This is a genomic window from Butyricimonas muris (assembly GCF_046365375.1).
GTDB classification, from domain to species: Bacteria; Bacteroidota; Bacteroidia; order Bacteroidales; family Marinifilaceae; genus Butyricimonas; species Butyricimonas muris.
On sequence record NZ_JBKEIT010000017.1, the window covers coordinates 1 to 53724 of the forward strand.

Here is a 53724-nt window from a genome sequence, read left to right on the forward strand (position 1 = left end):
TCAGCGGTGAAACGGAAGAGGGCTTGCGCTCGAAGTATGACCTTCTCGGGGAAGCTGCCCGAGCCACCGTTCCCGGCAAGCGAATCGCCGCTGCCCTCGAGCAGTACGAGAAACTAGCCGTTGGTGAGGTGGCTCCTAATTTTACCACGGAGAAGCCCGACGGAAACACCTTCTCGTTGCACGACCTTTCCGCCAAGTTGAAGCTGGTGTACTTCTGGGTTTCAACGAACCCTCTTTGCCGTCAGGACAACACCGACCTAGTGAAACTTTACCTGCAATATCGCCCACAGGGTCTGGAAATCGTCAGCATCTCGCTTGACGAGAACCGTGGTGACTGGCGCAACGCCATCGGGCAGGATGGCATGGTGTGGACGAATGGCTCGGACTTGCAAGGCTTCGCCTCCCCGATCGCCCGTCTTTACATGGTGCACGATCTCCCGGCAACATTCCTCGTTGACGCGGAGAACCGTATCGTGGCGAAAGGCCTCCGCGGGGATGCCCTTCGTGACACGGTGGCGAAATTGTTGAAAAAGAGCAAGAGGAAGTAATCGTGTTTTCATAATTGGTGCGTGCTAGGGGGGGAGTCAAGAGAAATGGCTCCTCCCTTTTTGTTTATTGTTTTACGCCCGTCGGTGATTTTTTCATGAGGCATAAATTTAATTGTCAATGAAAACAGATTTATCGGGTGTAAGTGCACCTTTGATTGTGTCACCGCTGGTGGCAGATGGCTTGCTTATCCGTCAGGACGAGTATTACAAGAAATATTTTTATGCCGAAATCGTTTGGATAGAGGCATCGGGTAATTATTGCTATTTTCATTTTAAAGATAACTCCCGGATTACCGTGGCGTGCCGTTTGGGTAGCGTGGAGTGGCAGCTACTGGACGCCTATCTTGTTCGTGTACACCGTGGTTTTATCCTGAACCTGCGTTATGTCGACACGTGGGCGGGTAACTCCTTGCGAGCCGGGGAGAAATGGTTCCCGCTGGGGGACTATTACCGGAAAAACGTGTTGGCTTGTTTTAATATACTGGATACTTCCCGAGAAAACCCGAAAACGGGGAACGGGGAGTAATCGTGTAATTTAATATTCACCGGTCTCGTGGATAAATTTATCGACGGGCTCCGGTGAATATGTTTCAGGTGTTAACACGATACACGAGGTTGGGGAAATCCGATGAATATCCCGTGAAGACGGGGTGTAATCCCGGTGAAGACAGGGAACAAATTCCTTTTAAACTCCTTTCAAACTCCTTTCAAACTCGTTCGGGAAGGTTTTTGAAAAGAGTTTGATGAGAAGGGGAAAGGAAAATGTGAGTTTATTTGTTTATAAGTACGGCTAACCTTCTCACTGTCTTGCCCTTTTTTTGAAAAAAAAGATAGAATTGTTTGGTGGTGAAATATAAAGTTCGTACATTCGCGAGCCAAATTGAATAAAAGTAACTAATTTAAAAGTACTTGTATGCCAACTATTCAACAGTTAGTAAGAAAAGGAAGAACAAAAATCCAGGACAAAAGCAAGGCTCCGGCTTTGGATGGTTGTCCGCAAAGACGCGGGGTTTGTGTTCGTGTGTACACGACAACCCCGAAGAAACCGAACTCAGCGATGAGAAAGGTTGCCAGAGTTAGATTAACCAACGGAAAAGAGGTAAATGCTTACATTCCGGGAGAAGGACACAACTTGCAAGAGCACTCTATCGTTTTGATTAGAGGTGGTCGTGTGAAAGACCTTCCGGGAGTTCGTTATCACTTAGTTCGCGGTACATTGGATGCTGCCGGTGTTAACGGTCGTTTACAGAGTCGTTCCAAGTATGGTGCCAAGAGACCGAAAAAAGGTGCTGCTCCGGCCGCTCCCGCTAAAGGTAAGAAAAAGTAAGAATTAACAGGAGTTGTTTATGGGTTGTTCCCGAAAAGTTGAGTAAATGGTCGTGAGACCGTTGAAGACCGGAAAGGGCAGCGAACGAACAAATTCGTAAACTAGAAGAGATGAGAAAGAGTAAACCAAAAAAGAGAATCCTGTTACCGGACCCGAAGTTTAACGATGTATTAGTAACTCGGTTCGTTAATGATTTGATGGTAGATGGAAAGAAGTCTATCGCGTTTAGAATTTTCTACGATGCTATTGATATCGTGGAAGAAAAAATAGGTAAAAAAGAAGAAAAGCCTGCGTTGGAAATCTGGAAACAAGCTTTGGAGAATATCACTCCGCAAGTTGAGGTGAAGAGTCGTCGTGTAGGTGGTGCTACGTTCCAAGTGCCGACGGAAATCAACCCGATGAGAAAAAGAGCTCTCTCCGTGAAAAATATGATTCTGTTCTCTCGCAAAAGAAGCGGTAGAAACATGGCAGAAAAACTAGCTGCTGAAATCATGGCTGCATACAAGGAAGAAGGAGCGGCTTATAAAAAGAAAGAGGATATTCACCGTATGGCTGAAGCCAACAGAGCTTTTGCACATTTCAGATTTTAATTGAAGGGATAGAAAGAAGATGGCAAAAAGAGATTTACATTTTACAAGAAACATCGGTATCATGGCTCACATTGATGCCGGAAAAACCACAACGACTGAGCGTATCCTGTATTTCACGGGGGTGAACCACAAGATTGGTGAAACTCACGATGGTACGGCTACCATGGACTGGATGGTGCAGGAGCAGGAGAGGGGTATCACCATTACTTCTGCCGCTACCACTTGTTTCTGGAATTATCAGGACCAGCAATATAAAATCAATATTATTGATACCCCGGGACACGTTGACTTTACCGTTGAGGTAGAGCGTTCATTGCGTGTGTTGGACGGTGCTGTTGCATTGTTCTGTGCCGTGGGTGGAGTGGAAGCACAATCGGAGACCGTTTGGCGTCAGGCAAACAAGTACGGGGTTCCGAGAATCGCTTTCGTGAACAAAATGGACCGTTCAGGTGCTGACTTCTTCAAGGCAGTACGTGAGATTCGCGAGAAATTGAAAGCTAACCCGATTCCATTAGTGTTGCCTATCGGTGCAGAAGAGAATTTCGAGGGAATAATCGATTTGATCGAGATGAAGGCTTACGTGTGGGAGAATGGATCGAAGGAGGCAACAATTAAAGAAGTTCCGGCTAATTTATTAGCGGAAGCTCAAGAATGGAGAGAGAAGTTGGTTGAGGCTGCCGCTGTTCAGGATGAGGCTTTGATGGAACGTTTCTTCGAGGATCCTGATTCTATCACGGTTGAAGAATTGAAAGCCGTGGTTCGTAAAGCCGTTATCGCTATGGATTTCTGTCCGGTGATGTGCGGTTCTTCATTCAAGAACAAAGGTGTTCAGAATTTGTTGGATGCTGTTATCGCTTATTTGCCGCATCCGCTGGATATTCCGGCTGCTGCAGGTAAAAGACCGGGAACAGAAGAATCCGTGACTTTCGAGATTGATCCTGATGCTCCGCTTTCCGCGTTGGCATTCAAGATCGCGACTGATCCGTTCGTGGGACGTTTGTGCTATACACGTGTTTACTCCGGTAAAATCGAGGCCGGTTCATACGTTTACAACCCGCGTACAGAGAAGAAAGAGCGTATTTCTCGTTTGTTCCAGATGCACTCCAATAAACAACAGCCTAAGGATGTGATCGAGGCTGGTGATATTTGTGCTTGCGTTGGATTTAAAGATATTCGTACCGGAGATACTTTGTGTACCGAGGAAAATCAAATCGTACTTGAAAGTATGACATTCCCGGAACCGGTGATCGGTATTGCTGTTGAGCCGCTTACGCAGAAAGATACGGATAAGTTAGGTATGGCTTTAGCTAAATTGGCTGAAGAAGACCCGACTTTCCGCGTGAAGACTGACGAGGATTCAGGGCAAACCGTGATTAGTGGTATGGGTGAGCTTCACTTGGATATTATCCTTGACCGTTTGAGACGCGAGTTTAAGGTTGAATGTAACCAAGGTGCTCCTCAGGTTGCTTACAAAGAGGCTATTAACGGAACGGTTGAACACCGTCACGTGTTCAAGAAGCAAACCGGAGGTCGCGGTAAATTCGCTGATATCATCTTCAGAATGGAACCGGCAGAAGAAGGAAAAGAAGGTTTGACTTTCGTGAACGAGGTGAAAGGTGGTAATATCCCGAAGGAGTTTATCCCGTCTGTAGAGAAAGGATTCAAGGATGCCATGGTAAACGGTGTTTTGGCCGGATACGAGTTGGTAAGCTTGAAGATTACTTTGCTTGACGGTTCGTTCCACCCGGTTGACTCTGATGCTTTGTCTTTCGAAATGGCCGCTAAGATCGGTTACAAGGAAGCAGCACAGAAAGCGAAACCGGTGTTGTTGGAGCCGATCATGAAACTTGAGGTGGTAACCCCTGAAGAGTACATGGGAGATATTATCGGTGACTTGAACCGTCGTCGCGGACAAGTTGAAGGAATGGAGTCAAGAGCCGGAGCTCGCGTGATCGAGGCCAAAGTGCCGCTTGCAGAGCAATTCGGTTACGTGACCGTTTTGAGAACTTTGTCTTCCGGTCGTGCAAGTTCATCCATGGAGTTCTCGCATTACGCTGAGGTACCGAAGGGCATTGCCAAGGAAGTCGTAGAGAAGAATAACGGTAGAGTAGAACTACTATAAAGATTTTAAATTTTAGATTTTAGATTTTAGATTAATCTTTTAATTTAAAATTTAAAATCTACAATCTACAATTAATAATAATATGAGCCAAAAAATCAGAATTAAGTTGAAATCTTACGATCACAACTTGGTTGACAAGTCTGCAGAGAAGATTGTAAAGACAGTAAAGGCTACCGGCGCAGTGGTAAGCGGACCGATTCCGCTTCCGACTCACAAGGGTATTTTTACTGTAAACCGCTCTACGTTCGTGAACAAAAAGAGCCGTGAACAATTCTTGGTATGCACGTTCAAAAGATTGATCGACATCTACAGTTCTACTGCAGGTACGATCGACGCTTTGATGAAACTAGAGTTACCGAGCGGTGTTGAAGTAGAGATTAAAGTATGATAACGGCGAAAACCTATGTCGTTATTAGAGAGATTGAAAACCTATTTTTAAAAAGAGAAAAAAAGAGATGCCAGGTTTAATTGGAAAAAAAGTCGGAATGACTTCCGTATTCAGTGCCGAGGGAAAAAGTGTTCCATGCACTGTGATTGAGGCCGGTCCATGTGTTGTAACTCAGGTAAAAACTGTAGAGAAAGACGGTTACACAGCACTTCAGTTGGGTTTTGATGACAAAAAAGAAAAACACACAACGAAGCCGCTAAGTGGACATTTTAAGAAGGCAGGCACAACTCCGAAAAGAAAGCTCGTTGAGTTTTCAGGGTATGATGTCGAGTACAAGTTAGGAGATGTAATTGACGTGAAACTGTTCGAGGGAACAGAATACGTTGATGTTGTAGGAACCAGCAAGGGAAAAGGATTCCAAGGTGTTGTGAAACGCCACGGTTTTGCTGGAGTTGGAGAGGCTACTCACGGTCAGCACAACCGTCAGAGAAAGCCGGGATCTATCGGTGCTTGTTCTACACCGTCACGCGTTTTCAAAGGAATGCGCATGGGTGGACAAACAGGTGGTGATAGAATAACGGTTCAGAATCTGGAAGTGTTGAAGGTGATACCCGAGAATAATTTGTTATTGGTGAAGGGTTCTATTCCCGGAGCTAAAGGTTCATACGTAATTATCGAGAAGTAATGGAGTTAAGTGTATTAAACATTGCCGGACAAGAAACAGGCAGGAAGGTAGAGTTAAATGACGCTATCTTCGGGATTCAGCCTAACGAACACGCTATCTATCTTGATGTAAAGCAGTTTTTAGCGAACAACCGCCAAGGAACCCACAAGTCAAAACAAAGAAACGAGATTTCCGGTAGTACCCGCAAGCTGAAAAAGCAAAAAGGTACCGGTGGTGCCCGTGCTGGTGGTATCAAGAACCCTCTGTTCAGGGGTGGTGGTAGAGTGTTTGGACCCGTACCAAGAGATTATAGCTTCAAATTGAACAAGAAGCTGAAAAGATTGGCCCGTAAATCAGCGTTATCTGTGAAAGTTGCTGAAAATGCAGTTACTATTGTTGAGGATCTCAACTTCGAGGCACCGAAGACAAAACAGATGGTACAGCTGTTGAATAACCTGAAATTAGGTGATCGGAACATCCTGTTGGTGACGAACGAGATGAACGATAACGTTCTGTTATCCGCTCGTAACTTGCAATACTTGGATGTGATGAGAGTTTGCGATCTTGCAACTTACAATATCATGAGAGCTAAGAATCTCGTGTTCGTTGAAAGTTCAGTGCAGGGCCTGAATGAAATGTTCAATCTTAATGAAGAGTAAGACATGCAAGTGATATTTAAGCCCATTTTGTCAGAGAAAATGACAGCATTGACTGACAAGCAGAACAGAGTAGCGTTTGTTGTAAACAAAGCAGCGAATAAATTAGAGATTAAGAGAGCAGTTGAAGCAATGTACAGCGTGACCGTGAAGAATGTAAACACGATGGTGTACCAGGGAGATGCAAAATCCCGTTACACGAAAGCAGGTGTTATCTCCGGAAGAACCGCTTCATTCAAGAAAGCAATTGTGACCTTAGCAGAAGGTGATAGTATTGATTTTTTTAGCAATATTTAATTAAGATGGCTGTAAGAAAATTAAACCCTGTAACTCCTGGTCAGAGACATAAGGTAGCGATTACCTTTGATCAGTTGACTACAGATAGACCTGAGAAATCATTGTTAGGACCGAAGAAAAGAACCGGTGGACGTAACCATTCCGGTAAAATGACAATGAGATATATAGGTGGTGGTCATAAACAAAGATACAGAATAATAGATTTCAAACGCGATAAGGATAATGTTCCGGCTCGTGTTGCAACGATCGAGTACGATCCCAATCGTACGGCGAGAATTGCTCTATTAGTGTATGCAGACGGAGAAAAACGTTACATCGTGGCACCGGACGGGTTGCAAATTGATCAAACCGTGATGAGTGGTGCAGGTGTTGCTCCGGAAGTAGGTAATTCTTTGTTCTTATCTGAAATCCCACTAGGTACAATCATTCATAACATCGAGTTAAGACCGCAGCAGGGAGCCGTGATGGCTCGTAGTGCCGGTTCATACGCTCAGTTAGTGGCGAGAGACGGTAAATACGTTTCTATCAAGTTACCTTCCGGTGAGGTTCGTATGGTGTTGGCAGCTTGTCGCGCCACAGTAGGTACGGTGTCTAACTCCGACCACGCTTTGGAACGTTCAGGTAAAGCCGGTCGTACGCGCTGGTTAGGTCGCAGACCTCGCGTGAGAGGTGTCGTGATGAACCCGGTTGATCACCCGATGGGTGGTGGTGAAGGCCGCGCTTCAGGAGGACATCCTCGCTCAAGAAAAGGCTTGTTGGCTAAAGGATACAAGACTAGAGCTCCGAAGAAACACTCTAGCAAGTATATCATAGAAAGAAGGAAAAAATAACTGATTAATTATTGATGTTATGAGTCGTTCGTTAAAAAAAGGCCCTTTTATAGATTTCAAGCTAGAGAAAAAAGTATTGGTGATGAATGAGTCCAATAAGAAATCGGTTGTTAAAACCTGGGCTCGTCATTCCATGATTTCTCCGGACTTCGTAGGGCACACTATCGCTGTACACAACGGTAATAAATTTATCCCGGTATTCGTGACTGAAAATATGGTAGGTCATAAATTGGGAGAATTTGCGCCGACGCGTACATTTAGAGGCCATGCTGATAAGAAGAAAAAATAATGCATGGTAAGGTTGAACTAAAGAAGATGTATTAAAATGGGTGCAAGAAAAAGATTAAGAGCAAATCAGAATAAAGAAGCCAAAAAAGAGAAGGCTTTTGCAATTCTTCGCGATTGTCCTACATCTCCTCAAAAAATGAGATTGGTGGCAGACTTGGTTCGCGGAGTAGATGTACAGAAAGCTTTGGATATGCTTAAGTTTTGTCCTAAAGAAGCTGCTCGTAAGGTTGAAAAGCTGTTGCTTTCAGCGATTGCAAACTGGGAACAGAAGAACGAAGGGAAGCGTGTTGACGAAGCTGCCCTGTTCGTGAAAGAGATTTTCGTTGACGGTGCAGGTATGTTGAAAAGACTTAGACCGGCCCCGCAAGGAAGAGCACACCGGATTCGTAAACGTTCAAATCACGTGACGATCGTGCTGGGAAGCAAGACAGCTGTAGAAAACATTACAAAAGAATAGTTACATGGGACAGAAAGTTAATCCAATAAGCAATAGATTAGGAATCATCAAAGGATGGGATTCTAACTGGTTTGGCGGTAAAAACTATGGCGATAAATTGGTGGAAGATTACAAGATCAGAAAGTATCTGAACGCCCGTCTCGCTAAAGCAGGAATCGCTAAAATTGTTATCGAGAGAACTTTGAAACTCATCACTATCACGATCAACACCGCTCGTCCGGGTATTATCATCGGTAAAGGAGGTCAGGAAGTTGACAAGTTGAAAGAGGAGTTGAAGAAGATCACCGATAAGGAAGTTCAAATTAATATCTTCGAGATCAAGCGTCCGGAATTGGATGCCGTGATCGTGGGCAATAACATAGCTCGTCAGTTGGAAGGCCGCGTAGCTTACCGTAGAGCTATCAAGATGGCTATCGCTTCAACCATGAGAATGGGAGCGGAAGGTATCAAAATTTTGATCTCCGGTCGTTTGAACGGTGCGGAAATGGCGAGAGCCGAAATCTACAAGGAAGGTAGAATTCCGTTGCACACGTTCCGCGCTGATATAGACTACGCTCAGGCCGAGGCTTTGACTACCTACGGTCAGCTGGGTATTAAAGTTTGGATTTGCAAAGGAGAGGTTTACGGTAAACGCGAACTGGTTCCGAACGCGCTGGTAAGTGCTCCGAGAGAGAACAACCGTCCGAACAATGCCGGCAAAAAAGGCGGGTTTAAAAAGAGAAAAAAATAGTCTTTTAACTTTTAAACAGATCAAGAGCTATGTTACAGCCAAAGAGGACTAAATACAGAAGGTCGCAGAAAGGGAGAATGAGAGGGAATGCCCAAAGAGGACATGAACTGGCATTCGGATCTTTCGGGATCAAGGCGTTGGAGAACATGTGGATCGAACAACGCCAGATTGAAGCAGCCCGTGTTGCGGTAACTCGTTACATGCAAAGACAGGGTCAGATATGGATTCGTATATTTCCAGATAAACCTATTACTAAAAAACCCGCTGAGGTTCGTATGGGTAAGGGTAAGGGATCTCCGGAAGGGTTCGTTGCTCCGGTTACACCGGGACGTATTCTTTTCGAAGCAGATGGAGTACCTTATGCAATCGCTAAAGAAGCATTGCGTTTAGCGGCTCAAAAGTTGCCCATCGCTACGAAGTTTGTGGTTAGACGTGATTATTCCGAATAGTCGTTGACTATTTGAATTTCGAAACGAAAAAATGTAAGAGAAATGAAACAATCAGAAATTTGTGAATTAACCACAGAAGAGATAAAGGAGAAGATCGCTACAGAGCAATCGGCCTTGACGAAGTTGAAGATGAACCATGCTGTTTCTCCTCTTGAGAACCCGATGTTGATCCGGGCTACAAGAAGAAACATCGCTAGATTGATGACGGAGTTACGCAAGCGTGAATTAAACAAGTAGTAGAAAATGGAAAGAAATCTTAGAAAAGAGCGTACCGGTCTTGTGGTAAGCAACAAGATGGACAAGTCTATCACGGTTGCTGTTCACTTTAAGGAGAAGCACCCGATTTACGGGAAGTTCGTCAGCAAGACCAAAAAGTTCACCGCCCACGATGAGAAGAACGAATGTAACATCGGGGATACCGTGAGAATTATGGAAACCCGTCCCTTGAGCAAGACCAAGAGATGGAGATTAGTTGAAATCATTGAAAGAGCTAAGTAATCATGATACAACAAGAGAGTAGATTGACCGTAGCCGATAACAGCGGCGCCAGAGAAGTGCTTTGTATCCGTGTCCTTGGTGGTACCAAGAAAAGATACGCACGCGTAGGCGATAAAATCGTTGTTACCGTGAAGAACGCCATCCCGAACGGTGATATTAAGAAGGGAACCGTTAGTAAGGCAGTGGTAGTTCGTGTAAGCAAAGAGTACAGACGTCCGGACGGATCTTATATCCGCTTTGATGATAACGCTTGCGTGTTGTTGAACAACGCGGGAGAAATGAGAGGAACTCGTATCTTCGGACCTGTTGCCAGAGAAGTTCGTGAGGGTTATACCAAGATTGTATCTTTAGCCCCCGAAGTACTTTAAGATTTTAGATTTATGATTTTAGATTTTAGATTGAAATAATGATCGGAAGTCTTGAAATCATAAATCGTAAATCATAAATCATAAATAATTTATACGATGAGCAAGAAGTTTCATATAAAGAAAGGTGACTTAGTTCAAGTAAATGCAGGAGAAGACAGAGGGAAACAAGGGAAGGTACTTGAAATGATTCCGGATAAGCAAAGAGCTATTGTTGAGGGTATCAATCTGGTAAGTAAACATACCAAACCCAACGCTGCTCACCCGCAAGGAGGAATCATTAAGAAAGAAGCTCCAATCCACATCTCCAACTTGAACGTTGTTGACCCGCAAACCGGAAAGCCGACCAAAATCGGACGCCGCCGGAACGCAGAAGGAAAATTAGTAAGATACGCTAAGAGATCCGGTCAGGAGTTGAAGTAAGAATAAATAAAATTGCAGGTTGTTATAGAGCAACTTGCAATTTATGATTTTAATTTGTAGTTTTGCAGCCGCAAAATGAAAATGATATGCCGTGAGGCATTATAACAAATATTATAAATGAAATACGTACCAAATTACAAAAAGAAGTATAGCGAAGAAATTGTACCGACTTTAATGAAGGAGTTCGGATACAAGTCAGTTATGCAGGCGCCCAAATTGGAGAAGATAGTAATCAATCAGGGTGTGGGATCATCCATTCAGGATAAGAAGATCCTTGAGTTTTCAGTGAACGAGATCGCGACCATCACCGGTCAGAAGCCCGTAACTTGTAAATCAACCAAGGACGTTTCTAACTTTAAATTACGTAAGGGCATGCCGATCGGCGTAAGAGTGACTTTGCGTAAAGAACGTATGTATGAATTTTTAGAAAGACTTATTGTTTCCGCGCTTCCGCGTATCCGTGATTTCAAAGGAATCAACAATAAGCTTGACGGAAGAGGAAATTACACTTTAGGAATAGAGGAGCAAATCATATTCCCGGAAATCGTGTTGGACAGTGTTCACAAGATCATGGGTATGAACATCACTTTTGTAACTTCGGCTAATACCGACGAAGAGGCTTTTGCTCTTCTACGAGAATTTGGATTACCATTTAAAAAGAACTAAAAAAAAGCGAAATGGCAAAAGAATCAATGAAGGCCCGTGAGGTTAAGCGTGCAAAATTGGTAGAAAAGTACGCCGCGAAACGAGCTAAATTAAAAGAGGAAGGAGACTACATTGGATTGAGCCTTCTACCGAAAAACTCCAGTCGCGTTCGTTTGCACAACAGATGCAAACTGACAGGAAGACCGAGAGGGTACATGAGACAGTTTGGTATAAGCAGAATTCAATTCCGCGAGATGGCTTCAGCGGGACTTATACCCGGAGTTAAGAAGGCTAGTTGGTAATATTTAAAAATTTGAAGAGATGACAGATCCAATAGCAGATTTCCTTACACGCATCAGAAATGCAGTGAAGGCAGGTCATAAAGTAGTGGATATCCCGGGATCAAAGATGAAACGGGAAATGACCAAGATCTTAAAGGAAAAAGGATATATCCTGAATTACAAGTTTGAGCAAGATGGTATCAGAAGCAATATCAAAATCGCTTTGAAGTATCATCCCGAGACGAAAATGCCCGCCATTAGAACATTGACACGTGTTTCAAAACCGGGTCTGAGACGTTACACGAATGTAGAGGACATGCCTCGCGTGCTGAACGGATTGGGTATCGCGATTTTGTCAACGTCATTGGGCGTAATGTCTGATAAAGAAGCTCGCCAAAAGAATGTTGGCGGTGAAGTATTGTGCTATGTTTATTAATAAAAAGGGCGGAAAATGTCACGAATAGGAAAATTACCAATAGATATACCACAAGGGGTTACAGTAACTGTAAATCCTAACAACACGGTCGTGGTAAAGGGTCCGAAGGGAGAACTTTCTCAGGACGTACACGGAGATATGATCGTGAAGGTGGAAGGAACTCAACTTGTTGTTGAGCGTCCGTCAGAAGATAAAGCTCATAAAGCCATGCATGGTTTATATCGTGCTTTGATTCATAACATGGTTGTAGGTGTTTCTGAAGGTTACACGATCAAACAAGAGTTGGTCGGAGTAGGTTACAGAGCGAATGCTGAAGGTCAGGTTCTTGAATTAGGGTTAGGTTATTCACACGGGATCTTCTTGGTGTTACCGAATGAAGTGAAGGTGAGTGTACTCAATGAAAAACGTGCTAACCCGATTATTACGCTGGAAAGTTGCGATAAGCAACTTATCGGTCAGGTAGCGGCCAAGATCCGTTCATTCCGTAAACCGGAGCCTTACAAGGGTAAAGGTATCAAATTTGTGGGTGAAGTTCTTCGTCGTAAGGCTGGTAAATCAGCTAAAGTTTAATCACCTGTAAAAAAGTAATGTTATGGCTTTAACTAAGGTAGAAAGAAGAATAAGAATAAAAAGAAGAATACGTAAAGTAGTCTTCGGAACTGCTGAGAGACCTCGTTTGACGGTGTTCCGTTCAAACAAACAAATCTCTGCTCAGTTGATTGATGATAATGCCGGAAAGACATTGGTTTCAGCAACTTCACTCTGCAAAGAGATTGCTGAAAAGAAAGGCAACAAGACAGAACAGGCACAATTGTTGGGTGCAATGATTGCTGAAAAAGCAAAGGCAGCCGGTATCGAAGCTGTTGTGTTTGACAGAAACGGGTATTTGTATCACGGAAGAGTGAAAGCATTAGCAGATGCAGCTCGTAACGGTGGTCTTAATTTTTAAAAGTAGGCGAGCATGGAACAGAAGATTAATAGTGCAGACTTGGAATTGAAAGACAGATTGGTGGCTATCAACCGCGTAACCAAGGTTACCAAGGGAGGTAGAACCTTCAGTTTCTCTGCAATCGTGGTGGTAGGCGACGAGAATGGTACGGTAGGTTACGGGTTAGGTAAAGCTAACGAGGTAACAACCGCTATTTCAAAAGGTGTTGAAGCCGCGAAGAAAAATTTGATAAAGGTGCCTGTATTGAAAGGAACTCTTCCTCACGAGCAAGAAGCTAAATATAGCGGAGCAACCGTATTTATGCGTCCCGCTTCTTCAGGTACCGGGCTGGTAGCCGGAGGTGCTATGCGTGCCGTATTGGAGAGTGCCGGGATTAAAGACGTGTTGGCAAAATCGAAAGGATCATCTAACCCTCACAACTTGGTAAAAGCTACTTTTGCAGCTTTGAAGTTATTGAGAGATCCCCGAATGATTGCTCAACAGAGAGGCATTAGTCTTGACAAAGTGTTTAACGGATAAAACTGAATGAACGATGGCAAAGATTAAAATTACACTGGTAAAAAGTAGAAGCGGTAGCGATAAGCGTCAGCTTGGTACTTTGAACGCGTTAGGCCTCGGAAGAGTAAACAGTAGTGTTGAACACGAAACCTCACCCCAGATCATGGGTATGGTAGCCAAGGTTAAACACTTGGTTCGCGTTGAGGAAGTAAAGTAATTGTCGAACCTATTTTAAAGATAGTATACAATGGATTTAAGTAGCTTAACACCGGCTGCCGGATCAACTCACAGAGAGAAAAGAATTGGTCGCGGTCAGGGTTCCGGAAAAGGAGGTACTTCTACAAGAGGACATAAAGGTGCGAAATCAAGATCGGGTTATAAATCCAAGATCGGTTTTGAGGGAGGACAGATGCCTTTGCAGAGACGTGTACCGAAATTTGGCTTTAAAAATATAAATAGAGTAGAGTATAAAGCTATTAATGTAGGGATGCTTCAGGATTTGGCCGAGAGAGAAAATCTTACAGTAATTGAAAAAGACGTTTTGATTCAAGCCGGATTAATGTCTAAGAACGATCTTCTTAAGGTATTAGGTGATGGAGCGTTAACTACTAAGTTGGAAGTGAAAGCTAATGCTTTCTCCGCTAAGGCTATAGCAGCTATTGAGGCTGCGGGCGGAACGGTAGTTAAATTGTAAGATTAAAAATTTGGGCGTTTAAAGTTGTTTTTAAAATAGAATTACTATTTTTGAAGCAACTTTAACAAAACCCAGATCAATGCCTTAAAAGAAAGAACTTATGAAGTTATTTGATACATTAAAGAACATTTGGAAAATAGAGGAGCTCAAGACTAGGATTTTAACTACGCTTGGGCTTATTCTCGTTTACAGGTTAGGAACAGAGATCGTACTGCCCGGTATCGACCCTCATGGCTTGCAGGCCTTGAAAGATCAAACTTCCAGCGGCGTTTTAGGCTTGTTGGACATGTTCTCGGGGGGAGCGTTCTCGAACGCGTCGGTATTTGCTTTGGGTATTATGCCTTACATTTCCGCCTCCATCGTGGTGCAGTTATTGGGAATTGCAGTTCCTTATTTCCAGCGCTTGCAGAAAGAAGGAGAGAGTGGAAGACGTAAGATCAACCAAATCACGCGGTACCTTACTTTGGTTATCCTCGTATTACAAGGTTCGGCGTATCTTACAAACTTAAAAGCTCAGGTGCCTGTAGAGGCTTTCGTGTCTACCGGTTTTTGGCAATTCCAACTTCCCTCTATCGTGATTATGGCGGCAGGCTCCATGTTTGTCCTGTGGCTGGGAGAGAGAATCACGGATAAGGGAATCGGTAACGGTGTTTCGATCATCATCATGATTGGTATCATCGCTCGTTTGCCATTTGCTTTCGTTGCAGAAGTAACTTCCAGAGTGACTCAACAGGGAGGGGGATTAGTAGCTTTCCTGATCGAATTGATAATATTGTTTCTCGTGTTCTGCGGTTCCATTCTACTTGTACAGGGAACGCGTAAAGTGCCTGTACAGTATGCCAAGAGAATCGTGGGTAACAAACAATACGGTGGTGTTCGTCAATACATTCCGTTGAAGATCAACGCTGCCGGGGTTATGCCTATCATTTTCGCTCAAGCTATTATGTTGTTGCCGGTATCCTTGATTAATTTCTCCAATGCGGAGGGATTGTCCGGGTTTGCAGCGGCATTCTCTGACTTCACCGGGTTCTGGTATAATTTCACGTTCTTTGTATTGATTGTCGCATTTACTTATTTCTACACGGCGATCACGGTAAATCCGATGCAGATGTCAGAGGATATGAAGAAGAACGGCGGATTTATTCCGGGAGTAAAACCGGGAAGAAAAACTATGGAGTTCCTTGATACGATTATGTCGAGAATCACTCTTCCGGGATCTATCTTCTTGGGAATTGTGGCTATCCTTCCGGCTTTCGCTCAAATATCGGGCGTGAACCATCAGTTTGCCCAATTCTATGGAGGTACATCTTTGTTGATTTTGGTGGGTGTAGTTTTAGATACATTACAGCAAATCGAGTCTCACTTGTTGATGCGTCACTACGACGGGTTGATGAAGTCGGGACGAATCAAAGGTAAAAATCCTGGCGGACCTGCTGCGTATTAAAGAAAAATATTGTACTTTCGCGACATGATTTTTTTAAAGACACAGGAGGAGATTGAGTTATTGCGGGAAAGCAACCGATTAGTAGGAAAGACTCTGGGTGAGGTGTCCAAACACGTTCGCCCGGGTATTTCGACTTTAGAGTTGGACAAGATAGCGGAAGATTTTATCCGTTCCAACGGTGGCATTCCCGGATTTCTCGGGTATGGAGGTTTTCCGAACACGCTTTGCATTTCAGTGAATGATGAAGTGGTTCATGGGATACCGTCCTCTCGTTGTTTAGAAGAAGGTGATGTCGTATCCGTTGATTGTGGGGTTGTGAAGAATGGCTTTTACGGGGATAGCGCCTATACGTTTGCTGTCGGGGAGATTAGCGATGAAGTGAAAAAACTTTTACAAGTGACGAAAGACAGCTTGTACAAAGGGATAGGACAGGCAGTAGCGGGAATGCGGACAGGAGATATCGGTTATGCCGTACAATCATACGCCGAAGCGAACGGTTTTTCCGTCGTGAGGGAATTGGTAGGGCACGGGGTAGGGAAGAATTTGCATGAAGAACCTCAGGTTCCGAATTACGGTCGCCGGGGACAAGGTTGTAAGTTGAAGGTAGGGATGGTGATAGCCATTGAGCCTATGATAAACATGGGAGCGCGTAACGTGTTTCAGATGGCGGACGGATGGACGATCAAGACAAGAGATCATTTGCCGGCAGCCCATTTCGAGCACACGATAGCTATCGGAAAAGGAGAAGCTGATATTTTGTCAACATTTGAATATATAGAAGATTAGGAAATTGTAAATTGCAAATTTTAGATTGTAAATTGGGAAATGAAGGGTTAATTTAAAATCTAAAATCTAAAATCTAAAATTGAATTATGGCGAAACAGCCTTCAATAGAGCAAGATGGAGTGATAACGGAAGCATTGTCGAATGCTATGTTTCGTGTCGAACTGGAAAACGGGCATATCATTACGGCTCATATTTCAGGAAAGATGCGGATGCACTATATAAAAATACTTCCGGGAGATAAAGTGAGAGTGGATATGTCCCCTTACGATCTCACGAAAGGTAGGATAACATTCAGATATAAAAATTAAATTGTAGAGCAATGAAAGTAAGAGCATCTGTCAAGAAGCGTAGTGCTGATTGCAAGATTGTAAGAAGAAAGGGCGTTTTATTCGTCATTTGCAAGAAGAACCCGAAATTTAAACAACGTCAGGGTTGATTATTAATTAAGTAAAAACGTAAAAGAGTTTTATGGCAAGAATCGTTGGTGTAGATTTGCCCTCCAACAAAAGAGGGGAAATAGCTCTAACCTATATCTTCGGTATAGGTAGAAGTAGTGCCAGGACCATATTAGAAAAGGCCGGCATCGATTTTGACACTAAGGTAAAGGACTGGAATGACGATCAACTAGCTGCTGTACGTAAGGTCATCAATGATGGGTACAAAGTAGAAGGAGAGTTGAGAACATCGGTTCAGATGAACATCAAACGACTGATGGATATCGGTTGTTACAGAGGAATCAGACATCGTATCGGTCTTCCCGTAAGAGGACAGAGCACGAAGAACAATGCCCGCACGAGAAAGGGTAAGAAGAAAACTGTTGCTAACAAGAAGAAAGCAACTAAATAATTGATAAGAGATTGAATTATGGCAAAGAAGTCTACATCTAACAAGAAACGGCTAGTTAAAGTAGAGGCCGTGGGACAAGCACACGTTCATTCATCTTTTAATAACATCATTATCTCTATGACGAACGCTAACGGACAAGTTATCTCTTGGTCATCGGCAGGTAAGATGGGATTTAGAGGATCAAAGAAAAACACCCCTTATGCAGCCCAGACGGCAGCTACCGATTGCGGTAAAGTTGCTTTCGACTTGGGTATGAGAAAAGTTAAGGTATATGTTAAAGGACCGGGTAACGGTAGAGAGTCTGCAATTCGTGCGATCCACGCTTGCGGTATCGAGGTTGCCGAGATCATTGACGTTACGCCGCTTCCGCACAATGGATGTCGTCCTCCGAAACGGAGAAGAGTGTAATTAATATATTGGGTGTAATTTTAAAAATCAAATAGAAATGGCTAGATATACAGGACCTAAGTCTAAAATAGCAAGAAAGTTTGGTGAGCCCATTTTTGGACCGGATAAAGCGTTAGAACGTCGTAACTATCCTCCTGGACAACACGGAATAGCTCACCGTAGAAAGAAGATTTCCGAGTACGGAACTCAATTGAAAGAGAAACAAAAAGCCAAATATACTTACGGTTTGTTGGAAAGACAATTCCGTATCTTGTTTGAGAAAGCCGAGAGTAGTAAAGGTGTTACCGGTGAGGTATTGCTCCAATTGTTGGAGTGCCGTCTGGATAATATCGTTTACCGTTTAGGAGTAGCTCCTACGCGTGCTGCTGCTCGTCAGTATGTATCTCACAGACATATCACCGTGAACGGTAAAGTATGCAACATCCCGTCATGTCGCATTCGCCCGGGCGATGTTGTAGCTGTCAGAGAAAAATCCAAATCTTTGGAGGTGATCAATGATTCACTGAGAGGAAATAGAAGTAGCAGATACTCTTGGTTAGAGTGGGATGCTGCCGCTATGAGTGGGAAACTACTTAATGTACCGGAAAGATCAGATATCCCGGAGAACATTAAAGAGCAGTTAATCGTAGAGTTATATTCTAAGTAGTAAAATAAAAATATATATGGCAATATTAGCTTTCCAGAAACCGGACAAAGTAATCATGCTTGAATCAACGGAAAGATTCGGTAAATTCGAATTCCGCCCGTTGGAGCCAGGTTACGGCATCACTATTGGTAATCCACTACGCAGAATTTTGTTGTCTTCTTTGGAAGGCTTTGCGATTACCGGTATTAAAATTCAAGGTGTAGATCATGAGTTTGCGACGATCCCCGGTGTCATCGAAGATGTGACCGAGATTATCTTGAACTTGAAACAGGTTCGGTTGAAAAGAAAAGTGGAGGACGTGGAGTTTGAAAAGCTAACCGTTACTGTTTCCGGACAAGAGACGTTTGCTGCCGGTGCTATGAACCAGTTCCTGAAAAGCTTTGAAGTTTTGAATCCGGAATTGGTGATCTGTAACATGGATACAGCCACGAGCCTTGAGATAGAATTAACCATTCAGAAAGGACGCGGTTATGTTCCTGCTTCAGAGAACATGCCTGCAGACGCTGAAATCGGGGTAATTCCTATCGATGCTATTTACACGCCGATCAAGAACGTGCAATACGAAATCGAGAACTACCGCGTGGAGGGTAAGACCGACTACGAACGTTTGGTGTTCGAGATCGAAACCGACGGTTCTATCAACCCGACGGATGCGTTGAAAGAGGCGGCTAAAATTTTGATCCATCACTTCATGTTATTCTCTGATGAAAAGATTACTCTCGAAACAGAGGATAAATATGGAAACGAGGAGTTCGATGAAGAGGTATTGCACATGCGTCAGTTGCTGAAAACAAAATTGGTGGACATGGATCTTTCCGTTCGTGCACTTAACTGCTTGAAGTCGGCTGAGGTAGAAACTTTAGGGGAGCTTGTTCAATTTAACAAGAACGACTTGTTGAAGTTCAGAAACTTCGGTAAGAAGTCCTTGACCGAGTTAGAAGCCCTTCTGGAGAACAACAACCTTGAATTCGGTATGGATGTTGCCAAGTATAAATTAGACAAAGAGTAAGTAAGATGAGACATAATAAGAAAGTTAACCATTTGGGTAGAACTAGCTCGCACAGACACGCGATGCTTTCTAACATGGCTTGTTCTTTGATTCTTCACAAGAGAATCCGAACGACAGTTGCTAAGGCTAAGGCTTTGAAGGTCTATGTTGAGCCGCTTTTGACTAAGGCCAAAAACGACACGACTCACTCTAGAAGAACCGTGTTCTCTTATCTTCGTCGTAAAGAAGTTGTTGCTGAAATGTTTAGTGACATCGCGGAGAAGATTGCTAACCGTCCGGGAGGTTACACCCGTATTTTGAAATTGGGTAACCGTTTGGGTGATAACGCGGAAATGTGTATGATCGAATTGGTTGATTACAACACGACTTACACGGAAGTGAAGAAAGAAGAAGTGAAGAAAACGACTCGTCGTAAGAGATCTACTTCTGCCAAGAAAGAAGCCGCTCCTGTTGCTGAGGCTGCTACTGAAACTCCGGTTGAAGAAGCTCCGAAGACAGAGGAGGAAGCTCCCAAGGCTGAATAATTTGAAATTCAGATATAAAGAAACCCCAGGCTCAGGTCCGGGGTTTCTTTGTTTGTAAGGGGTTATAAACTAAAATTCCTCTTCTATGCCATTCATTTCATTCTGTTGGCGTTGTTGTTTTTTAGGGGTGGCTTTCATGTTGCCGAAATTGTAGCTTAGGGTGAAGCGGAATACTTGCCCTTTTCTCCAGCTATCGCTATCTTGACGGAAGCCGTTGCCGGAGGTGACACTATGCCAGTTGCGGGAATTAAGGATATCCTGTACGTTTACGCTGAAAGTAACTTTCCGGTTGAAGAACGATTTCCGGGCACCGAGATCTATGCTGTAATTGGATTTCCGGTGTCCTTGGGCAATGATTCGTCTCGAATTATAATTCCCCGTTGCCTGTAGGGAAATAGCGTAGGGAAGCATGGCATTCGCGATCATTTTGGCATTCCACGAGAAATTATCGTCTTTTTCCCCTGTTACCGGGGTGTCGGTTCCTTCCGGCGTGTACGAGAAGCCGTCCAGCTTGTTGTAATAGAGATTCATGGTGGTCGTTATATCCAGAAAGCTGAAAAACTTGTTCTTTGCCACGATTTCGGCTCCGGTGGACGACGATCGCGTGATATTGGCGGAAGTGCTTTTCATCACGTCTCCCTCGCGGTAGCGGATACGTTGGATGACATCATCCGTGTTTCGATAGTACGCGGAAAGTGAAAGCGTGTGTTTTTCCCAGTTCTTAATGTAGTTTACCTCGAAGGAGTTGGAGAACTCCGGATCGAGGTACGGGTTGCCATACGAGATATTGAGCGAGTCCGTCATGTTCACGAACGGGTTTAGCTGCCATCCGCGGGGACGGGAAATGCGACGGGTGTAATTTATTTGTACTTCGTTGTCTTTCGGCAGACTGTACGAAAGAAATATACTGGGGAATAGACTGAAGTAGTCATTTTTGTAAGGTTTCACCTCGCTCGGGTGTTCCCCGTAACCCAATGATTTCGTTTCGGTATCCGTGTATTCTCCCCGTAACCCGACTTGTACCCCGAATTGGTTTAATTTGGTCGAATACGTGGCATATAGAGCCTGTATATTCTGGTCGTATATGTATTTGTTGAACAATAGTTCGTCCAGCACGGCAGATGCTTCCGTTGCCCCGGAATAGGTTTCCACGGGACTTTTTCGGTTGCTGAGCGAGCCTTTGTACCCGGCTTCCACTTTACTGTCTTCGCTGAATTTATTTACGTAGTCCACTTGAAATTCCCATGATTGGCTGCGGTTGTTGCTTTCCTGTTGTTGCCATGAAGCGGTTTCTTTTTCTTCCGGGTAAAACGAGTGTTGCTTGTACGTGTCCGTACCGTCCGATTTCCACAAGTCCCATGAAGCGCGGGCGGTGATGTTGCTGTTTTTATTGAATTCGTGTTTATAGTCCAGATTGATATTATTGCCGTTCGACGAATTCTTGGAATGCGTCAGTCGTTCGCTCGTGGTGAAAGATCCCGGCACGTTGCTCTCGTAACGGATCATATTGTCCGATTTCCGATCCCCGAAGTGCGCGAATGCTTCCAGACTCAAGTGATCCTTGGGGGTAAAGTTATAGGTAATTCCCGCGCGGACGAATACCGAGCTACCGTTCCGGTCACTTTTTCCTTTCTGGTTCAAGTAGGAAACGGGGTTACCTGCTTCGTCCGTGTTCGTGCGGTTGGTATTGTCTTCCCCCTCCGATTTCCTTTGCCGGTATCCGGCGTTCAGGTAGGTTTCCACTTTGCCGCTATTGTAGTTTATATTGGCGCTGGCATTATAGCCGCCCTGTGTATCGGCTCCGGTTTGTATGCTTCCGTAATAGCCTGCTTTCCGGTCTTTTTTTAGGATAATATTGATAATGCCTGATGTCCCTTCCGGGCTGAATTTTGCCGAGGGATTGGTGATCAGTTCTATCCGTTCGATACTTTCCGCCGGAATCTGCTCAAGTATCTGTGCTTGGTTATCCGCGGTCAAGCCGGATGCTTTCCCGTTAATCCAGATCGTCACGCTGGAATTACCCCGCAGGGAGATTTCCCCCTCGTTGTCCACTTCCACGGAGGGAATATTGCCGAGAATATCACTTGCCGATCCTCCCGCTTGAGAGATGTTAGAGGCCACGTCAAAAACCTTTTTATCAATCTCGAACCTCATTTGAGCGCGTTGCGCGACTACTTGAACTTCGCTGATTGCTTGGGTATCTTCCTCCAGAAGGAGGTTGCGCAGGTTGATATTTCTCTCTTTCGAGGAGATCGTGAACTCCTTTTCCAGCGTCCGATACCCGATATAGGATGCGGAGAGAATATAAGTACCGTTTTTAATTCTACTCAAGTGGAACACTCCGGTGGAGTCGGTCACTGTTCCCGTGACTAACGTTTTGCCGGAATCTTTTGTCCGGATACTTACGTTTACAAACTCTAGGGCTTCTTTTGTCTTCGCGTCGATAATCTTCCCCTTGATACTTCCCGTTTGTCCGGTTTGCGAGAACACGGCAGTGCCCAATAAGACAAGGAAGATAGTCAAGACGACATCTTTCATTTTACTCATACACTTTATACACAATTTTGAACATTCCTCGGAGAAAGACAAGTCAATTGTAGATTTTAAATTCTAAGTTTCAAATCGCTTGTATCCTTGATCTTCCTCCGTGACAATAAGACAAATTTAATCGGAAAAGGTTTATAATGTCCTTGAAGTTTACTTTATACCTTTCTTTTTTTACGTTAGAAGAGGTCATTAAAATAAAAATTTACCCAAAATGAAGATAGTAACCAGCTCTCCGTCTGCTTCGCATCCTCCTTCTCTATAAACAGAGGAGGAGCTGGAATACAGTCTTGAACGTGGGAAAAGAGGTATATAGAGAGGAACTGTTTATAGTGGAGGTTGTGGTAGTGGTTTTATTCAGAAGTGATGTTCTCGATAGATTCTTGACTTTATGCATTTTATAAACTTTAAAAACTTTATAAACTATTTCGGGTGACTTTTTCGTTTGTTTTACGTACCTTAGTCACAACAATTTATTTACCAACTTTTTAAAGTAAAGAAGAATGTACATTACTGAAGTTATAGGAAGAGAAGTGTTGGATTCCAGAGGGAACCCGACAGTAGAAGTAGATGTTCTTTTGGAATGTGGAGTGATGGGACGTGCTGCTGTGCCGTCCGGGGCATCCACCGGAGAACATGAAGCATTGGAATTGCGTGACGGTGATAAAAAAAGATATGGCGGTAAGGGTGTGACCAAAGCCGTGAATAATGTAAACACGGTGATTGCCGATGCGTTGTTGGGAATGGAAGTGACGGATCAAGTCGGTATTGACCGGACGTTGCTTGAACTTGACGGAACCCCGACCAAGAGTAATTTGGGCGCCAATGCTTTGTTGGGCGTATCTTTGGCTTGTGCCAAGGCTGCTGCCAATGCTTTGGAGATGCCGTTGTACCGTTATATCGGTGGGGTAAATGCTAAAGTTTTACCGGTTCCGATGATGAATATTATTAACGGGGGTTCTCATTCCGACGCTCCGATTGCTTTTCAGGAGTTTATGATTCGTCCCGTGGGGGCGGAATCTTTCCGTGAGGCTTTGCGTATGGGCGCCGAGGTTTTCCATAGTTTGAAAAAAGTACTTCACGATAGAGGATTGAGTACGGCTGTCGGCGACGAGGGTGGTTTCGCTCCCGCGTTGAAAGGGACAGAGGATGCGTTGGAATCTATTATAAAGGCTATCGAGGCTGCCGGGTACAAGGCGGGCGAGGATGTAATGATTGGTTTGGATTGCGCTTCTTCCGAGTTCTACAAGGATGGTATTTATGACTATTCCAAGTTCGAGGGGGCCACGGGTGCCAAACGTACTTCCGCGCAACAAGTGGATTATCTGGAAGAGTTGATATCCCGTTATCCGATCGATTCTATCGAGGACGGAATGAGCGAGAATGACTGGGATGGCTGGCAATTGCTGACAAAACGTATCGGTGACCGTTGCCAATTGGTAGGTGATGACCTGTTCGTGACCAACGTGCAATACTTGAAGAAAGGTATTGATATGGGGTGCGCCAATTCTATCTTGATTAAGGTAAACCAGATCGGTACTTTGACCGAAACGTTGGATGCTATCGAGATGGCTCATCGCGCAGGTTACACTTCGGTGACTTCACATCGTTCCGGGGAGACGGAGGATGCCACGATTGCCGACATCGCTGTTGCCACGAACTCCGGTCAGATCAAGACAGGTTCATTGAGCCGTTCCGATCGTATGGCAAAATACAATCAATTGCTTCGTATCGAGGAAGAATTGGGTGATAGCGCTCAATTCCACGGTCGTAAGTTTTCTAAGTAGATTACGAATTTTATAAAATAGTGAAAGTGTCCTGATGAAGGGCACTTTCACTATTTTTATCGTGTAACTTGCCATTGGAGATGGTGAAAAATAATGGCAGATGTGAATAATGGAAAGATATTTTTCTTAAACTTGTTGTTTAAATGTACAAGTGTGTTGCAATAATCGTGTGTTATTGTAATGATTATCAATCTAAATAGCAAGAATTATGAAAAAGTATTTAGCTGAAATGATCGGAACGATGGTTTTGGTGCTTATGGGATGTGGGAGTGCGGTGATTGCCGGAAGTGAGATCGGTTTCTTGGGTATTGCGTTTGCATTTGGTTTGTCCGTGTTGGCAATGGTTTACACGATTGGTAGTATTTCCGGTTGCCATATCAATCCGGCGATTACGTTGGGTGTGCTCTTGGCGGGACGAATGAGTGGCAAAGATGCCGGTATGTATATGTTGTTTCAAGTCATCGGTGCCCTTATCGGTTCGGCGATTCTTTACGTGATTTCTTCCGGAATGGGATTGGAAGGAACAGGTGCGAACATGTACGGGGAAGGTAACGCGGTGCCTGCTTTCGTGGCGGAATTTGTCTTTACCTTTATCTTTATTCTGGTTGTACTGGGGGCTACCAGTGCCAATGCACCTGCCGGGTTTGCCGGGCTGGCTATCGGTCTTGCGTTGGTGTTGATTCATATTGTTTGTATCCCCGTGACGGGAACATCCGTGAATCCGGCAAGAAGTATCGCTCCGGCGTTGTTCGAGGGTGGTAAGGCGTTGAGCCAATTGTGGCTGTTTATCGTGGCTCCTTTCTTGGGTGCTGTTTGCGCTGCCGGGGTATGGAAATATTTCGAGTGCCAGAAATGTAAATAAGATCAATATGTGATTTGATACGAAAAGTTTTTAGGGCTATAACCCTAAAAACTTTTCTTTTTTAGATACTTTTTAGGGGTATAACCCTAAATCAGTTTCTCCTGTCCCATTGTCGTTTAAGCCAAGCGACGATGATGGAACTTAGTACACCGCCCAACAGGCTGACCGTTCCCGCGATCAGACTGTCTGCTATTTGCGAGAGAAAGGTGTTGATGCTGAGGGTGAAGAACATGCCGGTAAGAAAATAATTCATACAATTGAAAATTGAAAGTTGAAAATTGAAAATGAAAAATTCCGGCCGCCCGAGAGCAATGCCTGTGCGGCCGGAATCTGAAATCTAAAATCGTAAATCACTGAATCAATAAGCTGTCGGAAGCGCTTCTACCGTTTTTCGTGGTGGCGAAGCAATAGACATGGACTTTTGAGGCATCCCAGTCTTCCGGGAGGGCGTAGCTGGTGCTGCCGCTTTCTCCCCGGTCACGGAGTGCGACCAGTTTGGTGCGGTTCATGGTTTCCTCGAGCAAGACGGCGTACACTTTGTCATTCGGGAGGGCAAAACCGTCTTCGCTTTCTTGTGTTTCTTGCATGAACGAATACTTCTTCGTCTCTTCGGTGTACTCTGCGCTTACTTTGGGAGGGTAGAGCATACCGTTTCCCAGCAATAAATGCTCGTAGTCGATCGTGGTGTTATACTTTTCGTCAACCACGATAGCGCCCATGTTGGCGGCGGTGAAGGCATTCGAGGGTGAGCCTTTGCCGATTCCCGCGAATCCTTTCCGGATGACGGGCAGCGCTCTCCGGACGATTGCCGTCAAGGCTTTCATTCGGGCTCGCTGTGCCAGTATTTCCGGGGTTTTGACATCTTTGCGGGCGAAGATTTTCGCCTTTGCAATGTTTTGTTTGTTCACGTAACATGTGGTTACGTTACCTACTGAGTTTCTGATTTTTCCGAGTAAATAGGAATTGAATTTTGCCATAACTTAATAATTGAAAGTTGAAAATTGAAAATGAATTTTGCACCCTTTGCATGGATCCGATACATCGGATGCAAATTTTTTAATATTGAACCTGTAACTTGTTACTCGCTCCTGCCGAGTAACAAACTCTCCAACGTGATCTCCGGGAGTGCGGGACCCGGATCGAGTTTACGGGAGGTGATGTCCGAGTGGTGCAGGATGTGGTAGATGGGGTATGCGGAGATTAGCAGGCGACATACTTGGCGCAGGGTTTCAACTTGTGCGTCGGTGTATTTGTGCCAGTACGTGAGTTTGTCGTTCGCGTAGTCCGCGTAGACCTCGGAAGGCATTACTTCCGCCCCACATTCGGCGAAAAAACGTTCGCCTTTTCTTTGCAGTTTTCCGAGGTTGTCGAGTTCAATGCCGATAGAGAAATGATTGAATTCGGCACGTCCCCGGTAGTAGCTGCGCCCGGCGTGCCATGCCTCCACGTTGAAGGGCACGAGTTGGATGAGCTCCCCGTCACGGGCGATCACGAGGTGGGCGGATGCTCCCACGTCGGGGCGGCAAAGATAAAGTGCTGATGATAGGGCGTTTCTGCCTGCCGTGTAGTGTAAGACGATGGTGTCCGGGTCTTTCAGCAATCTGGTGTTTTTCGAGCAAGTCAAGTGAACTGCATGGCAGTCTACAAGACGATGGTTTAGAATGTCCACGGTAGAAATTTAGAATTTAAAATGAATTATTCTGTGATTGTCGATTCAATGATTTTGTGATTGCAAGGGAACGTTGTTGGTGTAACCTCAATCGTAAATCATAAATTAAAACCGGCGTCGTTTCCGGGTGATGGTTTGTAAAATTTTTTCTCCGCCGCGTCCGATGACATAACCGCCAAGACCGATTTCGAGCAAGTCCCAGAAACGGGAGGTGTCAGCGAGGATAGGCAGGCTGACGAATGTGCCCGTGAGGATGATGGTCGCGAATGTCAGCATCACCAAGGGGCGCCACGAGCGTTGCAGCCAATTGCCCCGGGCTTCTTCCCGGAGTACCGAACTTTGTTCTTCTGCCAGTTTTTCGACGTGTGTCCGGAGTTTTTCAGTCAGTTCCGCTTCCAGTTGTCTTTTTTCTCTCGCGGGGAGAGTCAGGCGGTCTACTGTTTCGCCAATTGCGTTGATAAGTGTTGTTAAAGGTTTCATCATATCTTTGTTTTTTTGTCGGGACAAAGATATAGCCATGATTTTCCTTTCCCGTTACGGGCGATATGTGGATGTTGGGGGATATGGACAGTGTAGATTATCATACTAAAGGCATCGAATTCGATGCCCTTAAAATTTATTCCACTAACAGTCTTTCGATATCTTTCAACCGGTAGTAGGATTTTTTGCCTACTTTCCGGGTGGGGATGTTGTATTTTTTGACGTGTTTGTAGAGGGTGTTGGGTTGGATGTTCAGTATTTTGCACACTTCCGTCGAGTCCACCCATTCGGAGTGTAGCCGGGCGGGGATTTTCTCGATGGTGAGGATGAGTTTGGCGATTTTGGCAGTCAGGAGCGATACTGCTTTGACGAGAGCGACGATGGCTTCGATTAAATTGATGTTTTTCATGATATTTATTTTTTTGTTATTATAAAAATAGTCCGTTGCCACCAGTGAAGGTTCACGGGCGGTACGTGGATTTTGGTATTTTTCGGAAGGGGATGTGTGGGGTGAAGGACAAAAAAGTCCGCCATTCCCGGGGGAGGGCGGACATGAAAGGGGTGGAACATCGGGTGTTATTGTCGGTTGCAATCTTTTTGTTCGATATGGTCGAGGTATATTCGTTTTATTTTGTCCAGAAAGGTGGTTGGGTTCGGTCGACTTTTGACGTGACTCATGAGGGTGTCGTAGTCTTTGTTCGGGGGGAGGTTCCACGCGCGGCAGAAGTAGTGGATGAAGTCTTTCTTTCGCCATTCTTCACGCGTGCATCCGGCGATGCCCGTGTCGAAGAGGAATGATAGCATCTCGGCAGCTTCCGATTCGGTGACGTTTAGGCATAGCGGCGAGGGAGGGACGGGAGGCAGCCCGTTCGTCCACCCGTGTAAACGGAGGTAGGCATCCTGTACCACCCGCAGGTAGTCGTCCGTGCGGAAGCGGGTGGGAGTGTCCAGTTGTTCCGGGGGCAGGGGAACACCGTCTTTCGTCACGCGCAGGAAACGGTGGGTGTAATGCCCGTCGCGGAAGGTGATGGTGCCTTTCATGTCGAGCAGGTGTTGCTGTACCATGGAGAGTATCATTTTGTTGTTGGCGGCGGCGAGCACGGTTTGGCAGATGGTGCGGGTTACGATGGCTTCTTTCTTCAGCAATAGCTTGTAGAGTTCTCCCGGCGATGTGGTGCCGTTGAAACGGAGTTCCGCGGGGGTGTTTCCCGATAGTTCGATGTCGGCGGTCGCGAGAGTGGTGATATAGTCGGTGATGTATTCTTCTTCGTTCATGGGTGTTCGTATTTTGTTTTGATATTAATCGTTCAATTTGATGTAGGTGTCCGGGGTGTAAGCGTCGCCCTCGCGTGAAATGAAATAACAGTAGACATGCGTCGCGATGCCGGGAGTGTTTTCCGTGGTGAAGGTGGCTCGCTCGTCGTCGCGGCATACGGGTAGCGGATTGACGAACCGGATGGTGAACGACCGGTTCTCGTTCAGGTATGCCACCGCGAGGCGGTCGGTGTTCCGCGGCGATTGTTTTCCGGCGTGGTTTTCCCACGTGAGGGTGACCGTGCCGTCGGTGTTGCGGGTGGCAATCATGTTGTCGGCAGTCTTGAGTCCGCTCGCCGGGCAGAGCGTGAGGCGCGAGAAGTCGCTGATTGTGCCGTCGGGCAGGAATACGCCCATGTTGGTTTTCAAGTAGAGCGAGTAGCCGGATGACGCGGCGGCTTTGTCGGCGGCGGTTCGCCACGCGTCCCGTAGCGGGGTTTCCCGCAGGCGTTGGTAGAAGCGCACGCAGGCGGTGAGCCGGTTCCGGTTGGCTTGTTGCTCCGGCGTGTTGGCGTCGCGGTATTCGGCAGGTGCCGTGCGGATGCGGTACTGTTGTTTCACTTTGTAAATGATAAAATTTCCGATTTTTCCCCGTAGGGTTTCCAGTAAACTCGATTCGAATGTTGCCATAGTTCGTGATTTTAAATGAATATTAATCCGTCAGTTAGCGTGGAAATAGGCGGGAGAAAGACCGGAACGCGAGGGGCAACCCCGCTGTATCCCCGGTGTCCGTCCGTGTTCCCCGCGTTGGCGGGTGGTCGTGTCACGTTTGCAACAAGGCGGTGAATCGAAGTTAATCGCTTATCACCCCTTTTTCTCTCCTTTATTTCCCCGGCTTCTGTCCGGTGGTTTTGTCGGGATAAAGGTACGTCGTGCCCCGCGGGGCGCCGTTGCGGGTGATACGTGGATATTGTTTACCTTCGGTAAGTTGCAGGTTGCATTTGCCTTCGGCAAGTTACAGGTTACAAGTTGGAGAGGAAACTGTCCCCACCCCGGGGTAAATACCCGGAATTTCGGGACAGTTTCGTTTTCCGCTTGTAATTTGTCGCGGGTGGTTAATTCACCGTTGACGTGTTTCTTCCCAATTGGATAAGGCGATAGGTTTTTTCTATCGGTTTACCGTTGTACGTGGTGACGGTGAATTCCGTTTCGCGCGGACCGGCCTTGCTAGACGGGTAAACCGGGAAGGGTATTTTATACTCGTGTCCCCAAGAGCTTTCCAATAAATATAAACTTCCGGAGAGTGGTTTTGACCACCAGTCGCAATTTTCTCCGAATTGCACGATAATGGGTTTGATGGGCTCCGGTGTGCCGCTTGCGCTAGCTGCAATACCGCGGATATTGAAGATAATATCGTCGGCAGTCAGACCGCTACCCGCGATAATGATGGTGCTTAGGGTTTCGTCGAACTTTATCTTTCCTTGGTTCACGAGGTCGTTGTTCAGCACTATCTCGTGAGTGGGGCTGAGGATTGTTTTGTCAACGGTTCCGCTTTGGATAATGGTGACTTCTCTGGTTTTGAGTCCACTTCCCGGTATCCATCTTTGCGTCACGACTACTTGGCGCTCGGGTTTCCCTATGTTGTCGGTGATACTGGTGCCGAGGAGGTCTCCTACTTTTTTATTGAAGAGCCACGTGCATCCTTCCGGGATAATGAGGTCTGATGCGCGCATTATTGCAAGGTCAATACCGAACGGGGGCAGGTGGAATACGGGCGACTCGCTCATGGTATTCATGTCCCATATGCTACCTAAGAGGGACTTGTCCATGTGTGCCGTGTTGATATATTCCTTGTACACGAGGTACTCGTTGATAACCTGTTTTTTGTTCGCGGCATCGTACGTGATGATTGACAAGTTTGCCGTGAGGGGACGTGTACTTTCATCGGCGGTTTTGTCGGTAGCTTGGAGCTGGTAGGTCATGGGGGTGGTGGCGGTGTTCACCACTTTCAGCCAGTCGCAATCGTCCGGCAGCACGATGCCGATGGGCTTGTCGTTGTCCGTTCCGGTGATGGTGGCGAAAAGCATATCCTCGGCGCAGGAGAGGTTGCCGATGTAAAGGATTTTGTTGTTGTCGCCTATGAATCCGATTCCGTTGCCCCTTTCTGCCGTGAAGCTAGCACCGGAGTTGAGTCGCGCCGCGATGTCGTCGGTATCGACGGTTTCGCCGTATGCCCAGTCGGCGATGGTGATGTATGCGGTGAGGTTACCCTCGGTGTTGATGATGTTCACCACGTAGCGGGTGTTGGGTTGCATCCCTTTGGTGGTGGCGGTCATCGGGTCACCGGCGAATTTGGCGGTGAGGGTGAGTTCGGTGGTACCGAGTTTTCCCTTGATAGCCACGGTGGGGTATTCCCCGTCGGCGTCGTTGGCGTTCATCGGCAGGGCGTAGAGGGCGGCGTTGATGACCTCGGCGTTGTACACGGCTTTCTCCGCGAAGGCAACGGTTTGGTTGGCTCCGGCTGCGGCGATGTCACCGAATAGGGTGGCGTTCTTCGCTCCCGTGAGGGTGACGCCGGTGACGGTGAAGCCCGTGGCTGCCGGGTTGCTGATGTCGATACGTGCCACGCGGCGGGTGAGTTCTACGCTGATGCCCTCGGCGAGCTTGGCGGCGTCATACTCGTTGCTGGTCTTGAGCGTTCCGTCCGTGTTGTATGTCGACCATGGTGCCGTGGATTGCATCACGAGCGGGGTGGCGAGGTTCGCGGCGGATGCGGCGAGGTCTGCCTCAAGGACGTTCCATGCCTTCACGGCGCTGAACGCGGTGGCGCCGCCACTCGTGCTCCGGTCGCTGCCTACGGTGATGTCCGTGTTTGCAACCACGGTGCGGGTTTCGCCGTCATTTGCCACGAGGATAAAGGCTCGTTTGCGGTCGGCATTTTTCACCACGCCGAACGATGCCTTGTAGCCGTCGCCGTCGGGAGTGAGCACGATGTCGTTCGTGTTGCCTTGTGCCACGTAACGGTACACGCGTTCGAGGGTGTAGTTGTCGACTCCCGTTACCGCTGCCGACGTGTTTTGGGCGTCGAGGTCGACGAAGCAATAGATGTCGAGTTTGTCAATTTTTACCTCGCCGGGAAGGGTGACGTTACTTGCCGCGCGGGCGATGCTTTTGCCGTTTACCCCGGCGATGTTCATCTGCACGGCGGTTTCGCCGTCTTTCAAGACTAAGTCTTGATTGTCTTCTTGTGACGCGATTTCGTCACTACATGCTGTCGCACTCAACGCGAGCGCTACTACAGCCAATCGAAAAAATTGTTTGATATTCATAGTTATTTGTTTTAAATTGCCTTCGGCAAGTTGCAGGTTACAGGTTTGCAAGTTGCAAGTTGTTGCTCTGCTTGTTGCCGGGAGGCGTTGTTAATTTTCAATTTTCAATTTTCAACTTTCAATTTTCAATTATTCTGTTATTTTGGTTTGTGTTTGTTTCATGTAATATGTCTTCGTTTTACCTCCCTGCATGTGGACGGTGAACGAGCCGATGCGGTCGGGGATTTTTTGGTCGATGGCGGGTGGGAGGTATGCTTGGGGAAACACGATGATTTGGTCATCACTCGTGTACGTTACGCGTACCCAGTCGTCGTTCGAGGTGACGAAGGCGGGGATGCCGTTCGTCCCGACGACGGAGAGGCAGGTATTGTTATCCTCGATGTCTAGGTTGTCGAGGTATGAGTTTAAAGCATGTTCCAGTCTTTTTTTTAGTGCCTCGTTATCGGGATTCGCGAGATATTGGAGATATATGTTATAATATTCTGAATGGTAATTCCCGTGATTTATGTAGATGGTGTCGCCCTCGAGGCGTAGTTCTTTCTCGGGGAGCAGGCGTAGTTGCAACGTGTGCCCGGTGGCGAGGAGGGCGTCGTTGGGCATGGCGTCCTGTATGACCGTCCAGCGATTGGTGACGACGGGGCTTGCCGGGTCGCCGTTCTTGCGGGTGCGGACACGGAGGTATGCCGTGCGTTCTTCCCCGTTGTTGCCGGAATTGGTGGTGTACATGAGGTAAGGGACGTTTAAGCCGTTATTATTGATGTCTATCCACGGGTAGTCCTCCTCCGGGTAGGTTTGGGGAAATGCGAATGATATATTGTTGTCCGGTAGAAATTCGAGGTTAATGTAAGGCAGGGGCGGCAGATGGATTACGCGGTTCGCGTTGTCCACGCTCGCGAGGGCGGCAAACGGTTGTATATTGATGATAAATGCTGCGGCGGCGTGAGTTGGGTTGTAGTATTCTTGGTAGACGGTGTATTCCGTGTATTTGTTGTAGCCGCCGGCATCCCGTGTGACGATGGTGATGACTGCCTCGCGGGGACGTTTTAGGTAGTTTGTTTGGGGTCTGCCTATAGCCCGCGATGCGGGGGCTATATCGTCAGGGGCGTACAGACCGAGCAGGCAGGTGTAGGTGTTGTTGGCATCGGTTTGCTTGTCGGCGATGTATATCCACGTGCAGTCGTCGGGGATGATGATGCCGACGGGGTGTGCGTCACTCGCGGCGCCCCGGATTTCGAGGAATCCGCCGCCGGAGGTGAACAAATCCGTGGTGGCGTAGGTGATGCGGTTGCCGTCGATGGTGGTAGAGTCCCCGTGGGGTATCTGCCCCGCGTAGAGGGTGGAGGTCGTGGCGAGGTGATGCTCGCTGTTGAGCGTGCCGGCGATGTCGGGGGTGTCGATGGTGCCGCCGTCGTTCCACGGGGCGACGGTGATGTCGAGGCGCAGGTTGCTGCCGTCGTTGCGCACGGCAATAGTGTAGCGGGTATTGGGGAGTATTTTAGTCGTGATGCCGAGAGTGACGGGGTTGCCCGCGTAGGTGCCGGAGAGGGTAATCTCGGCGTTGTCACTATCGCCGGATACCGGGTAGAGATATATGGCGGCGGGTATTGCGGCGGCGTTAGAAAGTGTTATTTCCGGGTAGTCTTGTTGCATATAACCGCTGAAATCATCGATGAACAGGGGTACGGACGGGTTGCCTGCGGCTTTTATGCCCGTGACGGTGAACCCGGTGGTGACGGGGTTGCTGATGTCGATGCGTGCCACGCGGCGTATCATGCGGGCGGAGATGCCTTTGGCAAGGTCTTCTTGCGTGAAGACGGGGTCGTCGATGTATTCACCCGCCCCGGTGATGACGGTGCGGGTAACCCGTGCGCTCATGAGGAGCGGGCAGGTTAGGTTCGTGTTGCCGGGGAGAGTTGCCGAGGTTTCGTTGAGGGCGGCGGCGTAGGTGGTTGCCGAAGTGCGGTCGGCACCGCTGACGGGGACGGCGGTGTTGGTGACACTACCCGCGGCGATTTGATTGGCTTTGAGCAGGAAGGTGCGCCGGCGGGTGTCGTCCTTGGGGACGCCGATGGCGGCACGGTAGCCGTCGGCGTCGGCGACGAGGGTGATGTCGTTGGCGTCGCCGCCGCTGGCGTAGGTGTACTCGCGTTCGAGGGTGTAGTCATCGAGCGTGGCGGCGTCGGTGCCGCTCGCGGTGAGGTTGACGAAGCAGAGGACGGTGAGTTGTTTGATCACATTCTCGCCAGCCGACGCGATGTTGTCGATATCGGCACGGGAGATGTCCGTGGCGGCGTTTGCCGCTGTGCTGCCCCCGGAGGAAAGTCCCGGCAGGGCGATTTCCACGAGCCGTTCGTTGGCGGCAAGGTGCGGCGTGTCGGGCTGGTCAACGGTTTCGTCAGAGCAGGCTATTAGTGCGAGCGCTAATAGCAATTGAAAATTGAAAATTGAAAGTTGAAAATGAGGGGTTCGCCAAAGGGTTCGCCTGCGGCGAGTTGCTGGTTGCAGGTTGCATTTGCCTTCGGCACGTTGCAGGTTGCGGGGGACGGCGGGTATGGTAGGGTGTTGTTTCATGGTTTGCTTATTAATTTAGTTTGATGATTTTAGATTGAATGACTTCTCGAAGCGGAAGGCTATTTCTGCTCTCCCTCTGTTTAGAGTCGCCTGCGGCGAGTTGCAGGTTGCTTCCCTCGCATTAGTGACTGTAATCCAGCTCTCCCTCTGTTTATAGAGGGAGTACGGCGAAGCCGGGAGGGAGTTTTTGTATATCGTGATAAGAACTCCTCCGGCACTCCGTGCCACCTCCTCTATAAACAGAGGAGGAGCTGAAATAGTCTTTGGCTTCGGGAATTTTCTCATTTTCAATTTTCAACTTTCAATTTTCAATTGTTATATCGTTCCCCCGCCGGCGCCTTGCGTGACGCGGATGGTTTTGCGGGCGATGTTGCCGCCGGCATCCCGGTAGAGGATATTGATGTTGGCAGAGCGTTCCGCCCCTCCTGTATTGGTGTTCATGCGGATGCGGCGGACGTATTTTCCGTCGTGTGCCGGGTAGTATTGCATCGTTTCATATAGGGGCACTTCCAGCCAGAGCCAGTCTTGTTCCGGGGGGACGGTGGCGATGAAGCCTTTCTCGTCCTTGCCGACAAGCAGCAGGGCATCGGCGTATGAGGGATTGGTTGTGCCGGAGTTGTAGTTGTCCGGGATCATGACGGCATCGTCGGTCACGGTAATGCCGCTGAGCGTGGTGCTGTTCACCGTCACTCCGGTCGTGAGGAGGGCGGGATCGAAGTTCCCGGCGGATTGGGTAATCGTGTAGTCCTCGGTGATGATTCCGGAGGTGGCATCGTCCCATACCCGTATGGTCAGCGTGACGGAGCGGGGGGAGGAACTTTGGAAGTTATCGTCGGCGTTGAGGTTTACCCTGAGATTTTCTCGTTGGGGGTGGAGCCAAGATTGGTCTTTCAGTATTCCGGCTACCGGGTCTCCGGTATAGTAAAGATATCCTTTCTGGAAGGGCGGGAGGGTAATTGTCCGGGTGTTTTGGTCGAAGGTGCATCCCGCGGGTATCGCGAAGGTTCCCCGGGCGAGTTGCGTGCTTAGCGTGAATGCATCGGGGAATATCCAATCCTGTACTACCCGGTACTCGTGATGTATGTTTTTCCCGTCGGCGTTGGTGACAAGGGTAAGGGTGGTTTCCCGGGGCGGGGTATAGGGCGGGGTGGCTTTATCGTATGTGCTTGCATCGTATGCTTCGCTTTCGCGTTCAGGATTTTCGGCAACCGCGGTGACCGTGACAGCGTAGCTTCCCTCGTTGGTGTTCTCGCTCGCTTTGTCTGTGACAAGCCATTTCACGTCGTCGGGAATGATGATGCCCACGGGACGCGTGTTGCCCGCTGCACCGCTGATGTTAATGCCCGGGAATGGGTTCTCGTATGAGGTGGCATCATACAATATGGTAATCACGTTGTCTTTTTTACTGATATAGCTGTCGTATCCCTTTCGCGGGATGGAGATGTTGGCTTCTGCGTTGAGCCTGCCGTAGAGGTCGTCGCTGTCGATGTTGCTGTTGGAGTCCGTCCAGTCGGCAAGGGTGATGTTGGCGGAGACGTTGGTACCGGAGTTGATGACGTTGATGACGTAGCGGGTGTTGGCATTTATCCATTCTGTTGTCGCGGTCAGTTCGATGTCGACGCCGTGAAAGGTGCCGTTAATGAAAATGAAGAGCGGATTGCTGCTGCTGTAGTAGCCGTAGGGAAGATACAGTGCCGCCGGGATGAAAGTGGCGTTGGCTAGAGGGTGCTTGTAGAGATACGTCCTGTCCCCCTCCGATATAGAGCCCCCGAACAGGAAGCAGTTCTTGTAGTCGACGTTGGCGGCGTGGATGCCGGTGATGGTAAATCCTGTTGCGGCGGGGTTGCTGATATCGAAGCGTGCCACTCGCCGGGAGAGGGTAACGGTCAGTCCTTTGGCAAGGTCGTTGGCGGAGAATATATCGTGCTCCTTGAAGTAGCCGCCCGTGAGTTCTTCTTTCCAGAAGGCTATGCCGCTGGCGGGAAGGGGTGGGCGTATGGCGTCTGCCTGGTCGGTGGTGGGGAGGATAAGTTTGTCGGTATTTGTTAACAGATTAGAGTGTGTGTGACTCATCTCGTTGCATCTGTCCACGGTGGCGTTTGTCCGGTCGGCGAAGCTGGGGGTACCCGTTTGGTATATCGGGACGGCAACTGCCGAGGCGGGGGCATCGCCGGCGTTCGCCTTGATGTAGAAGCGGCGATAGTACGAGTCCTTTTGCACGGGAATGGCGACGGAGTAGCCGTTGCCGTCGGCGGAGAGGAGCATATCGTTGTTGTCGCTGCCCGCCTTGTAGCGGTACACCCGCTCGAGGGTGAAATCGAATGTATATAATCGACCGTTTTCCGCTGCCGCGGGGTCGTAGGTGCCGCCCTCGGGGTTGATGCCGACGAAGCTGTATATGGTGAGTTCCTCGATGGCGTTCTCGGCAGGGGTAGCCGGTGCGTCGTCGCCTGTGCGTCCGACGGGTACGGCGGTGTTGCCCATACCGTCGAGACGAATGGACACGAGCTGCTCGCCTTCGCGGAGGTCAATGCCGTTGTCGTCGATGATTTTCTCGGAAGTGCAGGCTATTAGCGCGAGCGCGAGAAGCAATTGAAAATTGAAAATTGAAAATTGAAAATGAAACCGCTTGGTTGTTCCTCGCGTTGTGCCTCTCCCCCTGTGTAAGGGGGAGTTGGAGGGGGTAGTTCCCGTTTCTATATTAGGTCTTTTCATCTTTATGTTTTTAAATCTTTTCATTCTAAATTTCTTTTACATTTCTTCTCCGACATCCGTATCTCTTTCGGGTTCGGGGTACTGTATGACGCGGTAGGTGGTGGTTACCTGTTTGCCGTCGACGAGGGTGATGATGTCGAAGTATGCTTGGCGGTCAGCCCCCGTGGTGTTCAGCTGGAGTAGGAATTGCCGGAAGAAGCCGGGAGGTGTTTTTTCGTTTTGGGAAATCATTCCGTCCGAAGGGATATGCCGGGACGGGTAGAATGAAGTCTCGAGTGTTATCCAGTCCACGTCCGGCAGGTTGATGATTACCGGTTTGCCTCCCGGGGTAAGGATGGAGAATGGCGAGAGGTTGTCCGATAATGTTGAGATTCTTGTTGCCGAGGGGCGTATGCCGCCGCCACTGCTCATGTTCGAGTTTAACGGAGGCACGTGGATGGTGTTGTCCTTGATGTACAACTCGTCGGTTTTGTGCCCGCTTTCGAGGCGTATGGCGGCGGATGATGCCATTCGTGCCTCGTCTTCGGCGGTGACGGGTTGCTGTATGACGGTATAGCGGCGTTCTTTTATGATGGTGTCGGTAGGAGAGCCCGTGTCGTCGTTGACGACGAGAGCCCGGCGGGTGACAAGTTGTGCTTGTCGTTCTTTGCCGGTGAGGTTGTCGCCGACGGCATAGACGTAAAGCGGGGGGATGGCGTCCATTAATTCGATATCGGAGGATGAAACGTAGAGCCAGTCTTCGGTGGAGTATGCCGATAATGTTTTTCTGTTACCCTCGGTGGAGGATACATGGATATATTTTCCTGTCGGGATTACGGCGTTGGCGTCGTTGGCGGACGCAAACGCCGGCAGGTAGACGGCGGTGCTGAGCGTCATGTCCGGCTCGGTGATGTCCGTGGTCGTGCCGTTATCGAGTACCTTCACCGTGGGAAAATCGGATACCGGGGTGTCGTTATTACTTAAAATATCGAGCACGAGAGTCCATTCATCGTATTTGTACGAACCGTCGGCGGAGCGGGTGATAAAGGTGAGAGTGCTGCTTTCGGGGCGTAGCTTTTGCGTGCTGACGCTGCCTGTTCCTGCTCTCCCGGATATGCCGCTACCGCTCGCAGGGGTGTTCCCGGGCGTTAAACTCACGCTTTGGAGGATGGGAGGCGCTCCTCCTCCGCTATCGTCGCTTTGGACTTCACCAAGGGTGGTTTGCCATGCTCCGGACGGGGTGGAGGTGCTTGTCCCGATTTTAATCTTGTCTGCAAATTCGGGTGGGATGACGATGCCCACGGGGGCGGAGTTGCCGTCGGCTCCCGTGATGGTAAGGAAGGACGATGCGTCCGTACCCGAATATACCCGAATAACGCGGGCGGATTGTTCGATGTCGGCGGCGTATTTGCCCCGATTGACGATGGCTCTGTTCACGAGACCGCCACTAACGGCGGGTGCGAGCGTGTATGCCGTGTTGTACTCGCCGGGGAGCGGGGTGTCGATGTCGCTGCCCTCGTTCCACGGCGCCACCTCGATGGTGGCACTGACGTTGTTCCCGTCGTTGCGCACGCGGAGGAGGTAGCGGGTGTTGGGCTTGAGCGTTGCTTCGACGGTGATGGTTTGTAACGTGCCGTTGAGAGTGCCGGTGATGGTGATTTTGTTTTTCTCCTCGCCGGAATAAGGGTAGAGGTAGAGAGCACCCGCGATGTATTCGGCGTTGCTGATATCGGAAGACGTTCCTATTTGCATACCTCGTTTCTCTAACGTGTAGGGAGGGAAAAACATGATGTTGCTTTTGTAACTTCCGTTGATTTGGGTAATCGTGAATCCCGTGGTGGCGGGGTTGCTGATGTCAAGACGCGCGACGAGGCGGTAGAGGGTGATGGGAAGCCCCTCGGCGAGGTACTCGGCGGAGAAGGGTTCGTCCACCTCTGTATAGCTTCCGTCGTTCATGGCGAGGCGTTTGGGGACGGTGCCGGTGGCGGGGAGGTAGGTATCGATACCTGTGTTTGCGCCTGTCCATGCCGCTATGTCCGCGTACGGGGTGGCGCTTGTCCGGTCGCTGCCGACGGGGATTGCCGTGTATGTCCTTGCCGTATTGTTGTCGTTTGCCACGGCGAGGAAACGGCGGAGGCGGTCGTCCTTGGGAATGCCGATGGCGGCACGGTAGCCGTCGGCATCGGGAACGAGCGTGAAGTCGTTGCCATTACCGCCGGGGGCGTACTTGTACACGCGTTCGAGGGTATAGTCCGCCTTGGCGGTGGCATCGTTGCCGTCCTGCGCGAGGTTGACGAAGCAGTAGATGTCGAGCGTGTTGACAACGGCTTCGGTTTCAATTATTTTATTGTCTGCCCGGGAGAGAATACCCGCCTCGCTTTTGGCTGTCGCCGCTTTACCCATGCCGCCGAGAGTGAGGGTGACCGCCTGCTCGCCGGGGTTCAGGCGGACGGGCAGGGTGGGATCGGTCGTGTCGAACGGCTTCTCGTCGGTGCAAGCTACGGCTATTAGCACGAGAAGCAATTGAAAATTGAAAATTGAAAGTTGAAAATGAGGGGTTCGCCAAAGGGTTCGCCTGTGGCGAGTTGCAGGTTGCAGGTTGCCGGGAGGCGCGGGTATGGTAGGGTGTGCTTTCATGGTTGTTTATTTATTTTAGTTTCTATATTTTTGATTCCTTTTATTCTTTTCCTTTCTCTCATTTTCAATTTTCAACTTTCAATTTTCAATTGTTAATTGGCTCCGATGTTTCCTCCCTCTTCCCACCCGGAGGTGTTGGTTTGGAAGATGAGGGTTTGGTCTTTGCCGATTTGTATGGTGAGGTCGAATTCTTGTCGTATGTTGTCTGTGAGCCGTATACCCATTGTCCGGAAATAGGTGCTGAGGTCGACGGGGGTGATGAGTGGCGTGCCGTCACGGGTGAGGTGGACGGTGGGGCGACATTCGTCGGTGAGCCGCAAGGTGGTGAAGTTCGCCTTGACCTTGCCGCCGGCGAAGCCCGCCTGCACGGTGTACGTGCCTTTGCCTGCCTCGTCGTCATGACAGGGAAGGGTATAGTCGCCCCACGGGGAGCCTCCCGTGAAGCGGTAGCCGAGGGGTATGCCCTCGACGCACATGACGGGAGTGCCGTCGCCGCGGGCAATGGCGGGCAGCACCCCGTCCGCCCACTCGACGGTGAGGTTCAGCCGGGCGTGGGCGTGCATCAGCCCCACCCGGAGGCGGGTGACGCCGTGGCGGGGCACGGTGAACGAGGTGTTCCCGTGGTAGAGCCGCCCGACGCAGAGGTGGTGCGGGATGTCGTCGCCGCCGTGGCGGGAGGCGTTGTCCCGCGGTCGGGGATGCAGGTGACTCTCGGGCAGGTGGCTCGTGTCGGGGGTAACGTTCCGGAAGGTGCAACCGTCGGGCAAGGTGTTTGTCCATGTAATGAGGTTGTATTTACCCGGCGGAAGGCGGAACGTTCCCACCCCGGCACGGCATGAGTCACCCGGAAATTCGCCCACCAGCAAGCCGGTGGAGTCGTAAACGAATTGCCGGATGCCCGCCGCGGGAAATTCTCCCGAGGTGATGGATTGCCCGTCACTGCAAGTGTAGTCCACCCACACGTTGTAGGGACAGACAGCCAGTTCGGGGTCGAGGGTGCAGCTGGTGAGGAAAAAAATTAATTTTAGATTTATGATTGACGATTTAAGATTAAAAAACCGATTGATTTTAGATTTATGATTTAGAGTCGCCTTCGGCGAGTTACAGGTTGCAAGTTGCATTTGCCTGCGGCAAGTTGCAGGTTGTTTTACCGGTGTTGGGGACGGTATTCCAGCTCCTCCTCTGTTTATAGAGGAGGTGGCAGTGGAGCTGACGGAGGAGTTTGTTGAGGCGGTAGTGCCACAACTCCCTCCCCCTTCCGGGGTGCTCCCTCTATAAACAGAGGGAGAGCTGGAATACTCTTTCGTCTTCGGTAAACTTTTCATCTCTATTATTCTAAATCTTTCTCATTTTCAACTTTCAATTTTCAATTGTTAATTGTTTTCTCCCACTCCACCACGAACTCCGTGCGTCGCAGGCGGGGGAATATATCTTTGAGCATATCGCGGTAAGGGTCGCCGTTGCGGAGGCGGATGAGGCGTGCTTCCCTGCCGTCGAAGATGTTGCATTCGCGGATGATTTGGAGTACTTCTTCCTTGTAGGGTTTGTCAGATTTGCGCAGAAGCCGGACTGTACCCTCCCAGTCTTCGGCGACGGAGTAGGCACGGAATAAGGTTTGGTCTATCGCGGGGTATGCCCGGCAGAGGTGCTTGAGCACGTTTGCCACCCGCAGGGCGGCGAGGTGCGCGTTGTGGTCGTATTTTCCCTCGGGGGAAGCGTAACCCGTGAGCGTGACGGAACGGATGGTGACAGTGGTATCCGCCAACAAAGGACGCAGTACGCTGTCGATGCGGGACAATTCCTGTCGATTGTCGCCGAAATCGGGCAGGAGGGGTGTCCTCCCGACGGGATAGGCGAGATACATGATTCCCCGGCAAGAATGGTCGGCTAGTGCGTCGAGGGAATCGAGTAATCTTTCTTTCAGCACGATGAATTGCCGGATGGTTTCGCGAGCTTGCCGCAGGCTGTCGGATAGTGCCGCGTGGTCATCGCGCAACACGGTGTACTCGTCGGTGAGCGACACGTCGGGTATGACTGTCTGTACGCCTAGAATTTCGTCGGCGAGACATTCGCTGGTAAGGTAGCGAATGCCGAGAGCTGCATCGCGCATCCACGGGCTATAGGGTACTGTGACGGTATATTGCAGGGCGATGTCATGTCCCCGACGGAAGCGTAGTTCCCGGTAAATTTTGTCGGGAAGCCGGGTGAGTGCTGTTTCCCGGGCGTCGAGCTTTGCCCTGCGCTTGCCGGCGATGATGACGGCGGGAAGGGGATTTTCCTTGCCCTTGCTCGCGAGCAGGGGTATAATGGTGACGGATGCTTTCCTCGACAATTGAAGACCGCGGGTAGTTACCGACAGTTGTACCGTGACGCTGTCGTCGGCGAGCGATACCCGTTCGAGAGTCACGCTTACCCGCGGGTGGAAGAATGCGGTGTCCGGCACGGTGGTGTTCGCGGTGGCGGTTTCGGTAACGTTCGCGAGGAATAAGAATAATATAATATAAGGTATTATTTTCATTTTCTCGTGTTTAGTTGATAAAAAACATGAGTGTCACGGCGGCTTTCGTGGGACCGAAGTAGTCGCGTTTGTAGCGAGCTTTGATATCGGCACAACCGGAACATTGGTATTTGTCGTATCGCAGCCGAATGTAGCCCAGTCCGAATGCCGCCTCCACGCCCCACCGTTTGCCGACAACCCAATGGTAGCCGTAAGTGATACCCGCCCCGAAGAGAGGTCCCCGGTAGTGATAGTTTTTCAAGCTCTTGATAAAGGATACGCCCCCGATATCGAACCGTCCGACGAGAGCATGTACCCCGGCGAAGTGTCCCTCGAAAGTGCGGCAGAACCAATAGCGTAGTTCGGGTTGGAACAGGTAATGGCGCAGGGAGGTGTTGCCCTTGAAATCTACAAGGTTGTAGGCTCCCCAAAGATCCACGGTCAGGCGGGGATGGACGGCGAACTCGATACCGAAGTTTGGCGTCGCGGTGGCGGCATGCAGGAGATTGGTTTTTATCGCCACGTGGCGTTGTGCCTGTGTCGTGGTGACGGTTAGTAATAACAGTAAGCCGATACCTACCCATGTCGTGATATGATGGGACGCGTGTTTTTTCATAGTTCGAGGGTTTTAAGAAAAGGATAGAGAAAGTTAGCAATAACTGATCTGGGATAGTACACCCCAAAAATGGTGAATAACTCGTAGTCGTTTGACAGTTCGCGGGTTCTCTTCCTGTATAGCATTTCGACGACGCGCTCGACATACTCGTCAATAGCGGGGCAGGAGTACAAGGGTTGCAGCGTGTGAGTGATATCGTTGCAGAGAGGGAGTAGCGAACGGAAATACAATTCGCAATAGAAATTATTGAGGTCGGCGAATTGTATTTCCAAGGTTTGTCCCGGATTGAATATTTCCACTTCCCATGCCGTGTTTGCCGGGATGAAAACAAGTTTACCTTTCCCCGCCCGACAACGGTCGAATCCGGGTATAGAAACTATACCGTCTCCGTCCAGAATAATAATCACCAGATTTTTATCTGAAGCCTTTTTTTCTATCCGACAGCTTTTAGGATAAATGTTTGCTGTTAAACACAATCCTCCTGTTCTGTCTTGATATTCAATGTTGCGATCCTCACTTGCACGCATCTTTTCAAGATTGTTTCACGTATTATTAAACGTTCGTTTAATAATATAAAAAAGAGTGTACTAAAATACCATATTATAGCTATACAGGTAATATATGATTTTATATATTTAATGTAATATTATTGAGTTGATATATAATTGATATCAAGAATGTTAGATGTCAAACTCACGCAAAGGTTTGCGTTTTTTTGAATTTATTTAGTCCATTAACAAAAAAAACAATACCTTTGTATCATAAATTCAACGATTTTTGATATATTTTTAATCTCGTTTTTGGTACTCTATGTTTTTGTAAATCTTTACTTTAGGGGAGAGTAAGTTGTCGTTTTCCTATGCCTTTTATTATGCGAGAAGTATTTTGGACGCTGTAAACGAGTGTTTTGTAAAAATCGCCAGTGTGGAGTACGATTTTAATGTAAAAATCGCCATTTGGAAAAAATACCTATCTTTTATGATTATGGAATACAATTATGGAAACGATAAAACGAATACTTGAAGATCGGATTGTAGAATGGATAACGCCCGGTAAGGCTATATTGATTTTTGGCGCTCGACGTGTGGGTAAGACGATTCTCATGCGTAAGTTGGTAGACAATTATCCCGGACGAGCGATGATGCTGAACGGGGAGGATTTTGACACATTGGCTCTGTTGGAAAATCGTACCATAGCGAACTATCGTCATTTGCTGGAAGGAGTAGAATTGCTTGCTATTGATGAGGCACAGAACATTCCTTATATCGGCAATATACTAAAACTGATCGTGGATGAAGTCGATGGTATCCGTGTGTTGGCAAGTGCGTCATCATCATTTGACTTGCTTAATAAGACCGGGGAGCCATTGGTCGGTCGGGGTACACAGTTTTTGCTTACGCCTTTTTCCCAGCGTGAAATAGCGCAGACGGAAACGGCACTGGATACTCGCCGGAATCTGGAGGCACGCTTGATCTACGGTTCGTATCCGGAGGTAGTGATGGCTGGTAGTTTTGAATGCAAGACAGATTACCTGCGTGATATCGTCAGTGCTTATCTGTTGAAGGATATTCTAACTATTGACGGCTTGAAGAATTCTAATAAAATGAGAGAGTTGCTCCGGCTCGTTGCCTTTCAATTGGGTGCGAAGTTTCTTATGAAGAACTGGGAAAACAACTTGGCATGAGCAAGACTACAGTAGAGAAGTATCTCGATCTGCTGGAAAAAGTGTTTGTCGTGTATCGCTTGGGAGCCTATTCCCGCAATTTGCGCAAGGAAGTGACTAAAGCCGGGAAATGGTACTTTTATGACAATGGTATTCGGAATGCTATTATCGGGAATTTTTCGCCTTTGGCTATCCGGCAGGATGCCGGTGCGCTTTGGGAAAATTACTTGATAGGAGAACGACGAAAGAGGAGTTTGAATGACGGAACAGGGAAAGAGTTCTATTTTTGGCGCACTTATGACAAGCAAGAGATAGATTTAATAGAAGTGCACGCCGAGCAACTTACCGCCTTGGAGATCAAGTGGGGAAACAAAATGCCTCCTGTGCCGAAAGCCTTCGGGGAAGCATACCCTCACGCGGAGTATCACGTGGTGAACAGGGATAATTATTTGGAATTCGTGTAAGCGGTTAAATAATTTGTCTTTTCCAGAGTTTATGCAAAAAATCGGTTGCCGGTAAAATTTCTACACCGTTCATGACGCGTGGGGTGCGATCGAGTGACACGACGATTAGGCGCGCCTCGGGATGTTCCTCGCTAAAAGCTTTTAATCCTTTCAAGTGGCGGGATTGTACTTCTTCCGTGGATTTGATTTCAATAGCAATTTTGGCATCTCCCAGTATCGCGTCCACCTCGTAGCCGGATGTCGTGCGCCAATAAGATAGGGTATTGGTATTGTCAGTGTACCCGAGGTAAGCGATGAGTTCTTGAATGATGAGATGTTCAAAAGCATGCCCGAAATCGACGGAGCCGGGAGCTAGTTCATGACGTTTTGTTAGATAATTGACAATCCCCACGTCGAAATAATAGAATTTTGGAGATTGTATTAATCGTCTTTTGATGGCTTTCGCGTATGCCGGAATCATATATCCCAACATGGTTTCGGATAGAATGGAGAAATATTCTTTTATCGTGGGTGCGCTAACACCTGCATCGGTGGCAATGTTGTTATAATTGACAATTTCCCCGTTTGTAAGAGCTGCAATTTCAAGGAAACGGCTGAATGAATTCAAGTTTCTTGTTAGTGCTTCCGCTCGTATCTCTTCTTGTAAATAGTCGCCAATGTATGCTTGTAGGCGTTTATGCGGGTTTTCTATTAAATAATGTCTGGGAAGCATACCGTTGTTGACAGCGCGTATCAGATTGAAGTCGGGGAGTTCCTCGCTAACAAAGGGGTAGAGTACGTTTCGCACGGCACGTCCCCCTAGTAGATTTGCTCCGCTTCGTTTTAGTTTTCGTGCACTTGACCCGCATAATATGAAACGAATGCCCCGATTGGTAATAAGCCAATGCACTTCATCCAATAGTTCCGGAACTTTCTGTACTTCATCTATAATGACTAAGTCCGATTCTCCGGATAACATAAGTTCCTCCCGTAAAAGTGACGGACGACGGTGTAAACGTTCGAATTCATCTGCTTTTAGCAGGTCGTAATATTTTGCTTCGGGAAATAAACTATTTAGCAATGTACTTTTCCCCGTTTGTCGTGCTCCCCATAGGAAAATGCTTTCTGTTTTAGCATCGTCTAGTTTTAAGTATCTTGTTATCATTGTATAGTGCTTTAGAAAATCATGAAAATCTAAAGTACAACTTTAGAAAATCATGAAAATCTAAAGTACAACTTTAGAAAATCATGAAAATCTAAAGCACAACTTTTGATTTTCACAAAACAAAGATATGGAATTTTCTATTTTCTGTGACATTTTCTGTGACATTTATTCGGAATCTTCCTCCGTTTCCTTTTTGGGTTTCCCCTCGACGATGATGACGATTTCGCCTTTTACACCTTTTTCGGTGAAGTGTGTGATCAGTTCTTTGAGAGTACCCCGCTGGAAGTCCTCGAAGAGTTTGCTGATCTCGCGGGCAACACAGGCATGGCGGCTTTCCCCGAAAAATTCAGCCATTTGCTCTAACGCTTTGACAAGGCGGAAAGGGGATTCGTAGAAAATCATCGTACGGTCTTCCTCGGCGAGGGAGATGAGTTTTTTTTGCCGTCCTTTCTTTTGTGGCAGGAATCCCTCGAAGCAGAAACGGTCGCAGGGAAGCCCCGAATTGACGAGGGCGGGCACGAAGGCAGTTGCCCCGGGCAGACATTCGGTTTCTATACCTTGCTCTATACAGGTACGGACGAGCAGGAAGCCGGGATCGGAGATACCGGGTGTGCCCGCGTCACTGATCAAGGCGACGTCCTCTCCGCGGGCGATGCGTTCGGCGATGCGGCTCACTTGCTGGTGCTCGTTGAACTTGTGGTGCGAGAGCAGAGGGGTGTTGATCTCGTAATGCTTGAGCAATTTCGCGGATGTGCGGGTGTCCTCGGCAAGCACGAGAGGTACTTCTTTTAATATACGGAGTGCTCTTAGCGTGATGTCTTCAAGGTTGCCGACGGGGGTAGGGATAAGGTACAGTTTTGCCATATAATTTGAAAATTGAAAGTTGAAAATTGAAAGTGAGGTTTCAAGATTCAACGATTTAATATCCGCAAAGGTAGGAATATATCTATGATTTTATTCATAATTTGACGATATTTCTCTTTTAGAGAGGAGATGCCCGCCGAGTGTTTGGAGTGATTTACAGAGATTTGGGAACGTAAATATCGCTAAAAGCGTGTGTTAGTGAAAAAAAAATAGTGATTTCTTTGGTTGGAATGAAATTTGCCGTATATTTGCAACCGCTAAAGCAAAATATGGTCCGTTCGTCTAGGGGCTAGGACGCAAGATTCTCATTCTTGTAACACGGGTTCGATTCCCGTACGGACTACAAAGCTGATAATAATCGGCTTAGCGATGGTCCGTTCGTCTAGGGGTTAGGACGCAAGATTTTCATTCTTGTAACACGGGTTCGATTCCCGTACGGACTACCGAGAAGGTAGTGGATATTTAATGGTCCGTTCGTCTAGGGGTTAGGACGCAAGATTTTCATTCTTGTAACACGGGTTCGATTCCCGTACGGACTACCGAGAAGGTAGTGGATATTTAATGGTCCGTTCGTCTAGGGGTTAGGACGCAAGATTTTCATTCTTGTAACACGGGTTCGATTCCCGTACGGACTACAAAGTTGAATTAAATTAATTTGTAGAGATGGCAAATCATCAATCATCAGAAAAAAGAATACGGCAGAGCGAGAAGAGAAAATTACATAATCGTTACTACGCTAAAACTGCTAGAAATGCCGTTAGGAAACTACGTGCGTTGACTGAGAAAGAGGCTGCAGCAGATTTGTTACCGAAAGTTTCATCTATGTTAGATAAGCTTGCGAAAAAGAATATTATCCACAAAAACAAAGCTGCAAACTTGAAATCGAAGTTGGCTTTGCACGTGAATAAGCTGTAATTTCAATAGACATAAGATATTAGGGTAATAGGTCTTGAGCTTGTTACCTTTATTTTTTATGTGTCGGGTAATCTTGAGAATTTATTCTTAAGATTTTTTTTTATTTTGAAAAAAATGGTTACATTACCGGCTGTAAAGATAAGGTTATGGCTGGAGAATATATTCCTATTTCCTCGTGGGCGGAGGATGATAAGCCCCGGGAAAAGATGTTGGCGAACGGCGTCGCCACGCTTTCCACAAATGAGTTGCTCGCTATCCTGTTGCGATCGGGAAGCGGCGGGGAGTCTGCTCTTGATCTTGCCCGGCGTATGCTGGCGGATTGCAATAATGACTTGAATACTTTGGCGCGTTTGTCCGTGACGGATTTCATGAACCGTTACAGGGGAGTGGGCATGGCAAAAGCAGCCTCGATTATCGCCGCGGTGGAGATCGGGCGGCGCAGAGCGTTGGCTGCCGCCCGAGAAGAGCCCGTGCTGACGACAAGCCGGGATCTGTATGACTATCTGCAACCGCTTATCGGGGATTTGGATCACGAGGAGTTCTGGGTGGTTACCCTTTCGAGTGCCTGTCGGATAAAGTCATGTGAACGTTTGTTCTCCGGAGGTATGGAAAACACGATTATCGATATCCGGATGGTGTTCCGGAAAGTGTTGGAAGCCAAAGCGTGTTCTATCGTTATCGCACACAACCACCCTAGCGGTAACAATCGTCCGAGTCCGCAGGATATTGCTCTGACGAAAAAGATTCAGGAAGCGGGAAGGTTGTTGGATATCATTCTGCTTGATCATATTATCGTTTGCCCCGATCGATATTATAGTTTCGCGGATAATGGGATGTTGTGAATTTTAGATTTGATGATTTTAGATTTTAGATTGAGGGCGTAAATCACTTAATTGTTATATCTTTGTGGCAGCATATTGTGCCACATTGACACTCGTTTTGTTTGTCAATGTGGCATGTTGACTTGTTGGCAGGGATTTTGCTTGAAAAAAGTAGCTTAATTTGTTTATTCATAAAAAAATATATACGATATGTCAGAAGAGAAGAGAGCGACTCACGAGGAAGAACTGGAGGAGTCACAGAATGTTGAGAATGAGGTAGAAGAAAAGTCTCACAAGAAGAAAGAGGATAAATCTTGCAAAAAGGAAGAGAGTAAATTGGAAGAGTTGGGACAAAAGCTGGCGGAGATGAATGACAAATATCTGCGGTTGTCGGCGGAATTTGATAATTACCGGAAACGTACTTTGAAAGAGAAAATGGAATTGACGAAGAGTGCCGGGGAGCAGATATTGACAAATATTCTGCCTGTGGTGGATAACTTCGAGAGAGCCTTGAAGAGTATGAGCGTGTCAAAGGATGTGGCAGCCTTGAAAGAAGGGGTGGATTTGATCTATGCTAATTTCAAGACGTTCCTAACGCAAAACGGGGTGAAGGAGATCGAGACGGACGGGGTGGATTTCAACACGGATATTCACGAGGCTGTGACCACTATTCCCGCACCGACTCCCGAATTGAAGGGGAAAGTGCTGGATTGTATCGAGAAAGGATATTATTTGAACGATAAGGTGATGCGTTTCGCGAAAGTGGTTGTAGGCGAATAAATTAAGATTGCGTGGTAATGGAAAAGAGAGATTATTATGAAGTGTTGGGCGTGTCTAAAAATGCCGATGCTACTGAAATAAAAAAAGCGTATCGCAAACTGGCATTGAAGTATCATCCGGATAAGAACCCGGGTGACAAGGAGGCAGAGGAGAAGTTCAAGGAGGCAGCCGAGGCGTACGATGTGTTGAGCAATGACGATAAAAGGCGCCGTTACGACCAGTTCGGACACGCCGGGATGGGTGGTGCCGGTGGTTTCGGAGGTGGAGGTATGAGCATGGATGATATCTTCTCTCATTTTGGGGATATCTTTAGTGGAATGGGCGGTTTTGGCGGCTTCAGCGGTTTCGGCGGGGGCGGACGTTCAGCCCGTAGGGTGAACCGGGGTACGAATCTGCGGGTGAAGGTGAAATTGAACCTGCAAGAAGTAGCTACCGGAGTTGAAAAGAAAATTAAAGTGAAAAAATACGTGGCTTGCCAGCATTGTAGCGGCACGGGTGCGAAAGACGGGAAGTCTTTCACTACTTGCTCGACCTGTAACGGTTCGGGACAGGTTACCCGAGTGCAGAATACAATTCTTGGTGCCATGCAGACGACTTCCACCTGTCCCACTTGCGAGGGTGAAGGAAAGATTATCAACGAGAAGTGTACTTATTGTAACGGAGAGGGCGTGTTGTTGTCGGAAGAGGTGATCACGATTAATATTCCGGCAGGGGTGGCAGAAGGGATGCAGCTGTCATTGGGCGGTAAAGGCAATGCTGCCCGTCGCGGAGGTGTGAATGGAGATTTGATTGTGCTGGTGGAAGAAGACGAGCATCCTGATCTGGTAAGGGACGGCAATGATTTGTTGTATAACGTGTTTATCGGTTACCCCGAAGCGGTTTTGGGAGAAACGGTAGAGATTCCGACGATAGAGGGCAAGGTGAAAGTGAAAATAGAGGCAGGAACTCAACCGGGTAAAATATTGCGTTTGCGCGGAAAAGGTTTGCCGGACGTGAACGGGTACGGGAAAGGTGACCTGTTGGCGAAGGTGAACGTGTGGATTCCGAAGAACTTGTCGAAAGACGAGAAAAAGTTAGTGGAGAAAATGAAAGAAACGACCGGATTCAAGCCCGGAAGTAATGACAAGAAAAGCATATTCTCCAAGATGAAGGATTTTTTTGAATAGAACAAATTTATGATTACACTGACACAACTGGAATATATTGTAGCCGTTGACGAGCATCGGCATTTTGCCACGGCAGCGGATAGTTGCTTCGTGACACAGCCGACGCTGAGTATGCAAATCAAAAAGTTGGAAGACGATCTCGGTGTAATCATTTTTGACAGGAGCCGACAACCGGTGGTGCCCACGGATATCGGGGCAAAACTGATCGCTCAGGCACGGACGGTTTTATCGGCGACACAAAGAATAAAAGAAATTATCAACGAGGAAAAACAGGAGGTGGCAGGCTCTTTGAAGATCGGGATTATTCCCACGTTGGCCCCCTACCTGTTACCTATTTTTATAGGGGATTATATCCGCCGTTATCCAGCCGTGAAGGTCGAGGTTGAGGAGTTGGTATCCGAAGAGATTATCAAGCGATTGAAACGGGACACGTTGGACGCGGGTATTTTTGTTACGCCTTTCCATGACGAGAAGATCGTGGAACGCCCCGTCTTTTATGAAGAAATGATGATCTACGCTCACGCCGGTCATGAACTTTTGAAGAAGAAAGACGTAGAAATACAGGATATCGCCACTCCCGATATATGGATGCTGGGTGACGGTCATTGTTTTCGCGATCAAGTGGTGAACTTGTGCGATATGCACGACACGCAGCACAAGAACCTGCCCTTTGATTTCGAGAGCAATTCGTTGGAAACATTGATGAAGATCGTGGATAGGGAAGGCGGTTTTACTTTAATCCCGGAACTGGCATTGTTGTATATGACGGAGGAGAAAAAAAAGCAAGTTCGTTCGTTCACGACCTATAAGCCTTTGCGGGAGGTGAGCGTCATTTATTCGCGCCACTACACGAAGCAGAAGTTGATAGACCTGCTTTGCGAGGATATCAAACAGGTGGTCCCCCCGGGAATGTTGAAGAAGGAAAGAGGGAGGATCGTCGAATGGAAAAAATAAGATAAATGTAATACCCTAAGAAGATGGATAGTATCAAGAAGAGTTTTTTAGAGGCACAGCAGGTGTTGGCTGATTTTGTGGCGGATGACGAGAAGTTGAAACAGGTCGGGTTGGCAGCCGAGATATTATCCCGGATTCTGAAAAGCGGCGGTAAGGTGATTAGCTGCGGTAATGGCGGTTCCATGAGTGACGCCATGCATTTCGCGGAAGAACTTACAGGACGCTTCAGGGGTGACCGCCCGGCATTGCCTGCCGTGGCGATTTCCGACCCGACGCATTTGACGTGTGTAGCGAATGACTTCGGTTTTGATTATGTGTTTTCCCGGTACGTGGAGGCGCACGGGAAAGCGGGAGATGTCCTGCTGGCTATCAGCACGTCCGGTAATTCGGCAAATGTCGTGAATGCCGTGAATACAGCGCATGATCGGGGAATGCTGGTGATCGGGCTGACAGGTAAGGACGGCGGTAAGATGAAGAATTTATGCGATGTGAATATTTGTGTCCCGTGGAATGGTTATTCCGACCGGATACAGGAGATTCATATCAAGATTATTCACATCTTGATAGAACAGATCGAGTTGCATTTGTTCGGTGAATAGATATAAAGGTGTATGACACATATTTTTTTTAAACGAAATAGTTATGGGAAATAAAATTAATGACCCTATCGCCCGATTGATGGGGTTGAGGTACAAGTCACATCCGTGGCATGGGTTGGATATCGGGCCGGATTTTCCGGCAGTGGTGACGGCATTTATTGAGATGGTGCCTACCGATACGGTGAAATACGAGTTGGATAAAGTGAGCGGTTATATCAAGATTGACCGTCCGCAGAAGTATTCAAACGTGGTTCCTGCGTTGTACGGTTTTTTGCCGCAGACTTATTGCGGGGATCTGGTTGCTGACTATTGCATGGAGCAAACCCAGCGGGCGGATATACACGGTGACGGCGACCCGTTGGATATTTGCGTGTTGACAGAGAAAACGATATCCCACGGGGATATTATTGCAGAGGCTCGCCCGATCGGGGGATTCCGTATGTTGGACAAGAACGAGGCTGACGATAAGATTATCGCCGTGTTGAAACATGATGCCACGTATAGTATTTATAACGATATATCCGAGTTGCCACACGTGGTGATCGATCGTTTGAAACACTATTTCCTGACCTACAAGGATCTTCCGGGAGAAGAACGCCGCACGGAAATTACCCACGTGTATAATAAGGAAGAAGCCTACGAGGTGATTCGTAGAAGTGCGGAAGACTACAAAAATCACTTCCAAGGCTTGGAGGATATCTTGAGTCGGGTTTAAACGTGAATTGATTCTGTGATTGTCGATTGATTGATTTCGTGATTCTATAATCACCTAATCGTCAATCATAAAATCACTGAATTTTTTTATCCTCCCCACCCTTCGCGATCGAGGCTGCGATACTGTATGGCTTCGGCGATGTATTCGGGTTTTATTTTTTCACTGTGTTCCAAGTCCGCTATTGTGCGGGATAGTTTTATGATGCGGTCGTATGCTCTGGCTGATAGGCCGAAACGTTGCATAGCGATTTTCAGCAAGGCGGTGCATCTATCATCCAAAAGACAATATTTTTTCAACAGAGGTGACGTCATCTGGGCGTTGCAATATATGCCTTGATGCTCGCGGAATCGGGCAGTCTGTATTTCTCTGGCGGCAATCACCCGCTCGCGAATGGCGGCACTGGGTTCGCTTTCGGTGTTGCTGGTCATTTTATCCAGTTCGACGGGGACGACTTCGATATGTATGTCAATGCGATCAAGCAGGGGACCCGATATTTTGGACAGGTATTTATGCACGGCTCCCGGCGGACAGTTGCACTCTTTGGTGGGGTGATTGTAGTAACCGCAGGGGCAGGGGTTCATGGAAGCGATGAGCATGATATTTGCCGGGTATTCCACGCTGAATTTGGAACGACTGATGGAAATCATCCGGTCTTCCAGCGGTTGGCGTAAAACTTCCAGTACAGATCTCTGAAATTCGGGTAGTTCGTCAAGGAATAATATTCCGTTATGTGCCAGTGAAATCTCCCCGGGTTGAGGCCAAGAGCCGCCACCGACAAGAGCCACGTTCGAGATCGTGTGGTGGGGGGATCGGAAAGGACGGTTGACGATCAGGGAATTGTTGTTTTGTATTTTTCCCGCGACGGAGTGTATCTTGGTTGTTTCGAGAGCTTCTTCCGTGG

71 protein-coding genes, 4 tRNA genes and 1 pseudogene (1 of these 76 only partly in view) are annotated in these 53724 nt (G+C 47.8%); 57 read left to right on the forward strand and 19 right to left on the reverse strand.

Annotated elements, in window-relative coordinates; all coding sequences use genetic code 11:
* The 35 genes from ACK8P8_RS21210 to rplQ form a co-directional block, all read left to right on the forward strand.
* The coding region (locus tag ACK8P8_RS21210; RefSeq protein WP_410026309.1) for a TlpA family protein disulfide reductase at positions 1-548 on the forward strand (548 nt) is incomplete at its 5' end.
* Between the two features lie 118 nt (positions 549-666).
* The gene (locus ACK8P8_RS21215; RefSeq protein WP_410026310.1) at positions 667-1074 is read left to right on the forward strand and encodes a LytR/AlgR family response regulator transcription factor; all 408 of its coding nucleotides are present in this window, start codon (positions 667-669) and stop codon (positions 1072-1074) included.
* A gap of 387 nt (positions 1075-1461) precedes the next feature.
* Entirely contained in the window at positions 1462-1875 is a 414-nt protein-coding gene (gene rpsL / locus ACK8P8_RS21220; RefSeq protein ID WP_099291608.1) for a 30S ribosomal protein S12, read from the forward strand.
* A 110-nt stretch (positions 1876-1985) separates the two neighbouring features.
* Positions 1986-2465 carry a 30S ribosomal protein S7 gene (gene rpsG, locus ACK8P8_RS21225; protein ID WP_186975992.1) on the forward strand — a complete coding sequence of 160 codons (480 nt, stop codon included), beginning with the start codon at positions 1986-1988 and terminating at the stop codon, positions 2463-2465.
* A 19-nt stretch (positions 2466-2484) separates the two neighbouring features.
* Complete coding sequence (fusA, locus tag ACK8P8_RS21230) at positions 2485-4587, forward strand: elongation factor G (protein WP_227217879.1); 2103 nt, start codon at positions 2485-2487, stop codon at positions 4585-4587.
* A gap of 82 nt (positions 4588-4669) precedes the next feature.
* The gene (gene rpsJ / locus ACK8P8_RS21235) at positions 4670-4975 is read left to right on the forward strand and encodes a 30S ribosomal protein S10 (RefSeq protein WP_009137840.1); all 306 of its coding nucleotides are present in this window, start codon (positions 4670-4672) and stop codon (positions 4973-4975) included.
* A 67-nt stretch (positions 4976-5042) separates the two neighbouring features.
* Positions 5043-5660: a 50S ribosomal protein L3 gene (gene rplC / locus ACK8P8_RS21240; protein WP_099291611.1), complete on the forward strand. Its 618-nt coding sequence runs from the start codon at positions 5043-5045 to the stop codon at positions 5658-5660.
* The gene (gene rplD, locus ACK8P8_RS21245) at positions 5660-6298 is read left to right on the forward strand and encodes a 50S ribosomal protein L4 (protein WP_369860295.1); all 639 of its coding nucleotides are present in this window, start codon (positions 5660-5662) and stop codon (positions 6296-6298) included. The genes rplC and rplD overlap by 1 nt, the downstream gene beginning before the upstream one ends.
* 3 nt (positions 6299-6301) lie before the next feature.
* Positions 6302-6592, forward strand: coding sequence for a 50S ribosomal protein L23 (rplW, locus tag ACK8P8_RS21250; protein WP_099291613.1), 291 nt, complete (start codon positions 6302-6304; stop codon positions 6590-6592).
* Positions 6593-6597: 5 nt separating this feature from the next.
* The gene (gene rplB, locus ACK8P8_RS21255; protein ID WP_099291614.1) at positions 6598-7422 is read left to right on the forward strand and encodes a 50S ribosomal protein L2; all 825 of its coding nucleotides are present in this window, start codon (positions 6598-6600) and stop codon (positions 7420-7422) included.
* Positions 7423-7441: 19 nt separating this feature from the next.
* Positions 7442-7711 (forward strand): 30S ribosomal protein S19, encoded by a 270-nt coding sequence (rpsS, locus tag ACK8P8_RS21260; protein WP_018337682.1) that lies wholly within the window; start codon positions 7442-7444, stop codon positions 7709-7711.
* A gap of 36 nt (positions 7712-7747) precedes the next feature.
* The gene (gene rplV, locus ACK8P8_RS21265; protein WP_099291615.1) at positions 7748-8167 is read left to right on the forward strand and encodes a 50S ribosomal protein L22; all 420 of its coding nucleotides are present in this window, start codon (positions 7748-7750) and stop codon (positions 8165-8167) included.
* A gap of 4 nt (positions 8168-8171) precedes the next feature.
* Positions 8172-8897 (forward strand): 30S ribosomal protein S3, encoded by a 726-nt coding sequence (gene rpsC / locus ACK8P8_RS21270; protein ID WP_099291616.1) that lies wholly within the window; start codon positions 8172-8174, stop codon positions 8895-8897.
* Positions 8898-8926: 29 nt separating this feature from the next.
* Positions 8927-9346, forward strand: coding sequence for a 50S ribosomal protein L16 (gene rplP / locus ACK8P8_RS21275; protein ID WP_099291617.1), 420 nt, complete (start codon positions 8927-8929; stop codon positions 9344-9346).
* 42 nt (positions 9347-9388) lie between these two features.
* Positions 9389-9583: a 50S ribosomal protein L29 gene (gene rpmC / locus ACK8P8_RS21280; protein WP_099291618.1), complete on the forward strand. Its 195-nt coding sequence runs from the start codon at positions 9389-9391 to the stop codon at positions 9581-9583.
* Positions 9584-9589: 6 nt separating this feature from the next.
* Positions 9590-9844 carry a 30S ribosomal protein S17 gene (gene rpsQ, locus ACK8P8_RS21285; RefSeq protein WP_018337677.1) on the forward strand — a complete coding sequence of 85 codons (255 nt, stop codon included), beginning with the start codon at positions 9590-9592 and terminating at the stop codon, positions 9842-9844.
* A 2-nt stretch (positions 9845-9846) separates the two neighbouring features.
* A complete protein-coding gene (gene rplN / locus ACK8P8_RS21290) occupies positions 9847-10212 on the forward strand; it encodes a 50S ribosomal protein L14 (protein WP_018337676.1) in 366 nt (121 codons plus the stop codon).
* A gap of 96 nt (positions 10213-10308) precedes the next feature.
* Entirely contained in the window at positions 10309-10632 is a 324-nt protein-coding gene (gene rplX, locus ACK8P8_RS21295) for a 50S ribosomal protein L24 (protein ID WP_099291619.1), read from the forward strand.
* Between the two features lie 117 nt (positions 10633-10749).
* Positions 10750-11298: a 50S ribosomal protein L5 gene (rplE, locus tag ACK8P8_RS21300; protein WP_099291620.1), complete on the forward strand. Its 549-nt coding sequence runs from the start codon at positions 10750-10752 to the stop codon at positions 11296-11298.
* An 11-nt stretch (positions 11299-11309) separates the two neighbouring features.
* The gene (rpsN, locus tag ACK8P8_RS21305) at positions 11310-11579 is read left to right on the forward strand and encodes a 30S ribosomal protein S14 (protein WP_027201662.1); all 270 of its coding nucleotides are present in this window, start codon (positions 11310-11312) and stop codon (positions 11577-11579) included.
* 19 nt (positions 11580-11598) lie between these two features.
* A complete protein-coding gene (rpsH, locus tag ACK8P8_RS21310) occupies positions 11599-11994 on the forward strand; it encodes a 30S ribosomal protein S8 (RefSeq protein WP_099291621.1) in 396 nt (131 codons plus the stop codon).
* A 15-nt stretch (positions 11995-12009) separates the two neighbouring features.
* Positions 12010-12564, forward strand: coding sequence for a 50S ribosomal protein L6 (gene rplF / locus ACK8P8_RS21315; RefSeq protein ID WP_099291622.1), 555 nt, complete (start codon positions 12010-12012; stop codon positions 12562-12564).
* A 22-nt stretch (positions 12565-12586) separates the two neighbouring features.
* Positions 12587-12943, forward strand: a complete 357-nt coding sequence (gene rplR / locus ACK8P8_RS21320) for a 50S ribosomal protein L18 (protein WP_099291623.1) — start codon at positions 12587-12589, stop codon at positions 12941-12943.
* Between the two features lie 12 nt (positions 12944-12955).
* Positions 12956-13462: a 30S ribosomal protein S5 gene (gene rpsE, locus ACK8P8_RS21325; RefSeq protein ID WP_099291624.1), complete on the forward strand. Its 507-nt coding sequence runs from the start codon at positions 12956-12958 to the stop codon at positions 13460-13462.
* A 13-nt stretch (positions 13463-13475) separates the two neighbouring features.
* Positions 13476-13658 (forward strand): 50S ribosomal protein L30, encoded by a 183-nt coding sequence (gene rpmD, locus ACK8P8_RS21330; RefSeq protein ID WP_099291625.1) that lies wholly within the window; start codon positions 13476-13478, stop codon positions 13656-13658.
* Between the two features lie 30 nt (positions 13659-13688).
* Entirely contained in the window at positions 13689-14135 is a 447-nt protein-coding gene (gene rplO / locus ACK8P8_RS21335) for a 50S ribosomal protein L15 (protein WP_099291626.1), read from the forward strand.
* A gap of 100 nt (positions 14136-14235) precedes the next feature.
* Positions 14236-15579 (forward strand): preprotein translocase subunit SecY, encoded by a 1344-nt coding sequence (gene secY / locus ACK8P8_RS21340; RefSeq protein WP_099291627.1) that lies wholly within the window; start codon positions 14236-14238, stop codon positions 15577-15579.
* A gap of 24 nt (positions 15580-15603) precedes the next feature.
* The gene (gene map / locus ACK8P8_RS21345; protein WP_186975989.1) at positions 15604-16365 is read left to right on the forward strand and encodes a type I methionyl aminopeptidase; all 762 of its coding nucleotides are present in this window, start codon (positions 15604-15606) and stop codon (positions 16363-16365) included.
* A gap of 86 nt (positions 16366-16451) precedes the next feature.
* Positions 16452-16673 carry a translation initiation factor IF-1 gene (gene infA / locus ACK8P8_RS21350; RefSeq protein ID WP_018337664.1) on the forward strand — a complete coding sequence of 74 codons (222 nt, stop codon included), beginning with the start codon at positions 16452-16454 and terminating at the stop codon, positions 16671-16673.
* 11 nt (positions 16674-16684) lie between these two features.
* A complete protein-coding gene (rpmJ, locus tag ACK8P8_RS21355; RefSeq protein WP_018337663.1) occupies positions 16685-16801 on the forward strand; it encodes a 50S ribosomal protein L36 in 117 nt (38 codons plus the stop codon).
* Between the two features lie 32 nt (positions 16802-16833).
* Positions 16834-17211, forward strand: a complete 378-nt coding sequence (rpsM, locus tag ACK8P8_RS21360; RefSeq protein WP_099291629.1) for a 30S ribosomal protein S13 — start codon at positions 16834-16836, stop codon at positions 17209-17211.
* An 18-nt stretch (positions 17212-17229) separates the two neighbouring features.
* The gene (gene rpsK, locus ACK8P8_RS21365) at positions 17230-17619 is read left to right on the forward strand and encodes a 30S ribosomal protein S11 (RefSeq protein ID WP_099291630.1); all 390 of its coding nucleotides are present in this window, start codon (positions 17230-17232) and stop codon (positions 17617-17619) included.
* A 37-nt stretch (positions 17620-17656) separates the two neighbouring features.
* Complete coding sequence (gene rpsD, locus ACK8P8_RS21370) at positions 17657-18265, forward strand: 30S ribosomal protein S4 (protein WP_186975988.1); 609 nt, start codon at positions 17657-17659, stop codon at positions 18263-18265.
* 16 nt (positions 18266-18281) lie between these two features.
* A complete protein-coding gene (locus ACK8P8_RS21375) occupies positions 18282-19274 on the forward strand; it encodes a DNA-directed RNA polymerase subunit alpha (RefSeq protein ID WP_099291632.1) in 993 nt (330 codons plus the stop codon).
* A gap of 5 nt (positions 19275-19279) precedes the next feature.
* Complete coding sequence (gene rplQ, locus ACK8P8_RS21380) at positions 19280-19798, forward strand: 50S ribosomal protein L17 (RefSeq protein WP_303179426.1); 519 nt, start codon at positions 19280-19282, stop codon at positions 19796-19798.
* A gap of 69 nt (positions 19799-19867) precedes the next feature.
* Here rplQ and ACK8P8_RS21385 read toward each other — a convergent pair whose 3' ends face one another.
* Complete coding sequence (locus ACK8P8_RS21385) at positions 19868-22345, reverse strand: TonB-dependent receptor (protein ID WP_410026311.1); 2478 nt, start codon at positions 22343-22345, stop codon at positions 19868-19870.
* Between the two features lie 500 nt (positions 22346-22845).
* Here ACK8P8_RS21385 and eno point away from each other — a divergent pair, with 500 nt between their 5' ends.
* Positions 22846-24129 carry a phosphopyruvate hydratase gene (gene eno, locus ACK8P8_RS21390; RefSeq protein WP_099291634.1) on the forward strand — a complete coding sequence of 428 codons (1284 nt, stop codon included), beginning with the start codon at positions 22846-22848 and terminating at the stop codon, positions 24127-24129.
* A 208-nt stretch (positions 24130-24337) separates the two neighbouring features.
* A complete protein-coding gene (locus ACK8P8_RS21395) occupies positions 24338-24991 on the forward strand; it encodes an aquaporin (protein WP_369860291.1) in 654 nt (217 codons plus the stop codon).
* A gap of 350 nt (positions 24992-25341) precedes the next feature.
* Here ACK8P8_RS21395 and ACK8P8_RS21400 read toward each other — a convergent pair whose 3' ends face one another.
* From ACK8P8_RS21400 to ACK8P8_RS21425, 6 genes are all read right to left on the reverse strand, one after another.
* Positions 25342-25968: a DUF6266 family protein gene (locus ACK8P8_RS21400; protein ID WP_186975986.1), complete on the reverse strand. Its 627-nt coding sequence runs from the start codon at positions 25966-25968 to the stop codon at positions 25342-25344.
* Between the two features lie 101 nt (positions 25969-26069).
* Complete coding sequence (locus ACK8P8_RS21405; protein ID WP_369860288.1) at positions 26070-26660, reverse strand: N-acetylmuramoyl-L-alanine amidase; 591 nt, start codon at positions 26658-26660, stop codon at positions 26070-26072.
* Between the two features lie 105 nt (positions 26661-26765).
* Complete coding sequence (locus ACK8P8_RS21410; RefSeq protein ID WP_366482613.1) at positions 26766-27143, reverse strand: 3TM-type holin; 378 nt, start codon at positions 27141-27143, stop codon at positions 26766-26768.
* 133 nt (positions 27144-27276) lie between these two features.
* Positions 27277-27549: a helix-turn-helix domain-containing protein gene (locus tag ACK8P8_RS21415; protein WP_176555007.1), complete on the reverse strand. Its 273-nt coding sequence runs from the start codon at positions 27547-27549 to the stop codon at positions 27277-27279.
* Between the two features lie 167 nt (positions 27550-27716).
* On the reverse strand, positions 27717-28205 hold the full coding sequence (locus tag ACK8P8_RS21420; RefSeq protein ID WP_410026312.1) for a hypothetical protein: 489 nt from the start codon (positions 28203-28205) through the stop codon (positions 27717-27719).
* A gap of 234 nt (positions 28206-28439) precedes the next feature.
* The gene (locus ACK8P8_RS21425; RefSeq protein WP_369860286.1) at positions 28440-29084 is read right to left on the reverse strand and encodes a DUF6266 family protein; all 645 of its coding nucleotides are present in this window, start codon (positions 29082-29084) and stop codon (positions 28440-28442) included.
* A 15-nt stretch (positions 29085-29099) separates the two neighbouring features.
* Here ACK8P8_RS21425 and ACK8P8_RS21430 point away from each other — a divergent pair, with 15 nt between their 5' ends.
* Positions 29100-29240, forward strand: a complete 141-nt coding sequence (locus ACK8P8_RS21430) for a hypothetical protein (RefSeq protein ID WP_186975982.1) — start codon at positions 29100-29102, stop codon at positions 29238-29240.
* Between the two features lie 269 nt (positions 29241-29509).
* Here the strand turns inward: ACK8P8_RS21430 and ACK8P8_RS21435 are convergent, their stop codons facing one another.
* On the reverse strand, positions 29510-30832 hold the full coding sequence (locus ACK8P8_RS21435) for a hypothetical protein (RefSeq protein WP_410026314.1): 1323 nt from the start codon (positions 30830-30832) through the stop codon (positions 29510-29512).
* A gap of 25 nt (positions 30833-30857) precedes the next feature.
* Here ACK8P8_RS21435 and ACK8P8_RS21440 point away from each other — a divergent pair, with 25 nt between their 5' ends.
* Both ACK8P8_RS21440 and ACK8P8_RS21445 read left to right on the forward strand, forming a co-directional pair.
* A complete protein-coding gene (locus tag ACK8P8_RS21440) occupies positions 30858-31361 on the forward strand; it encodes a hypothetical protein (protein WP_369860284.1) in 504 nt (167 codons plus the stop codon).
* Between the two features lie 41 nt (positions 31362-31402).
* Positions 31403-31624, forward strand: coding sequence for a hypothetical protein (locus tag ACK8P8_RS21445; protein ID WP_369860283.1), 222 nt, complete (start codon positions 31403-31405; stop codon positions 31622-31624).
* Between the two features lie 228 nt (positions 31625-31852).
* Here the strand turns inward: ACK8P8_RS21445 and ACK8P8_RS21450 are convergent, their stop codons facing one another.
* Entirely contained in the window at positions 31853-32983 is a 1131-nt protein-coding gene (locus ACK8P8_RS21450; RefSeq protein ID WP_369860282.1) for a hypothetical protein, read from the reverse strand.
* On the opposite strand from ACK8P8_RS21450, the gene ACK8P8_RS21455 reads away from it, so the two are divergent.
* Positions 32927-33616, forward strand: a complete 690-nt coding sequence (locus ACK8P8_RS21455) for a hypothetical protein (RefSeq protein ID WP_369860281.1) — start codon at positions 32927-32929, stop codon at positions 33614-33616. The genes ACK8P8_RS21450 and ACK8P8_RS21455 overlap by 57 nt on opposite strands.
* Positions 33617-33941: 325 nt before the next feature.
* Positions 33942-34157 carry a hypothetical protein gene (locus ACK8P8_RS21460; RefSeq protein WP_186975978.1) on the forward strand — a complete coding sequence of 72 codons (216 nt, stop codon included), beginning with the start codon at positions 33942-33944 and terminating at the stop codon, positions 34155-34157.
* Between the two features lie 152 nt (positions 34158-34309).
* Here the strand turns inward: ACK8P8_RS21460 and ACK8P8_RS21465 are convergent, their stop codons facing one another.
* The 5 genes from ACK8P8_RS21465 to ACK8P8_RS21485 all read right to left on the reverse strand — a co-directional run bounded on the left by ACK8P8_RS21465 (position 34310) and on the right by ACK8P8_RS21485 (position 41648).
* Positions 34310-34579: a hypothetical protein gene (locus tag ACK8P8_RS21465; protein ID WP_369860280.1), complete on the reverse strand. Its 270-nt coding sequence runs from the start codon at positions 34577-34579 to the stop codon at positions 34310-34312.
* Positions 34580-34609: 30 nt separating this feature from the next.
* Positions 34610-37033 carry a hypothetical protein gene (locus tag ACK8P8_RS21470; RefSeq protein WP_369860279.1) on the reverse strand — a complete coding sequence of 808 codons (2424 nt, stop codon included), beginning with the start codon at positions 37031-37033 and terminating at the stop codon, positions 34610-34612.
* A gap of 12 nt (positions 37034-37045) precedes the next feature.
* Positions 37046-39625, reverse strand: coding sequence for a hypothetical protein (locus ACK8P8_RS21475; protein ID WP_369860278.1), 2580 nt, complete (start codon positions 39623-39625; stop codon positions 37046-37048).
* A 92-nt stretch (positions 39626-39717) separates the two neighbouring features.
* On the reverse strand, positions 39718-40950 hold the full coding sequence (locus tag ACK8P8_RS21480) for a FimB/Mfa2 family fimbrial subunit (protein WP_410026315.1): 1233 nt from the start codon (positions 40948-40950) through the stop codon (positions 39718-39720).
* A 41-nt stretch (positions 40951-40991) separates the two neighbouring features.
* Positions 40992-41648, reverse strand: a complete 657-nt coding sequence (locus ACK8P8_RS21485) for a hypothetical protein (protein ID WP_369860439.1) — start codon at positions 41646-41648, stop codon at positions 40992-40994.
* A 166-nt stretch (positions 41649-41814) separates the two neighbouring features.
* Here ACK8P8_RS21485 and ACK8P8_RS21490 point away from each other — a divergent pair, with 166 nt between their 5' ends.
* A complete protein-coding gene (locus ACK8P8_RS21490) occupies positions 41815-41961 on the forward strand; it encodes a hypothetical protein (protein ID WP_255469500.1) in 147 nt (48 codons plus the stop codon).
* The gene (locus ACK8P8_RS21495; protein ID WP_237962011.1) at positions 41958-42113 is read left to right on the forward strand and encodes a hypothetical protein; all 156 of its coding nucleotides are present in this window, start codon (positions 41958-41960) and stop codon (positions 42111-42113) included. The genes ACK8P8_RS21490 and ACK8P8_RS21495 overlap by 4 nt, the downstream gene beginning before the upstream one ends.
* A 40-nt stretch (positions 42114-42153) precedes the next feature.
* On the opposite strand, the gene ACK8P8_RS21500 is transcribed toward ACK8P8_RS21495, so the two are convergent.
* Both ACK8P8_RS21500 and ACK8P8_RS21505 read right to left on the reverse strand, forming a co-directional pair.
* Positions 42154-42738, reverse strand: a complete 585-nt coding sequence (locus tag ACK8P8_RS21500; RefSeq protein WP_303180719.1) for a DUF3575 domain-containing protein — start codon at positions 42736-42738, stop codon at positions 42154-42156.
* Positions 42735-43265: a hypothetical protein gene (locus ACK8P8_RS21505; protein ID WP_186975968.1), complete on the reverse strand. Its 531-nt coding sequence runs from the start codon at positions 43263-43265 to the stop codon at positions 42735-42737. Before ACK8P8_RS21505 ends, ACK8P8_RS21500 begins: the two co-directional genes overlap by 4 nt.
* A 575-nt stretch (positions 43266-43840) precedes the next feature.
* On the opposite strand from ACK8P8_RS21505, the pseudogene ACK8P8_RS22275 reads away from it, so the two are divergent.
* Positions 43841-44520, forward strand: a pseudogene (locus tag ACK8P8_RS22275) (ATP-binding protein); the annotation flags it as partial.
* Positions 44515-44865, forward strand: coding sequence for a DUF4143 domain-containing protein (locus ACK8P8_RS22280; protein WP_494545990.1), 351 nt, complete (start codon positions 44515-44517; stop codon positions 44863-44865). The pseudogene ACK8P8_RS22275 and the gene ACK8P8_RS22280, both read left to right, overlap by 6 nt.
* A 4-nt stretch (positions 44866-44869) precedes the next feature.
* Here the strand turns inward: ACK8P8_RS22280 and ACK8P8_RS21515 are convergent, their stop codons facing one another.
* Complete coding sequence (locus tag ACK8P8_RS21515) at positions 44870-46009, reverse strand: ATP-binding protein (RefSeq protein WP_186975967.1); 1140 nt, start codon at positions 46007-46009, stop codon at positions 44870-44872.
* A gap of 165 nt (positions 46010-46174) precedes the next feature.
* Complete coding sequence (gene rsmI, locus ACK8P8_RS21520; protein ID WP_099291651.1) at positions 46175-46873, reverse strand: 16S rRNA (cytidine(1402)-2'-O)-methyltransferase; 699 nt, start codon at positions 46871-46873, stop codon at positions 46175-46177.
* A gap of 271 nt (positions 46874-47144) precedes the next feature.
* On the opposite strand from rsmI, the gene ACK8P8_RS21525 reads away from it, so the two are divergent.
* The 11 genes from ACK8P8_RS21525 to ACK8P8_RS21575 all read left to right on the forward strand — a co-directional run bounded on the left by ACK8P8_RS21525 (position 47145) and on the right by ACK8P8_RS21575 (position 52823).
* Positions 47145-47216: transfer RNA gene (locus tag ACK8P8_RS21525), tRNA-Glu, on the forward strand.
* Positions 47217-47244: 28 nt separating this feature from the next.
* Positions 47245-47316: transfer RNA gene (locus tag ACK8P8_RS21530), tRNA-Glu, on the forward strand.
* Between the two features lie 24 nt (positions 47317-47340).
* Positions 47341-47412, forward strand: a tRNA-Glu gene (locus ACK8P8_RS21535).
* A gap of 24 nt (positions 47413-47436) precedes the next feature.
* A tRNA-Glu gene (locus ACK8P8_RS21540) sits at positions 47437-47508 on the forward strand.
* A 28-nt stretch (positions 47509-47536) separates the two neighbouring features.
* Positions 47537-47788 (forward strand): 30S ribosomal protein S20, encoded by a 252-nt coding sequence (rpsT, locus tag ACK8P8_RS21545; RefSeq protein WP_099291652.1) that lies wholly within the window; start codon positions 47537-47539, stop codon positions 47786-47788.
* A gap of 146 nt (positions 47789-47934) precedes the next feature.
* On the forward strand, positions 47935-48630 hold the full coding sequence (gene radC / locus ACK8P8_RS21550; RefSeq protein WP_099291653.1) for a RadC family protein: 696 nt from the start codon (positions 47935-47937) through the stop codon (positions 48628-48630).
* 189 nt (positions 48631-48819) lie between these two features.
* Positions 48820-49389, forward strand: a complete 570-nt coding sequence (grpE, locus tag ACK8P8_RS21555; RefSeq protein ID WP_099291654.1) for a nucleotide exchange factor GrpE — start codon at positions 48820-48822, stop codon at positions 49387-49389.
* Between the two features lie 17 nt (positions 49390-49406).
* On the forward strand, positions 49407-50555 hold the full coding sequence (gene dnaJ, locus ACK8P8_RS21560) for a molecular chaperone DnaJ (protein WP_186975966.1): 1149 nt from the start codon (positions 49407-49409) through the stop codon (positions 50553-50555).
* A 9-nt stretch (positions 50556-50564) separates the two neighbouring features.
* Positions 50565-51509, forward strand: a complete 945-nt coding sequence (locus ACK8P8_RS21565; RefSeq protein ID WP_099291656.1) for a LysR substrate-binding domain-containing protein — start codon at positions 50565-50567, stop codon at positions 51507-51509.
* A 23-nt stretch (positions 51510-51532) separates the two neighbouring features.
* A complete protein-coding gene (lpcA, locus tag ACK8P8_RS21570) occupies positions 51533-52108 on the forward strand; it encodes a D-sedoheptulose 7-phosphate isomerase (RefSeq protein WP_099291657.1) in 576 nt (191 codons plus the stop codon).
* A gap of 43 nt (positions 52109-52151) precedes the next feature.
* Positions 52152-52823 (forward strand): inorganic pyrophosphatase, encoded by a 672-nt coding sequence (locus ACK8P8_RS21575; RefSeq protein WP_099291658.1) that lies wholly within the window; start codon positions 52152-52154, stop codon positions 52821-52823.
* Positions 52824-52909: 86 nt separating this feature from the next.
* Here ACK8P8_RS21575 and ACK8P8_RS21580 read toward each other — a convergent pair whose 3' ends face one another.
* Positions 52910-53724, reverse strand: the 3' portion of a protein-coding gene (locus ACK8P8_RS21580; protein ID WP_099291659.1) for a YifB family Mg chelatase-like AAA ATPase. Its footprint extends 721 nt past the window's final position; only the last 815 of its 1536 coding nucleotides appear in the window; the start codon falls outside the window, past its right edge; the stop codon is at positions 52910-52912.

Bases quoted from the DNA above. Each gene is read 5' to 3' on its own strand.
- ACK8P8_RS21215 (WP_410026310.1), top strand. From the start codon at position 667: ATGAAAACAGATTTATCGGGTGTAAGTGCACCTTTGATTGTGTCACCG.
- rpsL (WP_099291608.1), top strand. From the start codon at position 1,462: ATGCCAACTATTCAACAGTTAGTAAGAAAAGGAAGAACAAAAATCCAG.
- rpsG (WP_186975992.1), top strand. From the start codon at position 1,986: ATGAGAAAGAGTAAACCAAAAAAGAGAATCCTGTTACCGGACCCGAAG.
- fusA (WP_227217879.1), top strand. From the start codon at position 2,485: ATGGCAAAAAGAGATTTACATTTTACAAGAAACATCGGTATCATGGCT.
- rpsJ (WP_009137840.1), top strand. From the start codon at position 4,670: ATGAGCCAAAAAATCAGAATTAAGTTGAAATCTTACGATCACAACTTG.
- rplC (WP_099291611.1), top strand. From the start codon at position 5,043: ATGCCAGGTTTAATTGGAAAAAAAGTCGGAATGACTTCCGTATTCAGT.
- rplD (WP_369860295.1), top strand. From the start codon at position 5,660: ATGGAGTTAAGTGTATTAAACATTGCCGGACAAGAAACAGGCAGGAAG.
- rplW (WP_099291613.1), top strand. From the start codon at position 6,302: ATGCAAGTGATATTTAAGCCCATTTTGTCAGAGAAAATGACAGCATTG.
- rplB (WP_099291614.1), top strand. From the start codon at position 6,598: ATGGCTGTAAGAAAATTAAACCCTGTAACTCCTGGTCAGAGACATAAG.
- rpsS (WP_018337682.1), top strand. From the start codon at position 7,442: ATGAGTCGTTCGTTAAAAAAAGGCCCTTTTATAGATTTCAAGCTAGAG.
- rplV (WP_099291615.1), top strand. From the start codon at position 7,748: ATGGGTGCAAGAAAAAGATTAAGAGCAAATCAGAATAAAGAAGCCAAA.
- rpsC (WP_099291616.1), top strand. From the start codon at position 8,172: ATGGGACAGAAAGTTAATCCAATAAGCAATAGATTAGGAATCATCAAA.
- rplP (WP_099291617.1), top strand. From the start codon at position 8,927: ATGTTACAGCCAAAGAGGACTAAATACAGAAGGTCGCAGAAAGGGAGA.
- rpmC (WP_099291618.1), top strand. From the start codon at position 9,389: ATGAAACAATCAGAAATTTGTGAATTAACCACAGAAGAGATAAAGGAG.
- rpsQ (WP_018337677.1), top strand. From the start codon at position 9,590: ATGGAAAGAAATCTTAGAAAAGAGCGTACCGGTCTTGTGGTAAGCAAC.
- rplN (WP_018337676.1), top strand. From the start codon at position 9,847: ATGATACAACAAGAGAGTAGATTGACCGTAGCCGATAACAGCGGCGCC.
- rplX (WP_099291619.1), top strand. From the start codon at position 10,309: ATGAGCAAGAAGTTTCATATAAAGAAAGGTGACTTAGTTCAAGTAAAT.
- rplE (WP_099291620.1), top strand. From the start codon at position 10,750: ATGAAATACGTACCAAATTACAAAAAGAAGTATAGCGAAGAAATTGTA.
- rpsN (WP_027201662.1), top strand. From the start codon at position 11,310: ATGGCAAAAGAATCAATGAAGGCCCGTGAGGTTAAGCGTGCAAAATTG.
- rpsH (WP_099291621.1), top strand. From the start codon at position 11,599: ATGACAGATCCAATAGCAGATTTCCTTACACGCATCAGAAATGCAGTG.
- rplF (WP_099291622.1), top strand. From the start codon at position 12,010: ATGTCACGAATAGGAAAATTACCAATAGATATACCACAAGGGGTTACA.
- rplR (WP_099291623.1), top strand. From the start codon at position 12,587: ATGGCTTTAACTAAGGTAGAAAGAAGAATAAGAATAAAAAGAAGAATA.
- rpsE (WP_099291624.1), top strand. From the start codon at position 12,956: ATGGAACAGAAGATTAATAGTGCAGACTTGGAATTGAAAGACAGATTG.
- rpmD (WP_099291625.1), top strand. From the start codon at position 13,476: ATGGCAAAGATTAAAATTACACTGGTAAAAAGTAGAAGCGGTAGCGAT.
- rplO (WP_099291626.1), top strand. From the start codon at position 13,689: ATGGATTTAAGTAGCTTAACACCGGCTGCCGGATCAACTCACAGAGAG.
- secY (WP_099291627.1), top strand. From the start codon at position 14,236: ATGAAGTTATTTGATACATTAAAGAACATTTGGAAAATAGAGGAGCTC.
- map (WP_186975989.1), top strand. From the start codon at position 15,604: ATGATTTTTTTAAAGACACAGGAGGAGATTGAGTTATTGCGGGAAAGC.
- infA (WP_018337664.1), top strand. From the start codon at position 16,452: ATGGCGAAACAGCCTTCAATAGAGCAAGATGGAGTGATAACGGAAGCA.
- rpmJ (WP_018337663.1), top strand. From the start codon at position 16,685: ATGAAAGTAAGAGCATCTGTCAAGAAGCGTAGTGCTGATTGCAAGATT.
- rpsM (WP_099291629.1), top strand. From the start codon at position 16,834: ATGGCAAGAATCGTTGGTGTAGATTTGCCCTCCAACAAAAGAGGGGAA.
- rpsK (WP_099291630.1), top strand. From the start codon at position 17,230: ATGGCAAAGAAGTCTACATCTAACAAGAAACGGCTAGTTAAAGTAGAG.
- rpsD (WP_186975988.1), top strand. From the start codon at position 17,657: ATGGCTAGATATACAGGACCTAAGTCTAAAATAGCAAGAAAGTTTGGT.
- ACK8P8_RS21375 (WP_099291632.1), top strand. From the start codon at position 18,282: ATGGCAATATTAGCTTTCCAGAAACCGGACAAAGTAATCATGCTTGAA.
- rplQ (WP_303179426.1), top strand. From the start codon at position 19,280: ATGAGACATAATAAGAAAGTTAACCATTTGGGTAGAACTAGCTCGCAC.
- ACK8P8_RS21385 (WP_410026311.1), bottom strand. From the start codon at position 22,345: ATGAGTAAAATGAAAGATGTCGTCTTGACTATCTTCCTTGTCTTATTG.
- eno (WP_099291634.1), top strand. From the start codon at position 22,846: ATGTACATTACTGAAGTTATAGGAAGAGAAGTGTTGGATTCCAGAGGG.
- ACK8P8_RS21395 (WP_369860291.1), top strand. From the start codon at position 24,338: ATGAAAAAGTATTTAGCTGAAATGATCGGAACGATGGTTTTGGTGCTT.
- ACK8P8_RS21400 (WP_186975986.1), bottom strand. From the start codon at position 25,968: ATGGCAAAATTCAATTCCTATTTACTCGGAAAAATCAGAAACTCAGTA.
- ACK8P8_RS21410 (WP_366482613.1), bottom strand. From the start codon at position 27,143: ATGATGAAACCTTTAACAACACTTATCAACGCAATTGGCGAAACAGTA.
- ACK8P8_RS21415 (WP_176555007.1), bottom strand. From the start codon at position 27,549: ATGAAAAACATCAATTTAATCGAAGCCATCGTCGCTCTCGTCAAAGCA.
- ACK8P8_RS21420 (WP_410026312.1), bottom strand. From the start codon at position 28,205: ATGGTACAGCAACACCTGCTCGACATGAAAGGCACCATCACCTTCCGC.
- ACK8P8_RS21425 (WP_369860286.1), bottom strand. From the start codon at position 29,084: ATGGCAACATTCGAATCGAGTTTACTGGAAACCCTACGGGGAAAAATC.
- ACK8P8_RS21430 (WP_186975982.1), top strand. From the start codon at position 29,100: ATGAATATTAATCCGTCAGTTAGCGTGGAAATAGGCGGGAGAAAGACC.
- ACK8P8_RS21435 (WP_410026314.1), bottom strand. From the start codon at position 30,832: ATGAACGCCAACGACGCCGACGGGGAATACCCCACCGTGGCTATCAAG.
- ACK8P8_RS21440 (WP_369860284.1), top strand. From the start codon at position 30,858: ATGACCTCGGCGTTGTACACGGCTTTCTCCGCGAAGGCAACGGTTTGG.
- ACK8P8_RS21465 (WP_369860280.1), bottom strand. From the start codon at position 34,579: ATGAGAAAATTCCCGAAGCCAAAGACTATTTCAGCTCCTCCTCTGTTT.
- ACK8P8_RS21470 (WP_369860279.1), bottom strand. From the start codon at position 37,033: ATGAAAAGATTTAAAAACATAAAGATGAAAAGACCTAATATAGAAACG.
- ACK8P8_RS21475 (WP_369860278.1), bottom strand. From the start codon at position 39,625: ATGAAAGCACACCCTACCATACCCGCGCCTCCCGGCAACCTGCAACCT.
- ACK8P8_RS21480 (WP_410026315.1), bottom strand. From the start codon at position 40,950: ATGAAAAGTTTACCGAAGACGAAAGAGTATTCCAGCTCTCCCTCTGTT.
- ACK8P8_RS21500 (WP_303180719.1), bottom strand. From the start codon at position 42,738: ATGAAAAAACACGCGTCCCATCATATCACGACATGGGTAGGTATCGGC.
- ACK8P8_RS21505 (WP_186975968.1), bottom strand. From the start codon at position 43,265: ATGCGTGCAAGTGAGGATCGCAACATTGAATATCAAGACAGAACAGGA.
- ACK8P8_RS21515 (WP_186975967.1), bottom strand. From the start codon at position 46,009: ATGATAACAAGATACTTAAAACTAGACGATGCTAAAACAGAAAGCATT.
- rsmI (WP_099291651.1), bottom strand. From the start codon at position 46,873: ATGGCAAAACTGTACCTTATCCCTACCCCCGTCGGCAACCTTGAAGAC.
- rpsT (WP_099291652.1), top strand. From the start codon at position 47,537: ATGGCAAATCATCAATCATCAGAAAAAAGAATACGGCAGAGCGAGAAG.
- radC (WP_099291653.1), top strand. From the start codon at position 47,935: ATGGCTGGAGAATATATTCCTATTTCCTCGTGGGCGGAGGATGATAAG.
- grpE (WP_099291654.1), top strand. From the start codon at position 48,820: ATGTCAGAAGAGAAGAGAGCGACTCACGAGGAAGAACTGGAGGAGTCA.
- dnaJ (WP_186975966.1), top strand. From the start codon at position 49,407: ATGGAAAAGAGAGATTATTATGAAGTGTTGGGCGTGTCTAAAAATGCC.
- ACK8P8_RS21565 (WP_099291656.1), top strand. From the start codon at position 50,565: ATGATTACACTGACACAACTGGAATATATTGTAGCCGTTGACGAGCAT.
- lpcA (WP_099291657.1), top strand. From the start codon at position 51,533: ATGGATAGTATCAAGAAGAGTTTTTTAGAGGCACAGCAGGTGTTGGCT.
- ACK8P8_RS21575 (WP_099291658.1), top strand. From the start codon at position 52,152: ATGGGAAATAAAATTAATGACCCTATCGCCCGATTGATGGGGTTGAGG.